We start from the raw sequence: 44,595 nt of genomic DNA, 5'->3' as shown, positions 1-44,595 counted from the left end.
CCCCGTTGGGGACCGGGGGCGCGCGCTCCCGCATCCGCACGTCGGCGGTAGATCGTCAACTTGTCGTTGACGGCATGGCCGCGTCAACCTATGGTTGACGCATGACGGATCCCATCCAGATGACGAACCCGGTACGCCTCGACGACCTCATCCAGGCCATCAAGAAGGCCCATCCCGACGCACTCGACCAGCTCAGCGACGCGGTCATCGCGGCCGATCACCTGGACGAGCTGGCCGACCACCTGATCGGCCACTTCGTGGACCAGGCCCGGCGCTCCGGTGCCTCGTGGACCGAAATCGGCAAGAGCATGGGGGTCAGCAAGCAGGCCGCCCAGAAGCGCTCCGCCGCGAAGGTCGACGCGGCCGCCGCCCTCGACCCGAGCGCCGGCTTCGGCCGCTTCACCCCGCGGGCCCGCAACGTGGTGATGGCCTCGCAGAACGAGGCTCGCGTCACCGGGCACGCGGAGATCCGTGCCGAGCACCTGGTGCTGGGGCTGCTGGCCGAGCCGGACGCGCTGGCCGCCAAGGCGATCGTCGACGAGGGCGTGTCGCTGGACGACGTGCGGCAGGCGGCGACGGCGGCGCTCCCGCCCCCCGCCGACCAGGTGCCCGACCTGATCCCGTACGACGCGCAGGGCAAGAAGGCCCTCGAACTGACCTTCCGGGAGGCGCTGCGCCTCGGGCACAACTACATCGGCACCGAGCACATCCTGCTCGCCCTGCTGGAGCTGGAGGACGGCTCCGGCGTGCTCTCCGGGCTGGGGCTGGGCAAGGACGGTGTCGAGGAACGGATCACCGCCACCCTGGCGCTGTACCGGTGACCCTCGCGGGGGACGCGATGTCCCCCGCACCGGGGAGTTCCCGCCCGCTGGATGTCGGCAGAGTCCCAGGTGGACCGTCCCGCCGTCGCGCCCGGCCGGCACACCCGGCCCGCGGGGGGCGGTGACGGTCCGTCGGTGGCCGGGGCGTGGCACGGGGGGACGCCCCGGCCATCGACGGGTACGGCGTCAGGCGACGGCGACGGGGAAGCCGTAGCGGGCGGCGTGCTCCGGGTCGGTCGGGTCGACCTGCCGGATGCCGGCGTCGGCGAGGCGCTTGTTCACCTCGTCCAGCTGCTCGCGGACCAGTCGGGCCTCCTCCTCGGTGACCCGGCCGCGGTGGGGCCGGCCGGCGTGCTCGATGGTGCCGTAGTCGATCTTCTCCGCGCTCTTGCGCGCCTTCGGCGGGCGTACCCGCTCGGCGGTGCGCAGCAGTTGGGCCATCGGTACGTCGGTGGCCATCGCGTCGAACTCGCTGGCGGTCAGCACCACCCGGCGCGGCTCGCCGCCGCCGTGCCGGTCGTGGATCTCCACCACCGCCACGTCCAGCGCCGCGTCGTCGATGCTCTCCACCTCGATCGGGGTGGCGTCCAGCTGCACAGGCCCGGTCACCAGGTCAGGGTGCTCCAGCACGACGACCTTGACCACCTCGTCGTCGGCCCGCAGTACCGTGCCACTGAAGTCGGAGACGTGGATCGTCTTCTTGCCCATGCGCGGAGCTTCTCCTGTCGTAGGCCGAGTTTCGGACCACAAGACGCTACCCGACAGGTGTGCGAAAGCCCCGGCTGGACGCCCCGGGTGTGTCGCCGCTTTCTCCGGCGGGGTCAGCGGGCGGTGAGTCCCCGGCGGGAGGAGACGCCCGCGGGAAGGCTGTTGAGGTCGCCCCAGGAGAGCGCGGCGTTCACCCCGCGCCCGGTCCGCGCCTCCCGGTACGGCGGTTGGGCCGGAAATCGCCCGGCGGCCTCGGCCGCCCGCCAGATCCTCGCGGTGTCCTGCTGGTACCGGTCATTCGGCTGATTCGGCATGACCATTACCGTCCCAAAAGAAGTTGTACATGTATGGAAATGAATATGACGGTCGATCGATGTCTCGGGTTCCCGGCCATCGGCCTCGCTCAGTACGTCTACCCGGGCGGCCAGGCCGTCAACCGGCCCGCGTAGAGCGCAACGGAAGGTCGGCCCGGCCGGCACGGCGTACGGTGATCACGACGAGGTGGTCGTACCCGAGCGGGCGAGGGAGGTGTCCGGTGCTCGACCGCCGGCTCTACCTGCACCTGGTCACCTGGCTGGGCCAGTGGCCGGCCGGTCCCGGCCTGCACGTCGTCGGCTCCCGCCGGCGCGGGCGACCGTCGTGGGACGGGCGGCTGCGACCGGCGATCGCCGTCCAGGCCGCCGGCAGCACCGTGCTCTCGGTGCCGCCGGAGCGGGTGGAGGCGATCCGCGCGCTGGCCCGCGGGCCGGAGGCCGAGCTGCTCGCGGCGCTGCCCGCCGCCGTCGGCCAACCGGACTGGGTGCTGGCCGACGACGTCTTCCGGTGGTGCCTGGACCCGGCCCCGCTGCCCGAGGTGGGGCGCTGGGTCCCGCCGACCGACCCGGCGTTCCCTCCCTGGCTGCGGCTGTTCGACCGGGAGGTGCTGGTGGTCCGGGACACCGACGGCGGCTACCTCGCCGGTGTCGGGATCAAGCGACACGACCGGCACGGACACGAGCTGGCGGTGGGTACGACGCCGGCCGCGCGCGGCCGGGGCCTGGCCCGCCGGCTGGTCGCCCAGGCCGCCCGGCGGGTGCTCGACGAGGGCGCCGTCCCGACGTACCGGCACGACCCGGCCAACGTCGCCTCGGCCCGGGTGGCGGAGGCGGCCGGCTTCCCGGACCGGGGCTGGCGATCGTACGGCGTCTATCCCCGGTGACCGGCCGCGCGGGTGTGGCGCCGCGCTGGCCGCGCCGCGTCGTGGTGGCAGGGCGCGGACCGTGGATTCCGGGCCGAATCCACGATCCGCAGCCTTCCCCCAGGCCCTCCGTGTGCCGGCGTACCCGCCGACCGGTCCCGTTGCTGGTGACGCTACGTACGGATTGACCCTTGAGCAAGGGGTAACCGACCCTTTCGGCGTGTCCGGTAGTGGACTTGAGCTGCGGCAAGAGCCGTGGGCCCGGTGGGCGACGACGGTGACGGAGCGTGCGGGGTGGGCGGGCGGCGGACCGCGACCCAGGCTGTCGCGCCGCCCGGCGGGTATCGTCGTGCCGCGACGGCGGCAGCTCGGCGAGGAGCGGGACATGCGGGTGGACAGGCGGCACGAGGACGGTCGGCGGATCGTCCTGCGGCCCGTCGGCGACCTGGACATCGCCACCGCCGCCGTGGTGCAGGACGCCCTGGCCGCCGCCCTCGACCTGCCGGACACGGTGGAGCTGGTCGTGAACCTCGCCGAGGTGCCCTTCCTGGACTCGACCGGCGTCGCCGCCCTGCTGCGCGGGGCCGCCGAGGCCGTCGGTCGGGGCGCCAGGTTCCGGGTGGTCGACCCGCAGCCGGTGGTGGCCCGGGTGCTGCGGATCACCGGCGTCGACAGCCTGGTCGGGCTCGCGCCCCGGCGCCGGAACCGGTCCGCCGTCGACCCCGACGCCCCCGCCGCCTAGGACCCCGGCCCCCGCCGGCCGGCGGCGGCGCCGCAACCAGGCCTCAGCCGATCAGCCCCAGCGCCTCCGCCGCCGCCCGGCCGTTGGCGTGGCTCGCCCCGTAGGTGGTGACGAAGGCGCGCGCGCCGGTCGGCCGCCAGCGCCCCGGCCAGCCCATCTCGACCACGGTCACCGGGTACGCGGCGGCCAGCGCGTCGACCAGCTCGGTGCCGCCGGGCAGCCGGTGCAGGTGCCGCCCGACCAGCACGATCGGCCGGCCGTCGGCGAGCCGCCCCAGCGCGGCGGCATCCGTCTCGGTGGCGACGACGCGTACCTCCTCCAGGCCGTCCAGGTGCGGGCCCAGGCCCCACGGCACCCGCCCCTCGGCCATGGTGGCGGTGGCGTGCAGCTGCACCACCAGCGGCCGGGCCAGCCCGTCGACCTCGCCCTCGACGCGGACCGCGCGGCGCGCGGCGGCGTACCCGAGGTCGGTGGGGATGGTCGGCGGGATGCCGGCGGCCCGAGTCCAGGCGGCGAGCGCGGCGGTGCGGCCGGCCGCCGCCTCGACCCGGGCGCGGTCCAGCCGGCCGTCGCCGATCGCCGCGACGATCTCGCCGGCCACGTGCTCGACCAGCGCGGCGTCGACCTTCGCCCCGATGCAGAGCAGGTCCGCGCCGGCGGCCAGCGCGCGCACGGCGGCCGGCCCGACCCCGCCGGCGGCCAGCGCGGCGCCCTGCATCTCCAGTGCGTCGGTGATCACCGTGCCGGTGAAGCCGTACTCGCCGCGGAGCAGGTCGACCAGGACGGCCCGGCTGAACGTGGCCGGCCCGTCCCCGGTGAGCGCCGGTACCCGGATGTGGGCGGTCATCACGGCCCGGGCGCCCGCCTCGACGACCGCCGCGAACGGCGGCAGGTCGCGTTCGCGCAGCAGGGCCGGGGACACGTCCACGGTGGGCAGCTCGTGGTGCGAGTCGGCCACGGTGGCGCCGTGCCCGGGGAAATGCTTGGCGCAGGCGGCGACCCCGACCGACTGGAGACCCTCGACGGCGGCGGCGGAGTGGGCGGCGACCCGGGCCGGATCGGCGCCGAACGACCGGGTGCCGATCACCGGGTTCTCGTCGGCGGTGTTGACGTCGACGGTCGGGGCCAGGTTGACGGTGATGCCGAGGGCGGCCAGTTCGGCGCCGATGGCCGCGTAGACCCGGCCGGTGAGCGCGGCGTCGTCGACCGCGCCGAGCGCCGCGTTGCCCGGGTACGGGCTGCCGGTGGCGTGCGCCAGCCGGGTGACGTCGCCGCCCTCCTCGTCGATGGCGATCAGCACGTCCGGCCGGCCGGCGCGCAGCGCGAGGGTGCTCGCGGCCACCTGCGCGGGATCGTGGACGTTGGTGCCGAACAGGGTGTGCCCGGCCAGCCCCTCGGCGACCAGGTCGACGGCCCACTGCGGGGGCACCGGCCCCGGGTACGCGGCGAGCAGCGTGCCCAGCGCGAGCCGGCGCAGTCCGGGATCCAGCCCCACGTGTCTTTCCCCCTTCGGTGCCGGACGGCACGAGTGTCGCACCGGGAGCGGTCGGTCGTCCGAGTTCCCGGGTACGGGGTGGCCGATACGCTACGGGCACCCGCCCGCAGGTCGATTCGGTTGGCGAAGTTTACGGAAATCAGAGGACGTGGCATGAGTGCGACCCGGCTGCCCGGTACACCCCGCCTGTTGCGGGCGCTCAACGACCGAGCGGCACTGGAACTGCTGCTCGAACGGGGCCCGCTGACCCGGGCCCGGCTCGGCGAGCTGACCGGCCTGTCCAAGGTCACCGCCTCGCAGCTGGTCGAGCGGCTGGAGGAGCGCGGGCTGGTCACCCGGGTCGGTGAGCAGGCCGGCGGGCGGGGCCCGAACGCCCAGCTCTACGCGGTACGCCCGGGCAGCGCGCACGTGGTCGGCGTGGACGTCGGCGCGGAGCGGGTGGTGGCGGCCTGCGCCGACATCACCGGAGCCGTCATCGGCCGGGTGGAGCAGTCCACCCGGGACACCGACGACCCGGTCGGCGTGGTGCACAACGCGGTGGTGCGGGCGGCGAGCAGCGCCGGCGCGGAGCTGTCCAGCGTGCGGCGGGTGGTGCTGGGCACCCCCGGCCTGGTGGACCCGGGCACCGGCGACATCACCTTCGCCTTCAACCTGCCGCGCTGGCACCGCGGCCTGCTCGCCGCGCTCCGCGAGGACCTGCACACCCCGGTGGTCTTCGAGAACGACGTCAACCTGGCCGCCGTCGCCGAGGCGCAGTCCGGCGCGGCCCAGGGGCTGGGCGACTTCGTGCTGGTCTGGGTGGGCGCCGGCGTCGGTCTGGCGATCATGCTGGGCGGGCGGCTGCACCACGGCAGCAGCGGCGCGGCCGGTGAGATCGGCTACCTGCCGGTGCCCGGGGTGCCGATCCCGCGTGACGTCTCCCGCCGGGCCAAGCCGGCGTTCCAGCAGCTCGCCGGGGCGGACGCGGTTCACGCGGTGGCCCGTGAGCACGGCTTCGACGCCGGCTGCGCGGCTGACGCGGTGCGCGACGCCGTCGCCGCCGGTCCGGCCGGCGCCCCGATGCTCGACGAGCTGGCCCGGCGGCTGGCCCTCGGCGTGGCCAGCACCTGCGTGGTGCTGGACCCGCCGCTGGTGGTGCTCGCCGGCGAGGTCGGGCAGGCCGGCGGGGCGGCGCTGGCCGAGCGGGTGCAGCAGGAGGTCGCCGCGATCACGCTGGTCCGGCCCCGGGTGGTGCCGACCGGGCTGACCGAGGAGCCGATCCTGCGCGGCGCGCTGCGCACGGCGCTGGACGCCGTCCGGGACGAGGTCTTCGGGTCGACGGTCGGCTGACGCCCGTTGCCGTACGCCACCCGCCATGTGGAGGAATTCTTCACCACCGGCCTGCCTGCGGCAAGATCCCGCCGGGCGGGCCGGTGGGCCGGTGGGCCGGGCCGTGCCGGGGCGGTCGCCCGCCCCGGCCCGGCGGCCGGTCAGATCAGGTCGCGCCGGCGGAACACCGCGAACGCGGCGGCCGTCACCGCGCCGGCGAGGGCCAGCAGCACCAGCAGCGCCGGGGCCCAGGTGATCGTGTACGTCCCGTCGCAGATGTCGAAGGCCGACGAGTTCAGGCAGGCGTGGTCGTCATAGAGCTCCATCCGGCCGGCGAGCCAGGCCCCGATGTAGGTGGAGAGCATCAGCTGGTCCGGGCGGGCCACGTCGAGGATCTCGAACACCACCCGCGCGCCCAGCTCCCAGACCACCGCGTACGCGGCCACCGCGCCGAGCGCCGCCGAGGTGTGCCGGCCCAGCGTGGCGATGCCGAAGCCCAGCGCGGTGGTGAGCAGCACCAGCACCAGGCCGCGCCCGTAGCGGCCGGCCAGGTCCTGCCAGAACGCCCCGTCCAGCTGGCCCGGCAGCCCGGCCGTCTGCGCGATCGTCCAGAACGTGCCCAGGTAGACCACCGTCGCCACCACCGACAGCAGCGTCACCACCCCGAGCAGCGTGCCCAGCTTCGCGCCGAGCACGGTGAGCCGGCGCGGCCGCCACAGCAGCAGGTTGACCACCCCGCCGGAGTTCAGGTCGGCGCCGATGTAGGAGGCCCCGACCAGGAAACCGAAGAGCACCAGGAAGGCGATCAGGAAGTAGAGCAGCGAACCCGCCTGCTGGCCGAAGACGAAGACGCCGCTGAGGTAGTCGGCGACCACCGGCAGCCGGTCCCGCAGCACCGGGTCCAGCTCGCTGCAGTCGGCCGGCAGGTAGGCGTCCTCGTCGATCGGCAGCTCGCCCGCCTTGATGTTCAGGCAGCGCCGGTGGTCGGTTTCCATGCTGCTGATCGCCTGGGCGACCTGGGCCTCGGCCTCGGCCAGCTCGCGCGGCGACGGCTGGTGCGAGCCGACCAGGGTGGTGGCCGTGGTGATGGCGAAGGCCAGGGCCAGTAGCACCAGCATCAGCTGGACGAAGCGGCGGGCGGCGAGCCGCTCCAGCTCGGCACGGACGAGGTTCACGCCTGCACCCCCCGGCCGGCGGTCACGTCGATGTCGATCATGGGTGCGTCAGGTCCCTCCCCGGGCAGGGCGGCCTCGCCCACCTGCCGCGGCAGTGTCGGATGTGGTGCGGTGCCGGTCAGTTCCAGGAAGACGCTCTCCAGGTCGGGGCGGATCGGGGTCAGCTCGCGTACCCAGACCCCCTGCTCGCCCAGCGTGCGGGCGATCAGCTCGGGGTCCTCCGCGCCGGCGACCACCAGCAGCCCGTCCCGGTCGGTGACCGACAGGCCGGCCGCCCCAAGCAGGTCGGCGGCCCGGCCCGGCTCCGCCACCCGTACCCGCCACTCGTGCTGGTCGTAGCCGGCCAGCACCTCCTCGACCCGGCCCGCCGCCACCCGGCGACCCCGGGAGATGATCGTGACGTGGTCGCAGATCAGCTGGATCTCGGCCAGGATGTGGCTGGAGACCAGCACCGTCACCCCCGCGTCGGCCAGCGACCGCATCAGGTCCCGCATCTCGCGGATGCCCGCCGGGTCCAGCCCGTTCGCCGGCTCGTCCAGGATCAGCAACTCGGGATCCTTGAGCAGGGCGGAGGCCACGGCCAGCCGCTGCCGCATGCCCAGCGAGTAGCCCTTCACCCGGTCGTGGCCCCGGTCGCGCAGCCCGACCTGCTCCAGCACCTCGTCGACCCGGCCGGTCGGCACCCCGCCGGCCAGTGCCAGCAGCCGCAGCGTGCGGTGACCGGTGAAGTTGCCGAAGAACTGCGGGCTCTCCACGATCGCGCCGACCCGGCCGGCCACCCGGGCCAGCTTCTCCGGCGCGGGCGAGCCGAGCACGCTCATCCGGCCGCCGTCGGCGCTCACCAGGCCCAGCAGGGCGCGCAAGGTGGTGGTCTTGCCGGAGCCGTTCGGGCCGAGGAAGCCGTGCACCTGCCCGGCCTCGACCAGCATGTCGAAGTCGTCGACCGCGACCCGCCGCCCCTGCCGCAGGGTGTGGAACGTCTTGCGCAGCCCCTCGATCTCGATGACCGCGCTCATCGGCGCTGCTCCTGACCTCGATCGGGCATGGCACGTCCTCCGGCTGTGGTGACCAACGACACGGCGCCTCACCCTATGGCCGGAGCCTCGCCCGTGGGGGGCACCCGGCGGGCTGCGTGGTTGGATGGAGCGGTGACTGGTGACCTGATCCCCGGCGCCGCCGGCGCCCCCGCCGCCCCCGCACCCGTGGACGCGGATCTGGTGGTCAGCCTCGACGGTGTCGGCGTCATGCGCTCCGGCACCGCGCTGCTGCACGACGTGGACTGGCGGGTCGAGCTCGACGAGCGGTGGGTCGTCCTCGGCCCGAACGGCGCGGGCAAGACGACCCTGCTCAACCTGGCCGCCGGCCGGCTGCACCCGACCAGCGGCACCGCGCACGTGCTCGGCGAGCGGATCGGCCGCACCGACGTCAACGAGCTGCGGATGCGGATCGGCCTCTCCACCGCCGCGCTGGCCGAGCGGGTACCCGCCGAGGAGCGGGTCAGCGACGTGGTCGTCACCGCCGCCTGGTCGGTGGTCGGCCGGTGGCGGGAGAGCTACGACCGCACCGACGAGTCCCGGGCCCGCGCGCTGCTCGGGCAGCTGGGCGTCGGACACCTCGCCGAGCGGGCGTACGGGACGCTGTCCGAGGGCGAGCGCAAGCGGGTGCAGATCGCCCGCGCCCTGATGACCGACCCCGAGCTGCTGCTCCTCGACGAGCCGGCCGCCGGGCTCGACCTGGGCGGGCGCGAGGACCTGGTGGCCCGGCTGGCCGAGCTGGCGTACGACCCGGACGCCCCCGCCCTCGTCCTGGTCACCCACCACGTCGAGGAGATCCCGCCGGGCTTCACCCACGCGCTGCTGCTGCGCGAGGGCGGGGTGGTCGCCCAGGGGCTGCTCGCCGAGACGCTCAGCGGGGACAACCTCTCCAAGACCTTCGGCCTGCCGCTGGTGGTCGAGCGGCGCGGCGAGCGGTACACCGCCCGGGCCGCCTGAGCCGGCCGCCCCGCTTTCGGCCGGCTGGTCCTAGACTCGCCGCAACGTGCAGGTCGGCAGGAGGTCGTGGTGCGGCAGACCCGGGTCGTCGTGGTGGGCAGCGCGAACATGGACCTCGTCGGCACCGGCCCGACGCTGCCCCGGCCGGGGGAGACCGTGCTCGGCAGCGACTTCGTGACGGTGCCCGGCGGCAAGGGGGCCAACCAGGCGATCGCCGCGGTCCGGGCCGGCGCGTCCTGCGCCTTCCTCGGCGCGATCGGCTCCGACGCCTTCGGCGTCACCCTGCGCGCCCGGATCACCGCCGCCGGCGTGGACACCGGCCAGCTGCGGGTGGTCTACGGCGCGTCCGGGGTGGCGCTGGTCATGGTCAACGCCGTCGGGGAGAACGCCATCCTGGTGACCCCCGGCGCCAACACCGCCTTCACCGGCCTCACCGGTGGCGAGCTGGACGCCGTACGCGAGGCGGACGTGCTGGTCGCGCAGCTGGAGATCCCGGTCGAGACGGTGACCGCCGCGGCGCTGGCGGCCCGGGCGGCCGGCACCCGGGTCATCCTCAACGCCGCGCCGGCCCGGCAGGTGCCGGCCGAGCTGCTGGCCGCGGTGGACCTCCTCGTGGTCAACGAGCCGGAGGCGCAGGCGCTCACCGGCCGGGGGCGGGACGAGCCTCGTGCGCTGCTGGAACTCGTGCCCCGCGCGGTGCTGACCCTGGGCGGCGAGGGCGCCTGGTACGGCGACCGGGACGGCGCGGACGTGCACGTGCCGGCGGTCGAGGTGGATGTCGTCGACACCACCGCCGCGGGTGACGCGTTCACCGCCGCGCTGGCGGTGGCCTGGGGCGAGGGCCGGGAGGTGCTGGACGCGGTGCACTGGGCCGCGGCGGCCGGCGCGGCCTGCGTACGCCGGCTCGGCGCCTCGGTGGCGCTGCCCCGGCGGGACGAGATCGACGCGCTCCACGCCCCGCCGGCCGGCTGACGCCACCCAGCGAGTGTCTCCGGCCGACCCCGGAGCGCCCGGTCAGGCGGCGTCGCGGGGGAAGGCCCGACGGTACGCCGACGGCGAGGTGCGCATCGCCCGGCCGAAGTGGTGCCGGTAGGTGACCGCGCTGTCGAACCCGACCCACCGGGCCACCTCGGCGACCGGCAGCCCGGTCGACTCCAGCAGCACCAGGCTGGCCCGTATCCGCTGGTCGATCAGCCAGCGGATCGGGCTGGTCCCGGCGGCCCGGGCGAACTGCCGCAGGTAGGTGCGGGAGGACATGTGTGCCTGCCGGGCCAGCTGCTGCACGGTCAGCGGCTCGGCGAGGTGGGCCAGCGCCCAGTCCATGCTGCGGGCGATCCGGTCGTCGCCCGGGTCGGCCGGCACCGGCGCCTCGATGAACTGCGCCTGCCCGCCGTCGCGGTGCGGCGGGATCACCAGCCGCCGGGCCACCGCGTTGGCGATCGCCGCGCCGAAGTCCCGGCGGACGACGTGCACGCAGAGGTCCAGGCCGGCGGCGCTGCCCGCGCTGGTCAGCACGTCGCCGTCGTCCAGATAGAGCACGTCCGGGTCGACGTCGACGCGCGGGTACCGCCGGGCCAGCAGGTCGGCGTACCGCCAGTGGGTGGTGGCACGCCGGCCGTCGAGCAGGCCGGCGCCGGCGAGCGCGAACGCCCCGGAGCAGATCGACATGATCCGCGCGCCGGCCCGGTGCGCCCGGCGCAGCGCGCTGACCAGCTCCGCTGGCGGGTCGGCGGTCACGTCGGGCACGCCGGGGACGATCACCGTCCCGGCCCGGGCCAGCACATCGAGGCCGTACGGGGTGTGCAGGGCGGCGCCGCCGACCACCGGTACCGGGCCGGGGCGTTCCGCGCAGACGGTCAGCGCGTACCAGTCGACGTCGAACTCGGGGCGGGGCAGCCCGAACACCTCGGTGACGATGCCGGTCTCGAAGACCGACATCCCCGGGTACGCCAGCACGGCCACCGTACGGGCCTGACCGCCCGGGTGCCGGGGCTGGTGGTGGTCGACTCGCGGGGGCCGGAGGCCTGGCGGCAGGGGCACCTGCCCGGCGCGGTGCACCTGCCGACGGCCGAGATCCCCACCCGTGCCGCCGAGCTGGTGCCGGCCGGCACGGCGGTGGTCACCTACTGCTGGGGGCCGGGGTGCAACGGCGCCACCCGGGCGGCGCTGGAGTTCGCCCGGCTCGGCTACCGGGTCAAGGAGATGCTGGGCGGCTACGAGTACTGGGTCCGGGAGGGGCTGCCGGTGCGTACCCCGACCGGGGAGACCCGCCGGCCGGTCGACGACCTGACCGCCCCGCGCGCCACCGCCCGCTGCGACTGCTGACCGGTCCCCGGCGCCGGCCCCGGCCGTCAGTCGGTCGGGTCGTCGTCGGTGAGGCGCTCGCCCCGGCGCCGCAGCATGCCGAGGCCGGGGATGCCGGCGACGGCGAGCTTGAGGTCGCGGGTGACGTCGAGCAGGTCGTGCAGGTCCGGGCCGACCCGGTCCAGGGTGGCCAGGATCGGCAGGATGTCGGCGGTCAGGTGCTCCTTGAGCTTGGGCAGCTCGTCCACCAGCCGGATCGCCGCGGTCACCTCCTCGTGGCTGAGCTGCTCGATGAAGCGGGTCGCCATCGGCGCGGCCCGGCGCAGCGCCGGCTCGTACGCGGCCATCAGCCCGGTCGCGGTCGCGGTGGCCTGCTCGGCGGCGACGATGGTGCCGGCGGCCCGGCCGGCGACGGCGTCCGCCTCAACGACCACCGTGCCGGCCGCCCGGGCCACCCGCTCGGCCTCCCCGACCACCACGGCCGCCGCGCCGGACACCTGCTCGGCCTCGCCGACCACCACGGCGGCCGCCGCGGCGACCTCGGTGGCGGTCTCGATCGCGGTGGTCGCCGCCGCGCTGATCACCGCGACCTCGCGGACCGCCGCCTCGGCGTCGGTGAGCACCCGGTCGGCCCGGTCCAGGGTGCCCTCGATCCGGTCCACCACCCCGTTGATCCGGGCCAGCAGCGCCTCCACGCCGTCGAGCACCGCGAACGCGCGGGCCGGCACGGCGGCGAACGAGGCGGCCGAGCCGAACGCCTGGTCGAGGGCGGAGCGGGTGAGGCCGACGACCGCGGTCGGCCGGGGGAGGGGGATAGCCATGTGACCAGTGTGCGTCGGCCCGGCCACCCGCGCCCGACGGCGCGGTCCCGGTCACTGCCCGGCCGGGCGTCGCGGGCACCGGCCCGCCCGCCCGGGCGATAGGGTGCCCGGCATGTCGGTCCGCCCCTTCGGCGCCACGCCGGCCGCCCGCCGGGTCGCGGTCCTCGTGGTCCTCGCGGTCCTCGCCGCGCTCGCCCTGGCGTTCGGCGGGTACGGGCTGGCCCGGGCCGACGCGGGGCTGAGCACCCGACGGGCGACCGTCGACGGGGTGCCGCTGACCGAGGTGCGGGCCACCGGCGTGGCGGGCCGCCGACCCGGCGTGGTGATCGCCCACGGGTTCGCCGGCTCGGCCCGGCTGATGCGCCCGATCGCCGACACGGTGGCCCGGCAGGGCGCGGTCGCGATGCTGGTCGACGTCGCCGGGCACGGAGCCAACCCGGCCCGGCTGCCCGGCGCCGGGCGGGACGCCGCCGACTCCCGCGCCATCCTGGAGCGCGACCTGTCCGTCGCCGTCGCGTACCTGCGTACCCGGCCGGACGTCGACCCGGCGCGGATCGTCCTGGTCGGACACTCGATGGGCGCCGGCGCGGTCACCCGCTACGCCGCCGGCCACCCGGACATCGCCCGCACCGTCGCCATCTCGCTGCCCGACTCCGACGACCTGCCCGACGACCTGCCCGACGGCCGGCCGGACGGGCTGCTGCTGATCGTCGGCGGCGCGGAGTTCCCCGCCTTCCGCGACACCGCCGAGGCGACGTCCCGCCGGGGCGTCGGGCGGCGGCTGGTCGTCGTACCCGGCGTCGAGCACATCTCGGTGCTCTTCGCCGGTCGTACCCATGACGAGGTCGCGGCGTGGGTGGGTGGCGGCGCAGACCCGCCGCGACCCCTCGCGCGGCTGGCGCCGGCCGGGTTGCTGCTGCTCGGGTTCGGGCTCGGCTTCGTCCCGCTGGCGACCCTGCTGCTCGGCCGCCGGCCCCGGCCGTCCCGGCCGGCCGCCCCGACCCCCGCGGTGCTGGCGGTGGCGGCGTCCGCCGCCGGCCTGGGTGCGCTGGTCGGCGCGCTGGCGCCGACCACCCGGCTCCCGCTCGCGGTCGGCGGTCACGTCACCGGTTTCCTGCTGGTGACCGGCGTGCTGCGGGCCGCCGCCGCGCGGTGGTGGCCGCTGCCCGCCGCCACCTCGACCCCGGTCCCGGCGACCGCGCCGGTCGCCCGCCGCGCGCCGGTGCGGTCCGCGCTCGCCGCCGTCCTGCTCACCGGGTACGCGGTGACCGCCGTCGCCGTGCCGATCCACCTCGGGTTCACCTCGGCGCTGCCGGTGGGCGACCGGTGGTGGCTGTTGCCCGTCGTGGCCGCCGCCTGCCTGGTCTTCCTCACCGGCGCGGAGCTGGCGACGGCCGGGCGGAGCTGGCGGTACGCGGCCGTCGGCGGGATCGCCGTGCTGGCCCTGACCGCCTCGGCCGTGGTGGGGCTGGCGCCCGGGTTCGTGCTACTGGTGGTGCCGCTCTTCGCGGTGCTGGTCGGCTGGCAGGCGGCCTGGGCGGCGGTGCTGCGCCGGGCCGGCCCGCCCCGGTGGCTGCCGGCCCTGGTCGGTGCGGCGCTGCTGGCCTGGCCGATGGCCACCACCCTGCCGCTGAGTTGAGGTCGTCGGTACGTGATCCGGCCCGTGCCGGCAAGGGCTCAGCGCACGCCGGTGAGACCGCCGGTCGTCATGGCCGGGTGCGCGCCACCCGCAGTGCCCACCAGATCAGCGGCGCCTGCAACGGCAGCCGGCCGTAGGCGGCAGCCGCGCCACGACGGGTGGTCATCGGTGCTCTCCCTGCTGCTCGACGGCGCGCTGCACGGCCCGGTAGATCTGCCCGAACCGTAACGCGTCCGGGGTGCGCACCAGCATCACCTCCTGCCCGTGGTGCTGCACCCACAGCTCGTGCACCCGGTTGCCACGCTCGTAGGAGCGGTCCAGCCAGCTCAGCGGCAGCTCCAGGAACGGGGTCAGGGCCAGCGCGCCGACCGCGCAACCGGCGAGGATGACCAGCGCCAGCTTCCAGTTGCCCCGGTCCTGCGCCGACCAGGCCAGCGAGACCACGCAGACCAGTGCCACCAGTGGTGGCAGCGAGAGCAGCAGCACGAGTACGCCCCGGCCCAGCACCCGCCCCCGGACGGCCAGCGTCGTCGCCCCCCGCGCGTGCCAGACGTACGTCACGTCGGCGATCCGGATCGCGTGCCCGCCGGCCCGGATCGACTCCGAGGTCACCTGGACGGTGTCGTCCCGGTAATAGAGGGTCATCACTAGACCCTAACCATCCGTGGACAGGACCCGCCCCCGTCGCTCCGGCAGCCGGTCGGCCCTCCGGTCCGCGCGTCCGCCCGGGGTCCGGGGTGCGCTGCTGGACGCTGTGGAGCTGATGTCGTCAACGACTCACCCGTGCGTGGGTGTCGAGCCGTGCCTGCGCGGTGGCGAGTCCCGCCTTCGTGCAGTGCACGACGGGTGGCTCGACGTCGACGAGTGGAACGCCTTGGGTGTCAAAGGGCGTCGGTGACACCCATGGGGTTCCACCGGTGCCCCGGACCGGTGGCACAGGGGGAGTGGGCGGCGAGACTCGGGGACGGTTCACGGTCGAACGCCACTGCGGCTGAGTCGTCTACGACATCAGCTCTACAGCGTCCGGGGACCACGTGCTGCCGCCGCAGATCCCGGCACTGGGCCGTCGGCGCGGACCACCGCCACCGGCGCAGATCCCGCCACCGGGCTCGCCGGCCGGGCGCGCGGACCCGGGGGAAAAGACGGCGTCGTGGCGGGACGGCGGAGGATGGCCGTGGCGGCGTAGCGTGCGGGCGCATGGCCGACAGTGAACGCAACGTCGAGGTGGTCCGCCGGTACCTGCGGACGTTCGTCACCCGCGACCTGAGCGAGCTGCGGGCGGTGGTCGCCGAGGACGTGGAGATCTACGGGTCCGGCCGAGCCGTCCGGGGCCGGCACTTCGTCGAGGGGGCCGTCGCCGCGCCGGGGCTGACCGTGCTCGACCAGGAGATCCGGGAGCTTTTCGCGGCGGGCGACCGGGTGGTCGTCTCGATGGCGCAGACCTACCGGCGGGACGCCACCGGCGCTACGGCCGTGCAGGGCGCCTGCAAGATGTACCGGCTGGCCGGCGGCCGGATCGTGCAGTTCTGGGGCGAGCAGGACCTCTACGGACTGCTGCGGGGGCTGGAGATGGTGCCCGACGGGCCGATCGAGTTCTGAGTGCCGGGCATCGGGCGGCGGCTCTCCATCGCCCGCTGCACCGCCCGGTAGACCTGGCCGAAGCGCAGCGCGTCACCGGTGCGCAGCAGCAGCACCGGCCGGCCCCGCCAGCGGGCCCACATCTCCCACTGCCGACTGCCCCGGGCGTACGAGCGGTCGAGGTGTTCGAAGAGGAAGTCGGCGAGCGGACCGACGGCGAGCCCGACCAGCACCGAGGCGCCCACGATGGCGACGGTGACGGTGAGCGAGCGGTGAAGCCAGACGGCCAGCGCCACGCCCAGCACGGCGGCGACCAGGGGGCCGGCCAGGGCCGCGCCCAGGGCGCCGCGCCCGGCGAGCACCCGCCACGAACGGCTGCCCCGCTGGTGCCAGACCATGCCGATCTCGGCGAGCGGGAAGGTCCGCCCGTCCACCCGGATCGCGGTGGAGGTGACCTGCACCGACCTGTCGTCGTAGTACGTGATCATGGCGGTACTCCCGGTGGCGGGGCTGACACCAGCCTACGTACCCCAACGACCGGGCCGTAAGGTTGGCACGCTACTTCGACGAGGAAGTGAGGGCAGCGTGAGCGAGTTCGTGCGGCTGGAGACCAGGGACGGCATCGGCACCATCCGGCTGGAGCGGCCGCCGATGAACGCGCTCAACACCCAGGTGCAGGAGGAGTTGCGCGCCGCGGCCGCGGCGGCCACCGCCGACGCCGGCGTCCGCGCCGTCATCGTGTACGGCGGGGAGAAGGTCTTCGCCGCCGGCGCGGACATCAAGGAGATGGCCGACATGTCCTACGTGGACATGGCGGAGCGCGCGGCGGACCTGTCCAGCGCCCTCGGCGCGATCGCCCGGATCCCCAAGCCGGTGGTCGCCGCGATCACCGGGTACGCCCTCGGCGGCGGCTGCGAGCTGGCCCTGGCCTGCGACTGGCGGGTGGTGGCCGAGGACGCCAAGCTCGGCCAGCCGGAGATCAAGCTCGGCATCATTCCCGGCGCCGGCGGCACCCAGCGGCTGGCCCGCCTGGTCGGCCCGGCCCGCGCCAAGGACCTGATCATGTCCGGCCGGATGGTGGACGCCCAGGAGGCGCTGCGGATCGGCCTGGCCGATCGGGTCGCCCCGGCCGCGCAGGTCTACGACACGGCCGTCGAGCTGGTGACGCCGTACCTGACCGGCCCGGTGCAGGCGCTGCGCGCGGCGAAGCTCGCCGTCGACGGCGGCCTGGACATGGACCTCAACTCCGGTCTGGCCTGGGAGAGCCAGCTCTTCGCGGCGCTCTTCGCCACCGACGACCGGCGCGAGGGCATGGCCGCCTTCGTGGCGAAGCGCAAGCCGGACTTCACCGGCCGCTGACCGTCGGCCCGGGTCGGCGACCCCGCGGGCGGTCGCCGGCCCGCCAGGTGAACCGAGAAGTGTTCACATCCTCCGTACCGGCCAGTAGCGTGTGACACCGGTCATGTGACGAGGGGAGCGGCGATGACGGAACGGGTCGAGGGCCACGGCGGGGAGCTCGCGCTGGCGGCGCTGCGCGCCAACGGCGTACGGGAGATGTTCACCCTCTCCGGCGGGCACGTCTTCCCGCTCTACGACGCCGCCCACAAGCACGGGTTCCCGATCTACGACGTGCGGCACGAGCAGTCGGCGGTCTTCGCCGCCGAGGCGGTGGCCAAGCTCAACCGCCGTCCCGGGCTGGCCGTGCTCACCGCCGGCCCCGGCGTCACCAACGGCGTCTCCGGCCTGACCAGCGCGTTCTTCAACGCCTCGCCGGTGCTGGTGCTGGGCGGACGGGCGCCGCAGTTCCGCTGGGGCTCGGGCAGCCTCCAGGAGATGGACCACCTGCCGCTGGTCGCCCCGGTCACCAAGCACGCCGAGACGGTGTTCAGCACCGACGACATCCCGCGCGCCGTCACCGCCGCCCTGACCAGCGCGCTCACCCCGCACCGGGGCCCGGCCTTCCTGGACTTCCCGCTGGAGGCGGTCTTCAGCGTCGGTGACGCCGAGCTGCCCGCGCCGGTCGCCGTCGCGCCGGTCGAGCCGGACCCCGACGAGGTGGCCCGCGCCGGCCGGCTGATCGCGGGCGCGCAGCGCCCGGTGTTCATCGCCGGCTCCGACGTGTACGCCGGCGACGCGGTCGCCGCCCTCCGCGAGGCCGCCGAGGCGCTCGGGGTGCCGGTCTTCACCAACGGCATGGGGCGCGGGGCGCTGCCGCCGGAGCACCCGCTCGCCTTCGCCAAGGCCCGCCGGGTCGCCCTGAAGGGCGCCGACGTGGTCGTCGTCATCGGCACCCCGCTGGACTTCCGGCTCAGCTTCGGCGACTTCGGCGACGCGGCGGTGGTGCACATCGTCGACGCCCCCAGCCAGCGGGCCGGGCACGTCCGGCCCGCCGCCAGCCCCGCCGGCGACCTGCGGCTGATCCTCTCCGCGCTGGCCGGGCAGAGCGGCGACCGGGTCGACCACGCCGACTGGATCGCCCAGCTGCGCACCGCCGAGGACGCCGCGAGGGCCCGCGACGCCGAGGAGATGGCCGCCGACATCGACCCGATCCGGCCGGCCCGGGTCTACGGCGAGCTGCGCCGGGTGCTCGCCCCCGACGCGATCACCATCGGCGACGGCGGCGACTTCGTCTCGTACGCCGGCCGCTATCTGGAGCCGGCCCAGCCGGGCACCTGGCTCGACCCCGGCCCGTACGGGTGCCTGGGCACCGGCATGGGCTACGCGATGGGCGCCCGGGTCAGCCACCCGGACCGGCAGATTTGCGTGCTGATGGGCGACGGCGCCGCCGGCTTCTCGCTGATGGACGTGGAGTCCCTGGTCCGGCAGCGGCTGCCGGTGGTCATCGTGGTCGGCAACAACGGCATCTGGGGGCTGGAGAAGCACCCGATGCGGGCCATGTACGGCTACGACGTCGCCGCCGACCTCCAGCCGGAGCTGCGCTACGACAAGGTGGTCGAGGCGCTCGGCGGGGCCGGCGAGACGGTGGCCAAGGCGGCCGACCTCGGGCCGGCCCTGGCCCGCGCCTTCGACGCCGGGGTGCCGTACCTGGTCAACGTGCTCACCGACCCGACTGACGCGTACCCGCGCTCGTCGAACCTGGCCTGACCACGACGCCGCGACCGCCGCAGCCGGGTGACCGGCGGCGGCGGTCGCGTTCTGTCAGCAGCTAAATCAGCGGAATGTGAGCGGCCGTCGCCGTAACGTCAGACCCCTCGCGCATCGTTGGGCGACCAGCGATAACGATCGGAGTTCTGATGACATACGCGATCCGCGCCGAGGGGCTGGTGCGCCGCTTCGGCGCCACCACCGCCCTCGCCGGGGTCGACCTGGAGGTTCCCACGGGGACGGTATTCGGGTTGCTCGGCCCCAACGGCGCCGGAAAGACCACCGCGGTACGGGTGCTCGCCACCCTGCTCGCCCCGGACGAGGGGCACGCCACGGTCGGCGGGTACGACGTCGGCCGCGACGCCCACCGGGTGCGCCAGCTGATCGGTCTGACCGGCCAGTACGCCTCGGTCGACGAGACCCTGACCGGCACCGAGAACCTGCTGCTCATCGGCCGGCTCCTCGGGCTCGGCCGGGCCCAGGCGCGGGCCCGCGCCGCGGAGCTGCTCGCCGACTTCCAGCTCACCGACGCCGCCGGCCGGGCGGCCAAGACCTACTCCGGTGGCATGCGCCGCCGGCTGGACCTGGCGGCCAGCCTGGTCGGGCGGCCGCAGGTGCTCTTCCTCGACGAGCCGACCACCGGGCTGGACCCGCGCAGCCGCAACGAGCTGTGGGACATCGTGCGCACCCTGGTCGCCGACGGGGTGACCGTGCTGCTCACCACGCAGTACCTGGAGGAGGCCGACCAGCTCGCCGGGCAGATCGCGGTGGTCGACCACGGGCGGGTGATCGCCCAGGGCACCCCCGAGGAGCTGAAGGCGAAGACCGGCGGGCAGGTGCTCACCGTGCGCCCGGTCGACCCGGCCGACCTGCCGACCGTGCGGGCCATCGCCGGCGAGGTGGCCCGGGCGACGCCGGAGGTCGCCCAGACCACCGTCACCGTGCCGGTGAACGACCCGGACGTGCTGCCCGCGGTGGTCCGCCGGCTCGACGCCGCCGAGATCCAGGTGGCGGAGCTGGCCCTGCGCGGTTCCAGCCTGGACGAGGTCTTCCTCTCCCTCACTGGCCACCGGGCCGAGCAGGACGCCTCCGCCGACCTACTCGAAGGGACCCCGGCATGACCGCCGTCACCGCGCCCGCGACCTCGCTCGCCCCGGCCCGCCGGCTCGGCGTCGGCGTCGGCCTGCGGCACACCCTCACCCTGGCCTGGCGCAGCCTGGTGCAGATCAAGCACAACCCGATGGAGCTGCTCGACCTGAGCATCCAGCCGGTGATGTTCGTACTGCTCTTCACCTACGTCTTCGGCACCGCCATCGCCGGCTCGTCCGGCGAGTACCTGACCTTCATGCTGCCCGGCATCATGGTGCAGAACGCGCTCTTCGCCACCATGACCACCGGGTTCGGGTTGAACAACGACCTGACCAAGGGGGTCTTCGACCGGCTCCGGGCACTGCCGATCGCCCGCTGGGCGCCGCTGGCCGGCCGGATCCTCGCCGACACGGTCAAGCAGGCCTGGTCGATCGCGTTGCTGCTCGGCGTCGGGATGATCCTCGGCTTCCGGGTCGGCAACGGTGCCCTCGGCGTGCTGGCCGCGTTCGCCCTGCTGCTGGCGTTCACGCTGGCCGCGTCGTGGATCTCGGTGCTGGTCGGGGTGCTGGTCAGCGAGCCGGAGAAGGTGCAGATCTTCGGCTTCATGGTGATCTTCCCGCTCACCTTCACCAGCAACATCTTCGTGCCCACCGACCGGATGCCCGGCTGGTTGCAGAACTGGGTCGAGGTCAACCCGGTCACCGTCGTCGCCGACGCGCTGCGGGGGCTGCTGGTCAGCGGCCCGGTGGCCGGCCCGGTGCTGCAGACCCTGCTCTGGGGCGCCGGCATCGCGGTGCTCTTCGCGCCGCTGTCGCTGCGCGCCCTCAAGCGTCGGGTGTGACCCGGACGGCCTCGCCGGCCGTCCCCGCCACGCCCCGGCGAAGGGCTTTCGCACGGAGTGCGGCGCGGGCCGCGTCCGGGCCGCTGCGGGCGGCCGGCACCGCAGGTGCGTGAGGGGGATTCGCCTAGACCTCTGGGCGGTCCTCCTCGCGCGGCGGGTCGCCCTCGCGGTGGCGCAGGTCGTCCTCGCGCCGGCGCAGGTCCTCCTCCCAGCGGCGGAACAGCTCCTCGTCGTTGCGACGGGAGCGTTCGGCGATGGAGTCGAGAAACTCCGGGTCGTCGTCGGGCGCGACCGGTCGGCGCCGGTCCCGTCCGGTGGGGGCGGGGCCGGCCGGGCCGGGCCGGGCGGGGGTGGCCTTGCGGCCGGCGAGGAACCAGGCGATCGAGCCGACCAGCGGGAAGAACAGGATGATCAGCACCCACGCGATGCGGGGCAGCGCGCGGATGTCCCCCTCGTCGGCGGAGAGGCAGCTGATCAGGGCGCAGACGGCCAGGACGATCTGGACCGCGAAGAGCAGGAGAGACAACCGGGCCATGCCCCCATGATGGCGCACCGCGGCCCGTCACCACATCCCGCGTAGGACCAGCGCCACGGCGAGCAGCGCCAGCACGGCGGTGGCCAGGGCGACCGCGGGCAGGGCCGGCGAGCCGACCCGGATCGGCCCGCTGCCCGCGGCCCGGCGCCAGCAGGCCACCAGCGTCCCGGCCCAGACCAGCACCACGGCTGCGGCGAGCAGCGCGCCGGGCACGTCCCCGGTGAGGGCGAGCCGGACCGCCAGCACGGCCACCACGGTGAGTGCCAGGGCGGTGCGCCGCCAGGCCAGCCGGGTGCGCTCCGGTTGCCGCCCCGGGTCGCCGGTCACCGGCCGCCGACCGCCCGCGCCAGCACCGCGGCCACCAGCAGCAGCGCGCCCAGCCCGACGATCAGGGCGAGCGCGGCGGGGAATCGGGAGACTGGCAGCTCTTCGCCGAGCCGGATGGCCCGTTCGGTACGCGCCCAGTGGTCCACCGCTCGCACCGCCACGGTGCCGCCGAGCAGCAGCAGCGCGACCGCGATGGCCTCGCGCAGATGGCGCACCGGCGTCGCTGGCAGGAACTGGGCGGCGGCCAGCCCGCCGGCGATCAGCGCCAGCCCGGTGCGCAGCCAGGCCAGGAAGGTGCGTTCGTTGGCCAGCGAGAAGCGGTAGTCGGGGGCGGTGCCGACCGACCTGAGCTCCGACGGGTCGAACCACCGCCTGATCGCCTGCCACACGGCGCCGATTATCCGCTTTGTGCCGGGCATAGCCTGGACGGATGACCGATCTTGACCCCCACGCGTTGCGCGACAGCTACGACACACAGCTCCGCCCGGAGATCCCGGACCCGGTGCCGGCCGGGGTGACCGTCGAACGGGACGGCCCGCTGGTCCGGATCCTCGGCCTCGACCACGGCGGCTTCCTCACCTACCGGACGCTGGACGGGCTGGCCGGCGCGGAGTTGGACGCGCTGATCGCCCGGCAGGTCGAGCTGTTCCGGCAGCGGGGCGAGTCGGTGGAGTGGAAGTTGAACGCCCACGACGAGCCCGCCGACCTGGCCGACCGGCTGCGCGCCGCCGGGTTCGTGCCGGAGGACCGGGAGACCGTCCTGATCGGGCCGGTCGCGCCGCTGGCCGGCGCCATCCCGGTGCTGCCCGAGGGGGTGCGCCTGCGCGAGGTCACCTCGCGGGCGGACCTGGAGCGGATCGCCGCGATGGAGCAGGAGGTGTGGCAGGCCGACCGCAGCCACCTGGTGACCGGGCTGGAGAAGGAGATCGCCGCCGACCCGCAGTCGATCACCGTGGTGGTGGCCGAGGCGGGGGACCGGGTGGTCAGCGCCGGTTGGGTGCGGTACGTGGCGAACACCGGTTTCGCCGGCCTGTGGGGCGGCTCGACGTTGGAGCAGTGGCGGCACCGGGGCATCTACCGGGCGCTGGTGGCGTACCGGGCGCGCCTGGCGGACCAGCGGGGCAAGGCGTTGCTCCAGGTGGACGCCTCGGAGGACAGCCGGCCGATCCTTGAGCGGCTCGGCTTCGTACCGGTCACCACGACCACCCCGTACGTCTACACTCCGTGATGATGGAGCAGCGGCTGACGGACGACGAGCGGCTCACCCTCAAGACCGGCGCGTTCGGGGCGGTCTTCCTGGTGTCGAACGCCGATGCGGGCATGTTCGCCATGATCCGGGAGAGCATCGCCGCGTCCGGGGCGCTCGACGGCGCCAGCGGGGTGGTGAAGGAGGCGCTCACCACCGGGCCCCTGCCCAGGTTGCCCCGGGACTCCGCGCTGGAGGTCGAGTCCGTGGTGCTGCCCGCGCTCGGTCGGGCGGTCGACATCCTGCGGGAGAAGTCGCCGCAGGACCTGGCCGCGTACCGGGAGGTGGTGCTGGCGGCGGCCGACCGGGTGGCCCGGGCACACCGGGGGGTCGCACCGGCCGAGGCGGCCGTGATCGAACGGATCAGGGGAGCCCTCGCCGAGCCGGCGTGACCGCTATCCCTTCGCCGGGGGCGGCCCGCCCGCCGGGTCGCCGCCGGGCGCGGTCCAGACGGTGTGCACGGTGTCGCGGACGCAGAGGTCACGGACCCGGCCGCACGCGCACCGGTACGCCTCCGGCGCCGCCGGGCGGCCGCAGCGCTCCGGTGCGCGGTCGCCGCCGGCCGTCGCGCCGGCCGGACGCGCCACACCCTGTCCTGACATGTCGTGACACCTCCCAGTTTGTGAGTCTAGCCGGGGCCGCGGCTCCGGTGAGCTGTGTCACTCTGAGTGCCCAGGAAGCCGAAGCTACTGACAGGTAACATTGCGCCGTGGGCAACTGCACAAGCGCCCGCGGTTGACCGGGCGTCAACGGACGCGCGAGGCTGCGCCCGTGACCGGGCGAGCGATCGCCACACCAACAGGAGGGTCGTCGAAACGCGATGAACATCGTCGTACTCGTCAAGCAGGTGCCCGATTCGGGCGCGGACCGCAACCTGCGTCCTGACGACAACACCGTCGACCGCGGTTCGGCGAACAACGTCATCAACGAGATGGACGAGTACGCCATCGAAGAGGCGTTGAAGATCAAGGAGGCGCACGGCGGCGAGGTCACCATCCTGACCATGGGTCCGGACCGGGCGACCGAGTCGATCCGCAAGGCGCTCTCCATGGGCCCGGACAAGGCCGTGCACGTGGTGGACGACGCCCTGCACGGGTCCTGCGCCGTGGCCACCTCGAAGGTGCTCGCCGCCGCCCTCGGTCAGCTCAACGCCGACCTGGTCATCTGCGGTGCCGAGTCCACCGACGGCCGGGTCCAGGTCATGCCGCACATGATCGCCGAGCGGCTGGGCGTCGCGGCGTTGACCGGCGCCCGCAAGCTCACCGTCGACGGCGCCACGCTGACCGTCGAGCGGCAGACCGAGGAGGGCTACGAGGTGGTCACCGCCTCGACCCCGGCCGTGGTCTCCGTCTGGGACACCATCAACGAGCCGCGCTACCCGTCCTTCAAGGGCATCATGGCCGCCAAGAAGAAGCCGGTGCAGACGCTCTCCCTGGGTGACCTCGGCGTCGCCCCGACCGAGGTGGGCTTCGACGGCGCGACCAGCGCCGTACTGGAGCACACCAAGCGCCCGCCGCGGTCCGGCGGCGCCAAGATCACCGACGAGGGCGAGGGCGGCGTCAAGCTGGTCGAGTTCCTCGCCACCGAGAAGTTCGTGTGAGAGGTCTGGACATGTCTGAGGTTCTCGTCGTCGTCGAAGCCACCCGGGAATTCGGCGTCAAGAAGGTCACCCTGGAGATGCTCACCCTCGCCCGCGAGCTGGGCACCCCGAGCGCGGTGGTGCTCGGTGGCGCCGGCGCCGCCGAGGCGCTGAGCGCCAAGCTGGGCGAGTACGGCGCGGAGAAGATCTACGCCGCCGAGAGCGAGGAGATCGACGGCTACCTGGTGGCCCCGAAGGCCACCGTGCTGGCCGAGCTGGTCAAGCGGGTGCAGCCGGCCGCCGTGCTGCTCGCCTCCGCGCAGGAGGGCAAGGAGATCGCCGCCCGCCTCGCCGTCAAGCTCGACAACGGCATCCTGACCGACGTGGTCGGCCTGGCCGCCGACGGCACCGCGACCCAGGTCGCCTTCGCCGGCTCCACCATCGTCAAGTCCAAGGTCACCAAGGGCCTGCCGCTGGTCACCGTCCGGCCCAACTCGGTCAACCCGACCCCGGCGCCGGCCACCCCGGCCGTCGAGCAGCTCACGGTGGCGGTCACCGACACGGACAAGCTGGCCAAGGTCGTCGACCGGGTCGCCGAGCAGAAGGGCTCCCGCCCCGAGCTGACCGAGGCCGGCATCGTGGTCTCCGGTGGTCGTGGTGTCGGCAACGCCGACAACTTCAAGCTGGTCGAGGAGCTTGCCGACCTGCTCGGCGGCGCCGTCGGCGCGTCCCGCGCGGCGGTCGACTCCGGCTTCTACCCGCACCAGTTCCAGGTGGGCCAGACCGGCAAGACCGTCTCCCCGCAGCTCTACGTCGCGCTGGGCATCTCCGGCGCGATCCAGCACCGGGCCGGCATGCAGACCTCGAAGACGATCGTCGCCGTGAACAAGGACGGCGAGGCCCCGATCTTCGAGCTGGCCGACTTCGGCGTGGTGGGCGACCTGTTCAAGGTCGTGCCGCAGGCCGCCGAGGAGATCCGCAAGCGCAAGTGACGCCGCTCGGGGTGCCGCCAGCCGGCGCCCCGACGCGACGCACCTACAGAGAAAGAGTGGCCATCCTTCGCGGAATGGCCACTCTTTCTCTGTATCTGTATCTGTTCCCGTTCCCGTCGCAGTGGGAAGGGAGCTGATCGGCGGGCCGGGGAGCTGAGCCGGCCCGCCGATCAGCCCGTCAGGGTGCCCCTCAGCAAACTGTCGCCGGAGTGGGCGGGCTTGTTGTCGTACTGCTCGGCAGAGACGTCGACAACCGAGTATGCCTGAAGATCGACATTTGGTGGTAACGGGAGCAGCGCGTCCCCCGACGGATCGCGAAGCACACCCAACGAGAACATCTCCATGTTGGTCGGGTTGATCAGCCAGACCTCGTAATACCCCGGAACGTCCGGGAGATTCGCCACGTGCAGGTGCAGTCGGCCGTCGGTGAAGATCCGGGCGTCGCCGTTGGCGTCCTTCGGCGTCCTGCCGTACGCGGCCAGCGGCGCGCTGGCCAGGACGGCCTGCTGCGGCGCCCGATCCGACCCCCGGTCGGTGGCGTCCAGCACGGCGAGGGTGCCGACCACGCCGAGCAAGGCGGCGGCGGTGGCCGTCACCACGGTCGTCGCCCAGCGCGGCCAGCCCCGACGCCGGCCGGCGGGGCCCCGGCCCGGCACCGCAGGCGCAGGGCGGTCTCGTCGCCCGCGCGGAAGCGGTCCGCCAGGTCGTCCTGCGCCGGGGGGTCCGGCTCCTGTCGTACCGCCGTCACCGAACGGTTCGCCTTCCGTAGGGCATGCCCGACTGTAGCTCCCGCAGCCCTCGCCCCACTTTCCCGCTGCACCTGTGCCGAGTCATCTCACCTGCTCTTCGTTCCCGTGGCCGGTTCCGGATGCGGGGCGCGCCGAGGAAAAGAGTTCGAGTCCGGCTGCATCCGGCGGTCCGGACGGCGGCGTAACCCGTTCTGCACGCCAGTCCTGACGATTCAGTACCAAGCACCAGGAGGCAGACAATGCAGCTCTCGATCTTCCGTCGGGTCGCCGCGGGCGGCGCGGTCGCCACGCTGACGTTCGCCGGCGTCGGCGCCGTCACCATGAGCCCCGCCTACGCCGCCTCGTCCAAGGTCTCCGTCGTGCACGGGATCCCGGACACCCCGGTCGACGTGTACGTCAACGGCAAGAAGACGCTGGACAACTTCAAGCCCGGCGACGTGGCCGGCCCGCTGAGCCTGGCGGAGGGCGCGTACGACATCGCGCTGACCAAGCCGGGCGAGGCGATCGACAAGGCGATCCTCAGCGTCGACGACGCCGAGGTCCCGGGCGGGGCGAACATCAGCCTCGCCGCGCACCTCGACGCGGCCGGCAAGCCGAAGATCACCCCGTTCGTCAACGACACGTCGAAGGTGGACGCCGGCAAGGCCCGGCTGATCGTCCGGCACACCGCGGCCGCCCCGGCCGTCGACGTGCGGGCCGGTGGCACCCCGGTCTTCGAGGACCTGACCAACCCGAACGAGGCCAAGGGCGACGTCGACGCCGGCACGGTCAAGGCGGACGTGGTGCTCGCCGGCACCGACACCGTGGCGATCGGCCCGGCGGACCTGACCCTCAAGGGGGGCACCGCCACGGTCGTCTACGCGATCGGCTCGGCCGAGGCCAGGAACCTCGACCTGGTCGCCCAGAACATCACCGGGCTGCATTCGGCGCCGGGCGGCGTGCCCAGCGGCACCGGCGGCCGGGCCGGCACCGGCGTGGACACCTGGTGGTACGTGCTGGCCGACGCCGGCGCGCTGCTGCTGGTCGGCGGCGGGGCGCGGGTGGCCACCGCCCGGACCGGTCGCAGGTGACGGTGCGCCACCGCGCGGCGCTGGCGGCCATCGCCGCCGGCGCCGCCGCGCTCACCGTCGCCGCCCTGGTGGCGTGCGGCTCGCAGCCGGCCGAGGACGTCGGCGCCGACGAGGCGGTGGCCCTGGCCACCGCCACCCCCGGCCCGTCGGCCACCGCCGCCGGGACCTCGGTGCCGGTCACCTCGGGTGAGCTGCCCGCCGGCGGGGAGACCGTCCCGCCGGCGAAGCTGAGCATCCCGGGGATCGGCGTGACCGCCACCGTCGACCCGGTCGGCATCAACAAGCGCACCGATGAGTTCGAGGTGCCGCCGAGCGTCGACCGGATCGGCTGGTACCGCTACGGCCCGGGCCTGGAGGTCGAGGCGGGGTCGGTGGTGATCGCCGGGCACGTGGACAGCGCCGAGCAGGGCAAGGGGGCGTTCTTCCGGCTGCGCGAGCTGGACCGCGACGACGCCCTCACCGTCACCGGCGCCGACGGGAAGCAGCGGGCGTACCGGGTGGTCGCCCGCGAGGAGTACGCCAAGACGAAGATCCCCCTGGAGCGGTACTTCGCCCGGGACGGCAGACCGCGGCTGACGCTGATCACCTGCGGCGGCCCGTTCGACCCGAAGACCCGGCACTACCGGGACAACATCGTCGTCACGGCCGTACCGGCCTGAGCCGTGACACAGCCGGACCCGTCACCCGCCGGTCCGGCCGCCGGGTGGGGCTCTCGTCCGGCGCCCCACCCGGCCCGGACCGCGCCGGGCCGGCCCGCCGGGGTGGGGGAGGCCGCTCTCCCCGCCCCGGCGCCGGGCCCGGCCCCGGTGGTCCGGCGTCCGGCGGGACGGCTGCGGGCCGTTAGGCTGAACGGTGATGGCATACCTGGATCACGCGGCGACGACCCCGATGCTCGACGAGGCGTTGGAGGCGTACGTCGCCACCGCCCGCGAGGTCGGCAACGCGTCGTCGCTGCACGCGGCGGGCCGGCGCGCCCGGCGACGGGTGGAGGAGTCGCGGGAACGGGTCGCCGCCGCGCTGGGCGCCCGCCCCTCCGAGGTCGTCTTCACCGGCGGCGGCACGGAGAGCGACAACCTCGCCGTCAAGGGCGTCTTCTGGGCCCGCCGCGCCGCCGACCCGGGCCGGGTCCGGGTGGTTTCCAGCGCGGTCGAGCACCACGCCGTGCTCGACGCGGTGGACTGGCTGGCCGACCACGAGGACGCCGAGGTGGGCTGGCTGCCGGTGGACGCTGCCGGCCGGCTGGACCCGGACCGGCTCCGCGCCGAGCTGGACGCGCACGCCCACCGGGTCGCCCTGGTGACCGCGATGTGGGCCAACAACGAGGTCGGCACCGTCCAGCCGGTGGCCGAGCTGGCCGCGGTGGCCGCCGCGCACGGGGTGCCGTTCCACACCGACGCGATCCAGGCGGTCGGTCAGGTGCCGGTGGACTTCGCCGCCAGCGGCGTCTCGGCGCTCACCGTCACCGGGCACAAGCTCGGCGGCCCGACCGGGGTCGGTGCCCTGCTGCTGGCCCGCGACGTGCCGGCCACCCCGCTGCTGCACGGCGGCGGCCAGGAGCGCGACGTCCGCTCCGGCACGCTCGACACCGCCGGCATCGTGGCCTTCGCGGTCGCCGTCGAGGCCGCGGTGAAGGGCCAGCAGGAGTACGCCGTACGGGTGGCCGCGCTCCGCGACGACCTGGTCCGGCGGGTCCGCGAGGCGGTGCCCGAGGTGATCTTCAACGGCGACCCGACCGACCGGCTGCCCGGCAACGCGCACTTCTCCTTCCCCGGCTGCGAGGGCGACGCGCTGCTGCTCCTGCTCGACGCCCAGGGCATCGCCTGCTCCACCGGGTCGGCCTGCTCCGCCGGGGTGGCCCAGCCCTCGCACGTGCTGATCGCGATGGGCGCCGACGACGATCGGGCCCGCTCCTCGCTGCGCTTCACCCTCGGCCACACCAGCACCCCCGCCGATGTCGACGCCCTGATCGCCGCCCTCCCGGCGGCCGTCGACCGGGCCCGTCGCGCGGCCGCCCTGCGTACCCTCCGCTGAACCGGCGTCTCCCGCCCGGCCTCTCGCCGGCTGCCGCTGGTGATGCTTCGCCCGGTTCGTCCCGGCCGTCGGTGCCGGAACGCGCGGCTGGCGGTGACCGGCGGCGCAGCCGGGCGGCGGGGGTGGGGACGGCGGCGCGGGGGCGGATAGGGTCGAGGGATGAGGGAGGTGTCACGGTGAGGGTGCTGGCGGCGATGTCGGGCGGGGTGGACTCCGCCGTGGCGGCGGCGCGCGCCGTGGAGGCGGGGCACGACGTGACCGGGGTGCACCTGGCGCTGGCCCGCAACCCGCAGACCTACCGCACCGGGGCGCGCGGCTGCTGCACCCTGGAGGACTCCCGGGACGCGCGGCGGGCCGCCGACGTGATCGGCATCCCGTTCTACGTCTGGGACATGGCCGAGCGGTTCCACGCCGACGTGGTGGACGACTTCGTCGCCGAGTACGCGGCCGGCCGTACCCCGAATCCCTGCCTGCGCTGCAACGAGAAGATCAAGTTCGCGGCGGTGCTGGACCGGGCGGTGGCCCTGGGCTTCGACGCGGTGGTCACCGGCCACCACGCCCGGCTCGGCGCGGACGGCCTGCTGCGCCGCAGCGTCGACCTCGCCAAGGACCAGTCGTACGTGCTCGCCGTGCTGACCCGGGAGCAGCTCGACCGGTCCCTCTTCCCGCTCGGCGACTCCACCAAGGCGCAGGTCCGCGAGGAGGCGGCCCGGCGCGGGCTGGCGGTGGCCGACAAGCCGGACTCGCACGACATCTGCTTCATCGCCGACGGCGACACCCGCGGCTTCCTCGCCGGCCGGCTCGGCGAGGCGCCCGGCGACGTGGTCGACGCGCTCACCGGCACGGTGGTGGGCAGCCACACCGGCGCGTACGCCTACACCGTCGGGCAGCGGCGCGGCCTGCACCTGGACCGGCCCGCCCCGGACGGCCGCCCCCGCTACGTGCTCTCCATCACGCCGAAGACCAACACGGTGACCGTCGGCCCGGCCGAGGCGCTGGACGTCTCCCGGGTGCAAGCCACCCGTCCCGTCTGGACCGGCGGCGAGCGACCGACCGCACCCGTCGAGTGCGAGGTGCAGCTGCGCGCCCACGGCGACGTGGTCCCCGCCACCGTGGAGCTGGCCGACGACGGGCTCCGCGCCGAGCTGCGCCGCCCGGTACGCGGGGTGGCCGCCGGGCAGGCGATCGTCGCGTACCGGCCGGACCCGGCCGGGGACGTGGTGCTCGGCTCGGCCACCATCACCGGCTGACCGCCGCCGTCCGCCTCCGGCCGGCCACGCCGAGCGGCTACCCTTCGGCCGTGACTGATCAGCCTTGGCCCTGGCCCGCGGGGGCAGCAACCGGCATCGGTTCGCTGCCCGGCACCGACATCGCCGAAGCGCAGCGGGTCGTCCTCGGCGAGCTGCCCGCCCTGCCCCACCTGCCCGAACTGCCCGCCCGTGGGCCGGGCGCCGACCTCATCGGCCGCACCAGCGGGTTGCTGGTGGAGCTGCCGGTCGAGCTCTACGCGGCCCGCTGGCGGATAGCGCTGCGCCCCGGCCGGGACCTGCGCCGGGCCCGGGACCTGATGGAACGCGACCTCGACCAGCTCGCCGAGCAGGCCGAGGGGTACACCGGGCCGGTGAAGATCCAGGCCGCCGGACCGTTCACCCTGGCGGCCGCGCTGGAGCTGCCGATCGGCGGGCGGCTGCTGCGTGACCCGGGCGCGGTGCGCGACCTGGCCGGTTCCCTGGCCGAGGGGCTGCGGCTGCACGTCGAGGCGGTGGCCCGCCGGCTGCCCAGGGCGTCGGTGCTGCTCCAGCTCGACGAGCCGTCCCTGCCGGCGGTGCTCGCCGGGCGGGTGCCCACCGAGAGCGGCTTCGGCGCCCACCGGCCGGTCGGGTCCGAGGTGGCCCGAGCCCTGCTGCGCACCGTGATCGAGGCGGCCGGAGTGCCGACCGTGGTGCACTGCTGCGCGCCGGACGTGCCGCTGGAGCTGATCCGCTCGACCAGGGCGGTCGCCGTCGCACTGGACCTCGCGCTGGTCACCGACCTGGACCCGCTCGGCGAGGCGATCGACGCCGGGCTCGGGCTGTTCGCCGGCGCCGTGCCCACCCAGCCGCCGTCCGCCGGTCGCGCGCCGACCTCGGCCGAGGTCGCCGACCGGGTAAGCGGGCTCTGGGACCGCCTCGGCTTCCCGCGCCGCCAGCTCGCCGAGCAGGTGGTGGTCACCCCGGCCTGCGGCCTGGCCAACGCCACCCCGGGGTACGCCCGGGCCGTGCTGGCCGCCTGCCGGGACGCCGGCCGGCGCCTGCACGAGGAGTGAGGTTTTCCGTCGTACCCGGCGGGCAGGATGACCGTCATGATTGGACAGCTGCGTTCGACGGTGATCGACTGCCCCGATCCACGGGCCCTGGCCGGCTTCTACGCCGAGCTGCTCGGCCTGCCGCTGGTGGAGGAGGACTCCGACGGCGACGACTGGGTGGTGCTCGGCGGCTCGCCGGGGCACCAGCCGCGGCTCGCCTTCCAGAAGGCGCTCAACCTGCGGGCCCCGGCCTGGCCGGACCCGGAGCGGCCCCAGCAGTTCCACCTCGACGTCACCGTCGACGACATCGAGGCGGCGGAGAAGGCGGCGCTCGCCCTCGGCGCGCGCCGGCTGCCCGGCGTAGGGGACGGCTGGCGGGTCTACGCCGATCCGGCCGGTCACCCGTTCTGCCTCTGCTGGGACTGAGCCGGCGGCGGCCGGCCGGGGGTTGCGGCCGGGCGGCATGATCGCGGGCGTGATCGACTCCTCGCCCCGCCGTGCCTCCGGTTCGCTCTTCGGTCTCGCCTACGGCGACGCCCTCGGCAAGCCGACTGAGTTCCTGACCGTCGCCGAGATCACCCGTCGTTACGGCCCGGGCGGCCCGCGTGCGCTGGTCGGCGATCCGGCGCTGGTCACCGACGACACGCAGATGGCCCTGGCCGTGGCGTGGGCGCTGCACGACGCGTCCGCGTACACCCCGGAGGTGGTCGAGCCGCTGCTGCGGCAGCGTTTCCTCGACTGGGCGGTCAGCCCGGACAACACCCGCGCCCCGGGGATGACCTGCCTGCGGGCCTGCGCCGAGCTGGGCCGTGGGCTGCGCTGGCAGGAGGCGACCGTGGCCGACTCGAAGGGCTGCGGCGCGAACATGCGGGTCACCCCGGTCGGGCTGCTCGACGTCGACCTGGACACCCTCGCCGGGTTGGCCCAGCTCCAGGCCGGTCTCACCCACGGTCATCCGACCGGCCTGGCGGCCAGCGAGCTGACCGCGTACGCGGTGCGGTTGCTGCGCGACGGCGCGGGCCTGGCCGAACTGCCCGACCTGCTCATCGCGCGGGCGGGGGAGCAGCGGCGGGTCTACCGCGCCGACTGGCTCGGCGACCTCTGGCAGCGGTCCGGCGCGACGTCCCCGGAGGAGTTCGTCGCCCGGGGCTGGGACGAGTGCCGGCAGGCGTTGGACCGGCTGGTCGCCGCGCTGGGTCGACCCGACGACGGCGGCGACCCGTGCCGGGACACCGGCGAGGCGTGGATCGCCGAGGAGGCGCTGGCCACCGCCCTGCTCTGCGCGCTGCGCCACCCCGACGACGCGGTCGACGCGGTCGCCCGGGGCGCGACCACCGCCGGCGACTCCGACTCGATCGCCGCCCTGGCCGGCGCCTTCGTCGGCGCCGCCCACGGCATGGCCGCCTGGCCGCTGGACTGGTCCACCCGCATCGAGTACGCCGACCAGCTCACCACCCTCGCCACCCGCTGGGACTGACCCCCGCGGCCACTCCCGTTGATCCTGAGGTTGGCGGCGGTTCGAAGATCGACCACTGCGGCGAACCTCATGATCAGGCGAGTGGGGTGGCGGTCAGGTGGGGAGGTGGGGGAGGGACCGGAGGCGGTGCCAGAGGGACTGGTCGCAGGTGCCGGCGCGGTGGGTGAAGGCGCTGCTCGGGACGTGGACGGACTCGGCCAGGTCGAGCCAGCTGTCGTGGTCGGCGTCGGGGTCCCACTCCCGGGTCGGGATGCGGACGTGGTCGTCGCGGCTGCTCTTGTCCTGACTGGTGATCTTCAGGACGTCGGCGCCCCGGTCGTCGGCGCGGAGCACCAGGCAGGGGCGCACCTTCGAGCCGGTCCCGTCGTGGAACGGGACGTCGGCCCACCAGATCTCGCGCGGCCGGGGCGTACCCGTCGGGGTGCGCGGGCGGGGCGGCGCGGTGGGGCGGGCCCGGTCGCGCGGTGGCGTGCCCCGCTCGGGCCTGGTGCGTTCGCCCGCCGCCGGGCGGCCGCCGCGTCGTCGCCACTCGGTCCAGGCCCAACCGGCGGCCACGGCCAGCACGACCAGCACCGCCCACCACACCCACTCCGGCATTCCCACCCCTGCCTCTCCGACGTCGACGCCGCCGACGTCCGGCGATCGTCGCACGGCCGGCGGGGCGCCGCCCGTCGGGCGCGGCAGGGGTGGCGGGAGATTGTCCCACCGGCCCGATACGGTGCGGAGGTAGCGTGATCACGGGGAGATCCCACTGGTGTCCGGAGGCGGCAGGGTGTCCGAAGAAGCGATCCCTCAGCAGGTCAGCCCCGCGCAGGAGGCGGCGGCCGGCGGCGAGCCGACCCCCGAGGCGCGGGAACGGCACGCCACGCTGAGCCAGGAGCTCACCGAACACCAGTACCGCTACTACGTCCTCGACGCGCCGACCATCTCCGACGCCGAGTTCGACCGGCGGCTGCGCGAGCTGGAGGCGCTGGAGGCGGAGTTCCCAGCGCTGCGCAGCCCCGAGTCGCCCACCCAGCGGGTCGGCGGCACCTTCTCCACCGACTTCACCCCGGTCACCCACGCCGAGCGGATGCTCTCCCTCGACAACGCCTTCGCGGACGAGGAGCTGGCCGCCTGGGCCGAGCGGGTCGAGCGGGACGCCGGCGGCCCGGTGCCCTACCTGTGCGAGCTGAAGGTCGACGGCCTGGCCATCAACCTCACCTACGAGAAGGGCCGGCTGGTCCGGGCCGCCACCCGGGGCGACGGGCGGACCGGCGAGGACGTGACGGCCAACGTCCGCAGCATCCGCGACGTGCCCGGCCGGCTGACCCCGTCCGCCGAGTTCGGCGACCTGCCCGAGCTGCTGGAGGTGCGCGGCGAGATCTACTTCCCGGTGGCCGCCTTCGCCGACCTCAACGCCGGCCTGGTCGAGCAGGGCAAGGCCCCGTTCGCCAACCCGCGCAACGCCGCCGCCGGCAGCCTGCGGCAGAAGGACCCCCGGATCACCGCCTCCCGGCCGTTGCGCCTGGTGGTGCACGGCATCGGCGCCCGCCGCGGTTTCCGGCCCACCGCCCAGTCCGAGTCGTACGCGGCGCTCAAGGCGTGGGGCCTGCCGACCAGCGACCGCTGGCGGGTGGTGCCCGACCTGGCCGGCGTCGCGGACTACATCGCCTACTACGCCGAGCACCGGCACGACGTCGAGCACGAGATCGACGGCGTGGTGGTGAAGGTCGACCCGGTCTCCATCCAGGGCCGGCTCGGCTCGACCAGCCGGGCGCCGCGCTGGGCGATCGCCTTCAAGTACCCGCCGGAGGAGGTGACCACCAAGCTGCTCGACATCGACGTCAACGTCGGGCGCACCGGGCGGGTCACCCCGTTCGCCGTGCTCGAACCGGTGCGGGTGGCCGGCTCCACGGTCGCCCTGGCGACCCTGCACAACGCCCGGGAGGTGGAGCGCAAGGGGGTGCTGATCGGCGACACGGTGGTGCTGCGCAAGGCCGGCGACGTGATCCCGGAGGTGCTCGGCCCGGTGGTCGACCTGCGGCCCGCCGACGCCCGCCCGTTCGTCATGCCCACCACCTGCCCGGCCTGCGGCACCCCGCTGGCGCCGGCCAAGGAGGGCGACGTCGACATCCGCTGCCCCAACAGCCGCAGTTGCCCGGCGCAGCTGCGCGAGCGGGTGTTCCACCTGGCCGGGCGGGGCGCCTTCGACATCGAGGTGCTCGGCTACAAGGGCGCCGCCGCGCTGCTCGACGCCGAGATCATCACCGACGAGGGTGACCTGTTCCAGCTCGACGCCGAGCAGCTCGCCCGCTCGCCGTTCTTCGTCAACAAGGACGGCAGCCTCGGCAGCAACGCCACCAAGCTGCTGGACAACCTCGCCGTCGCCCGCGAGCGCGACCTGTGGCGGGTGCTGGTCGCGCTCTCCATCCGGCACGTCGGCCCCACCGCCGCGCAGGCCCTCGCCCGGCACTTCCGCTCGATCGAGGCGATCGACGCGGCCAGCGAGGAGGAACTCTCCTCGGTGGACGGTGTCGGCCCGACCATCGCCGCCAGCATCAAGGAATGGTTCGCCGTCGACTGGCACCGCGAGGTCGTGCAGAAGTGGGCCCGGGCCGGCGTACGGATGGCCGAGGAGGCGGTCGACGAGGGGCCGCGCCCGCTGGAGGGCCTCACCGTGGTGGTGACCGGCACCCTCGCCGGGTTCAGCCGGGACCAGGCGTCCGAGGCGATCCAGAGCCTCGGCGGCAAGGTCAGCGGCTCGGTCTCCAAGAAGACCGGCTTCGTGGTGGTCGGCGACAACCCCGGTTCGAAGGCCGACAAGGCGGCCAGCCTCAAGGTGCCGGTCCTCGACGAGGACGGTTTCCGGGTGCTGCTCGACCGGGGGCCGGACGCGGCCCGGGAGGTCGCCCGCGTCGAGGGGTGAGCCGACCGGCCGGCGGGGATCTTGGGGTCGTATACCAACTTAATTACGACTACGACCGATTCGTGACTGTCGTCTCGGGGTACGGCCACTCAGGGCGTTTCATTGGGGCACGGTGCGCGACCGGCGCGCGCCGTGGACCGCATGCCCGGGAGGTGCGATGGAGACCGCCGACCCCCGCAACTCCGTCCCGCCCGGGCGGGAGGCGCGGTTCGCCGGCTTCGTCGCCGCGGTGGTCGGGCTGGCGCTGCTGGTCTCCGCCCTGCCGCTGATCGGGCTCCCCGACCGCCTGCCCCGGCTGCCGGCGGCGTTCTGGGCGATGGCGGCGCTCGCCGTCGCCTGTGACGCGCGGCCCTTCGTCCCGCCGGGCCGGCGGCACACCTCGGCCGTCTTCCCGTCCACCTGCTTCACCTTCGCGATCCTGCTCGGCTGGGGGCTGGGCCCGGCCGTGGCGGTGCAGGCCGTCGCGGTCGCCGTCTCCGGCTGGCGGATGCGCCACGCCCTCTGGCGGACCACCTTCAACGCCGCCCAGTACGCCTGCGCGCTCGGCGCCGCGTACCTGGTGCTCCGGCTCGGGCCGGGCGGGCTCTTCGACGGCGGCCGGCTGGGCTGGACGGACGTGACCGCCATCGGCGGCGCCACCCTCACCTGGTTCGCCGTCAACTACGGCCTGGTCAGCGGCGCGCTGCGGCTGCGCTTCGGCGGCCGGTGGTGGCCGAGCGTCCGGCAGGCGCTGCCGTACGAGCTGCTCTCCACCGGTTCGTTGTTGCTGCTCGCCCCGGTGCTGGTCACCGCCGCCCGGGCCAGCGCCGCGCTGATCCCGCTGGTGCTGGTGCCGCTCTTCGCCGTCTACCGGATGTCCCGGCTCTCCACCGAGCAGGAACACCTCGCCGCGCTGGATCCGCTCACCGGCCTGCCCAACCGCAAGGCGCTGCTCGCCGAGGTGGCCGAGCAGGTGCACCTGCACGCCGAGCGGGTCGCCAAGGGCGACCGGGACGCCCACCTGGCCCTGCTCCTGATCGACCTGGACCGGTTCAAGAACGTCAACGACGCGCTCGGCCACGCCGTCGGCGACCGGCTGCTGGTCGAGGTGAGCGCCCGGCTGGTGGACGTCGTCGGCGGCCGGGACATGCTGGCCCGCCTCGGCGGGGACGAGTTCGCGATCGTCGCCGGCCGGCTCGACGGCGTCGACGAGGCCCGCGAGCTGGCCGACCGGGTGGTCGCGGTGCTCACCGAACCGGTGTCGCTGGACGGGCTGCCGCTGGACGTCGGCGCCTCGATCGGCATCGCGCTCTTCCCCGAGCACGGCGAGGACTTCGCGACCCTGATGCGCCACGCCGACGTGGCGATGTACGACGCCAAGCACCGCAACGACACCGTCGCCGTCTACGCCGCCGAGTCGGACCACAACTCGGCCGAGCGCCTGGGACTCCTGGCCGACCTGCGCCGCGTACTCGAGGCGGGGCCGCCCGCCGGGCGGACCGTGCGGGGCGGCGACGGCGCCGCGCTGCCCGCCCGGCTCGCCGCCGGGACGGACGCCGCGGGACCGGACGGCGCCGGGACGAACGGCGCGGGACCGGACGGCGCCGGGACGAACGGCGCGGGCGGGCGGTGGTGGCCCCGGCGCCGGCGGGCGCGAATCGCGGTGGACGGCTCCGACGAACTGCTGAACCAGATCCTGACCGGCGCTGACCCGACCCGCCGCCGCGCCGGGCAGCCCGCCGCCGAGCCCGAGCGGCCCGAGCCGCCGGCCGTTCCCGCCCCGGTGGAACGGGCCGAGGACGCGGCGGCCGACGTCGGTGCCATCACGATGTACTACCAACCGCAGATCGCCATCGCCACCGGCGAGGTCGTCGGGGTGGAGGCGCTGCTGCGCTGGCGGCACCCGCGCCGGGGCATGGTGGACCCGGAGGAGCTGATCCGGGTGGCCGAGCAGAGCGCGGTGATGCGGCTGCTCACCCAGCGGGTGGTCGACGACGTGGTGGAACAGCTGGCCAAGTGGTCGGCGGCCGGCATCCACCTGCGGGCGGCGCTCAACGTCAGCGTCCGCGACCTGCACACCGGCGAGATCGCCGACCGGATCGCCGACCGGCTGGCCGCCTTCGGGGTGGCCCCCGAACGCCTGCAACTGGAGATCACCGAGGGCGCGCTGATGGCCGACCCCCGGCGGGTGCTCACCACCATCTCCCGGCTGCACCGGATCGGGGTGGCCATCTCCCTGGACGACTTCGGCACCGGGTACTCGTCGTTGCAGCACCTGCGCCGGCTGCCGCTGGCCGAGGTGAAGGTGGACCGCTCGTTCGTCCTCGGGATGGCCGACGACGCCGACGACGCCGCCATCGTCCGGTCGATGATCGAGCTGGCCGGCGCGCTCGGCCTGCGGGTGGTCGCCGAGGGCGTGGAGGACGAGCGGACCTGGCGGATGCTGCACGCGGCCGGCTGCGACGTGGCGCAGGGCTGGTTCCACGCCCGGCCGATGCCGGCCGACGAGCTGGTGACCTGGCTGACCCGGTACCGGCCGGTGCACCCGACCGGCGGCCCGGACACCGAGGCGCCGCGCCGCCCGACCCGGTGACTTCGCCCTGGCGGGCCGACCGCCGGGACGGCCGTGGCGGGCCGACCGGCCGAGCCGGCGCAGGCGACGGACCGTCCCGCCGGGCGGGCGCGGGGGGAGTCGGAGGCGTCGGCGTGACCGCATGACAATAGACTCGCTCCGGTCACCGCGCGTCATCTCCGATCGCGCGGCCGGCACACCGCAGACCCAGCAGGACAGCCACGAAGGGGGCACCGATGGCCGCCATCTCCCGCGAGGAGGTCGCGCACCTGGCGCGACTGTCGCGGCTCGCCGTCACCGAGGAGGAGTTGGACGTCTTCGCCGGCCAGCTCGACGTGATCCTCCAGTCGGTGGCCCAGGTCGGCGAGGTCGCCGCGGCGGACATCCCACCGACCTCCCACTCGGTGCCGCTGACCAACGTGCTCCGCGAGGACGTGGTGACGCCGTGCCTGACCCCGGAGGAGGCGCTGTCCGGCGCGCCCGACGTCGACCAGCAGCGGTTCCGCGTCCCGCGGATCCTGGACGAGGATGTGGCCTCATGAGCGACCTGACCAGAATGACCGCGACGGAGATCGCCGGTCTCGTCGCCAGCGGGGAGACCTCCGCCGTCGAAGTGACGCAGGCCCACCTGGGCCGGATCGCCGCCGTCGACGACCGGGTGCACGCCTTCCTGCACGTCGACACCGAGGGCGCGCTGGCCGCCGCCCGCGCGGTCGACCAGCGTCGGGCCGCCGGCGAGGAGCTGGGCCCGCTGGCTGGCGTGCCGGTCGCCGTCAAGGACGTGCTCACCACCAAGGGCGTGCCGACCACCGTCGGGTCGAAGATCCTCGAGGGGTGGCGCCCGCCGTACGACTCGACGATCGTGCAGCGGCTGCGCGACGCCGGCACGGTGATGCTCGGCAAGACCAACATGGACGAGTTCGCGATGGGCTCCTCCACCGAATACTCCGCGTACGGCCCGACCCACAACCCGTGGGACCTGGACCGGATCCCGGGCGGCTCCGGTGGCGGCAGCGCCGCCGCGCTGGCCGCGTACGAGGCGCCGCTGGCGATCGGCTCGGACACCGGCGGCTCGATCCGCCAGCCCGGCGCGGTCACCGGCACCGTCGGCGCGAAGCCCACCTACGGCGGCACCTCCCGGTACGGCCTGGTGGCGTTCTCCTCGTCGCTGGACACCCCCGGCCCGTGTGCCCGTACGGTGCTCGACGCCGCGCTGCTGCACCAGGTGATCGGCGGGCACGACCCACGCGACTCGACCTCCATCCCGGCCCCGGTGCCGGACGTGGTGGCCGCCGCGAAGCTCGGCGCCACCGGCGACCTGACCGGCGTGAAGCTCGGCATCGTCACCGAGTTCACCGGCGAGGGCGCGGAGCCGGGCGTGCTGGCCGCGTTCCGCGAGTCGGTCGACACCCTGGCCAAGCTGGGCGCCGAGATCGTCGAGGTCTCCTGCCCGCACTTCGCGTACGCGCTGCCGGCGTACTACCTGATCGCGCCCAGCGAGTGCTCCTCCAACCTGGCCCGGTTCGACGGCGTCCGGTTCGGCCTGCGGGTCGGCGACGACGGCAACCGGTCGCTGGAGGAGGTCATGTCGCTGACCCGGGAGGCCGGCTTCGGCGCCGAGGTCAAGCGGCGCATCATGATCGGCACGTACGCCCTCTCCTCGGGCTACTACGACGCCTACTACGGGCAGGCGCAGAAGGTCCGCACCCTGATCACCCGGGACTTCACCGCGGCCTTCGAGCGGGTCGACGCGCTGATCTCGCCGACCACCCCGTTCGTGGCGTTCCCGATCGGCGCCCGCACCTCCGACCCGTACCAGATGTACCTGGCGGACCTGTTCACCATCCCGACCAACCTGTACGGCGGCCCGGGCATCTCGGTGCCCTGTGGCCTCTCCGACGGGCTCCCCGTCGGCCTGCAGGTGATGGCCCCGACGATGGCCGACGACCGGATGTACCGGGTCGCCGCCGCGCTGGAGTCCGTGGTCGGCACGTTCACCCCACCGGCGCTGTGAGGCAGGAGCTCAGATGACCACGACACTGCCCGCGTACGACGAGGTCGTCGCGCGCTACGAACCGGTGATCGGCCTGGAGACCCACGTCGAGCTGGGCACGAACACCAAGATGTTCTGCGGCTGCCCGACCGACTTCGGCGGCGAGCCGAACACCCGGGTCTGCCCGGTCTGCCTGGGCCTGCCCGGCTCGCTGCCGGTGGCCAACAAGGCGGCCATCGAGGCGACGATCCGGATCGGCCTGGCGCTGAACTGCTCCATCGCCGAGTGGTGCCGGTTCGCCCGGAAGAACTACTTCTACCCGGACATGCCGAAGGACTTCCAGATCAGCCAGTACGACGAGCCGCTGTGCTTCGACGGCTACCTGGACGTCGAGGTCGGCGGCGAGCTGGTGCGGATCGGCATCGAGCGGGTGCACCTGGAGGAGGACACCGGCAAGACGCTGCACGTCGGCGGCGCCACCGGCCGCATCCACGGCGCGACCGAGTCGCTGGTCGACTACAACCGCGCCGGCATCCCGCTGGTGGAGATCGTCACCAGGCCGGTGCCGGGCACCGGCGCGCTGGCGCCGGAGGTGGCCCGGGCGTACGTCACCGAGCTGCGCGACGTGCTCCGCTCGCTGGGCGTCTCCGACGTGCGGATGGAGGAGGGCTCGCTGCGCTGCGACGTGAACACCTCCCTCAACCTGCCCGGCGAGGAGTGGGGCACCCGCACCGAGACCAAGAACGTCAACTCGCTGCGCTCGGTGGAGCGGGCGGTCCGCTCGGAGATGCTGCGGCAGGCCGCCGTGCTCGACGCCGGCGGGAAGATCACCCAGGAGACCCGGCACTTCCACGAGGACACCGGCGACACCACGCCGGGCCGGTCCAAGGAGACCGCCACCGACTACCGGTACTTCCCGGAGCCGGACCTGGTGCCGCTCGCCCCGGACACCACCTGGGTGGCCGAGCTGAAGGCCGCCCTGCCGGAGCTGCCCCGGCTGCACCGCCGCCGGCTGCAGCAGGAGTGGGGCCTGTCCGACCTGGACATGCAGTCGGTGCTCAACGCCGGCGCGGTCGAGCTGATCGAGGCCACCATCGCCGCCGGCGCGACCCCGGCCGCCGCCCGCAAGTGGTGGCTGGGTGAGCTGTCCCGGCGGGCCAACGAGGCCGGCATCGAGCTGGCCGACGTCGGGGCCACCCCGGCGCAGGTCGCCGAGCTCCAGGGCCTGGTCGACGCCGGCAAGCTCAACGACAAGCTGGCCCGTACCGTCCTGGAGGGCGTGGTGGCCGGCGAGGGCTCGCCGACCGAGATCATGGCCAACCGGAACCTGGAGGTCGTCTCCGACACCGGCGCGCTCACCGCCGCCGTGGACGAGGCCATCGCCGCCAACCCGGAGGTCGCGGACAAGATCCGCAGCGGCAAGGTCGCCGCGGCCGGCGCGCTGGTCGGCGCGGTCATGAAGACCACCCGCGGCCAGGCCGACGCCAAGACCGTCCGTGAGCTGATCCTGGAGCGCCTCGGCGCCCAGGGCTGAGCCCGACCCGTCGAAGGCCGCCGTCGCAACCCGGCGGCGGCCTTCCCGCTTCCCCCCGAGTACGCGCGATCCGCGCCACCCCTCGCGAGGGCGTCAACGGCGACGCCCGGATGGAGTCACCGTGAACGAGCACGACCTCGACGTCCTCGACGAGATCCAGCGGCGGGTGCTCTGGCTCGCCACCCGGATCGTGGACGCGGCCAACCACGACCGGGACACCGGCGACGGGGTGAAGGTCGGCGGCCACCAGGCCTCCAGCGCCTCCCTGGTCACCGCGATGACCGCGCTCTGGTTCGCCCACCTCGACGCCGAGGACCGGGTCGCCGTCAAGCCGCACGCCTCGCCGGTGTTCCACGCCATCCAGTACCTGCTGGGCAACCTGGACCGGTCGTACCTGCCGAAGCTGCGGGCGCGGGGCGGGCTCCAGTCGTACCCGTCGCGCACCAAGGACCCGGACGAGGTGGACTTCTCCACCGGCTCCGTCGGGCTCGGCGCCGCCGCGCCGCTGTTCGCCGCGGTCACCCGCCGCTACGTCGACGCGCACTTCGGGGCGCGTCCGCACTCCCGGTTCGTCGCCCTGATCGGCGACGCCGAGCTGGACGAGGGGAACATCTGGGAGGCCGTCGCCGACCCGGCCACCACCGGGCTGGGCAACGTGATGTGGCTGGTCGACTTCAACCGCCAGTCGCTGGACCGGGTCGTCCCCGGCATCCGGATCAACCAGTGGCGGGGGCAGTTCGAGGCCGCCGGCTGGCATGTCGTGGAGGTCAAGTACGGCCGCAAGCTCGCCGAGGCGTACGCCCGGCCGGGCGGCGCGGCCCTGCGCGACTGGATCGACCTGATGCCCAACGAGCAGTACCAGTCGCTGTTCGGGCTGGCCGGGCCGGCCCTGCGCAAGCAGTTCCTCGACGGCGCGCCGGCCGAGGTGGGCGCCTTCGTCGCGGACATCAGCGACGACGAGCTGGGCCCGCTGGTGACCGACCTGGGCGGGCACGACCTGGAAGCCATGCTCGACGCGTACGCCCAGTGCGACGCGGTCACCGACCGGCCCAGCGTGGTCTTCGCGTACACCGTCAAGGGGTGGGGGCTGCCGATCGCCGGCAACCCGCGCAACCACTCCGCGCTGCTCAGCACCGAGCAGGTCGACGCGTTGCGCGCCGCCAACGGCCTGACCGCCGAGACCGAGTGGGACCGTCTCGACCCGGCGTCGCCGGCCGGCATCCGGGCCGGCGAGCGCCGGGAGGCGCTGTCCCGCGCGCCCCGCGAGCGGTCGCTGGGGGTCACCGTCCCGGAGACCACCCGGGTACGCGCCAACAAGCCCGTCTCCACCCAGGAGGTCTTCGGCCGGGTGCTGGTCGACCTGGCCCGGGATCCCGCCGTCGCGCCGTACCTGGTGACCACCGCGCCGGACGTGGCCACCTCCACCAACCTCGCCGGGTTCATCAACAAGACCGGCGTCTTCGCCCCCACCGAGCAGCGCTCGTGGACCGAGGACCGGATGCTGCGCTGGACGGAGAGCCCCGCCGGCCAGCACATCGAGCTGGGCATCTCGGAGATGAACCTGTTCCTGCTGCTCGGGCAGCTCGGCCTGTCGTGGGACCTGTCGGGGCAGCCGCTGCTGCCGATCGGCACGGTCTACGACCCGTTCGTCCTGCGCGGCCTGGACGCGTTCCTCTACGGCACCTACTCCGGCTCCCGGTTCGTGGTCGCCGGCACCCCGTCGGGCATCACCCTCGCCCCCGAGGGCGGCGCCCACCAGTCGACCATCACCGCCTCCGTCGGCCTGGAACTGCCCGGCGTCACCTTCCTCGAGCCGGCGTACGCGGCCAGCCTGGACTGGCTGCTCTGCGACGCGCTCGGGCAGATCGCCGGCGGGTCGACGCCGGCGGCCACCGCCGCGCCGGCCGAGGACGGGGCCTACTACTTCCGGCTGAGCACCCGGCCGATCGACCAGGCGCCGTTCGAGGCGGCCCGGGCCCGGATCGGGGACGCGGTGCTGCGGCGGCAGGTGGTCGCCGGGGCGTACCGGCTGGTCGACGCGCACCAGGCGTACCCGCAGCTGGCGGACGCCCCGGTGGTCACCCTGGCCGGCTCCGGCGCGGTGCTGCCGGAGGTGCTCGCGGCGGCCGCGGAGCTGGCGGAGGAGGGCATCGCCGCGCACGTGGTGGACGTGACCTCGCTGGACCGGCTCTACCGGGCCTGGCAGCGGACGCTGCGCCAGGGTGTGCGGACCGCGACCGTGCCCAGCGTGCCCGGCGCGCTGCGGGCGGCGTTCGGTGACCGGGCCCCGGTGGTGACCGTGCACGACGCCGCCTCGCACGCGATGGCCTGGCTCGGCTCGGCGCTCGGCGTGCCGGCGGTGCCGCTCGGGGTGGACGAGTTCGGCCAGTCCGGCAGTGTCCGCGAGCTGTACGAGCTGCACGACCTGCTGCCCGGCAGCATCGTCAACGCCGCCCTGGCCGCGCTGTCCCTGCGCTGACCTCCAGCCCACCGCCCGACCGGCGGGCGGCATGTCGTGGTGTCCC

At 74.6% G+C, this 44,595-nt stretch carries 45 protein-coding genes; 30 read left to right on the top strand and 15 right to left on the bottom strand.

Features of this window, described 5'->3' with window-relative positions; all coding sequences use genetic code 11:
* Positions 1-101 precede the first annotated feature (101 nt).
* Entirely contained in the window at positions 102-821 is a 720-nt protein-coding gene (locus KBX37_RS18075; RefSeq protein WP_210777123.1) for a Clp protease N-terminal domain-containing protein, read from the top strand.
* Positions 822-1,007: 186 nt separating this feature from the next.
* Here the strand turns inward: KBX37_RS18075 and KBX37_RS18070 are convergent, their stop codons facing one another.
* Together KBX37_RS18070 and KBX37_RS18065 are read right to left on the bottom strand one after the other, a co-directional pair.
* Positions 1,008-1,529, bottom strand: a complete 522-nt coding sequence (locus KBX37_RS18070; RefSeq protein ID WP_210777122.1) for a hypothetical protein — start codon at positions 1,527-1,529, stop codon at positions 1,008-1,010.
* A 113-nt stretch (positions 1,530-1,642) separates the two neighbouring features.
* On the bottom strand, positions 1,643-1,843 hold the full coding sequence (locus KBX37_RS18065; protein WP_154943277.1) for a DNA repair protein: 201 nt from the start codon (positions 1,841-1,843) through the stop codon (positions 1,643-1,645).
* Between the two features lie 221 nt (positions 1,844-2,064).
* Here KBX37_RS18065 and KBX37_RS18060 point away from each other — a divergent pair, with 221 nt between their 5' ends.
* Both KBX37_RS18060 and KBX37_RS18055 read left to right on the top strand, forming a co-directional pair.
* Entirely contained in the window at positions 2,065-2,727 is a 663-nt protein-coding gene (locus KBX37_RS18060) for a GNAT family N-acetyltransferase (RefSeq protein WP_210777121.1), read from the top strand.
* A 364-nt stretch (positions 2,728-3,091) separates the two neighbouring features.
* Complete coding sequence (locus KBX37_RS18055) at positions 3,092-3,448, top strand: STAS domain-containing protein (protein WP_210777120.1); 357 nt, start codon at positions 3,092-3,094, stop codon at positions 3,446-3,448.
* Positions 3,449-3,491: 43 nt separating this feature from the next.
* On the opposite strand, the gene KBX37_RS18050 is transcribed toward KBX37_RS18055, so the two are convergent.
* Positions 3,492-4,943, bottom strand: a complete 1,452-nt coding sequence (locus KBX37_RS18050) for a glycoside hydrolase family 3 protein (RefSeq protein ID WP_210777119.1) — start codon at positions 4,941-4,943, stop codon at positions 3,492-3,494.
* A gap of 153 nt (positions 4,944-5,096) precedes the next feature.
* On the opposite strand from KBX37_RS18050, the gene KBX37_RS18045 reads away from it, so the two are divergent.
* Positions 5,097-6,272, top strand: coding sequence for an ROK family transcriptional regulator (locus tag KBX37_RS18045; RefSeq protein ID WP_210777118.1), 1,176 nt, complete (start codon positions 5,097-5,099; stop codon positions 6,270-6,272).
* Between the two features lie 140 nt (positions 6,273-6,412).
* On the opposite strand, the gene KBX37_RS18040 is transcribed toward KBX37_RS18045, so the two are convergent.
* Together KBX37_RS18040 and KBX37_RS18035 are read right to left on the bottom strand one after the other, a co-directional pair.
* Complete coding sequence (locus tag KBX37_RS18040) at positions 6,413-7,426, bottom strand: ABC transporter permease subunit (RefSeq protein ID WP_210777117.1); 1,014 nt, start codon at positions 7,424-7,426, stop codon at positions 6,413-6,415.
* A complete protein-coding gene (locus KBX37_RS18035) occupies positions 7,423-8,442 on the bottom strand; it encodes an ATP-binding cassette domain-containing protein (protein WP_210777116.1) in 1,020 nt (339 codons plus the stop codon). The genes KBX37_RS18040 and KBX37_RS18035 overlap by 4 nt, the downstream gene beginning before the upstream one ends.
* A 75-nt stretch (positions 8,443-8,517) precedes the next feature.
* Here KBX37_RS18035 and KBX37_RS18030 point away from each other — a divergent pair, with 75 nt between their 5' ends.
* Both KBX37_RS18030 and KBX37_RS18025 read left to right on the top strand, forming a co-directional pair.
* Positions 8,518-9,417, top strand: a complete 900-nt coding sequence (locus tag KBX37_RS18030) for an ABC transporter ATP-binding protein (protein WP_210777115.1) — start codon at positions 8,518-8,520, stop codon at positions 9,415-9,417.
* Between the two features lie 69 nt (positions 9,418-9,486).
* Positions 9,487-10,389, top strand: a complete 903-nt coding sequence (locus tag KBX37_RS18025) for a ribokinase (protein ID WP_210777114.1) — start codon at positions 9,487-9,489, stop codon at positions 10,387-10,389.
* A gap of 42 nt (positions 10,390-10,431) precedes the next feature.
* Here KBX37_RS18025 and ftrA read toward each other — a convergent pair whose 3' ends face one another.
* Positions 10,432-11,379 (bottom strand): transcriptional regulator FtrA, encoded by a 948-nt coding sequence (gene ftrA / locus KBX37_RS18020; RefSeq protein WP_307849108.1) that lies wholly within the window; start codon positions 11,377-11,379, stop codon positions 10,432-10,434.
* A gap of 9 nt (positions 11,380-11,388) precedes the next feature.
* On the opposite strand from ftrA, the gene KBX37_RS18015 reads away from it, so the two are divergent.
* Positions 11,389-11,742: a rhodanese-like domain-containing protein gene (locus KBX37_RS18015; protein WP_210777124.1), complete on the top strand. Its 354-nt coding sequence runs from the start codon at positions 11,389-11,391 to the stop codon at positions 11,740-11,742.
* Between the two features lie 26 nt (positions 11,743-11,768).
* On the opposite strand, the gene KBX37_RS18010 is transcribed toward KBX37_RS18015, so the two are convergent.
* A complete protein-coding gene (locus KBX37_RS18010) occupies positions 11,769-12,542 on the bottom strand; it encodes a hypothetical protein (RefSeq protein ID WP_210777112.1) in 774 nt (257 codons plus the stop codon).
* A 112-nt stretch (positions 12,543-12,654) separates the two neighbouring features.
* Between KBX37_RS18010 and KBX37_RS18005 the strand changes: the two genes are divergently transcribed.
* Entirely contained in the window at positions 12,655-14,181 is a 1,527-nt protein-coding gene (locus tag KBX37_RS18005) for an alpha/beta fold hydrolase (protein ID WP_210777111.1), read from the top strand.
* Between the two features lie 162 nt (positions 14,182-14,343).
* On the opposite strand, the gene KBX37_RS18000 is transcribed toward KBX37_RS18005, so the two are convergent.
* A complete protein-coding gene (locus tag KBX37_RS18000) occupies positions 14,344-14,826 on the bottom strand; it encodes a DUF6232 family protein (RefSeq protein ID WP_210777110.1) in 483 nt (160 codons plus the stop codon).
* A 552-nt stretch (positions 14,827-15,378) separates the two neighbouring features.
* Here KBX37_RS18000 and KBX37_RS17995 point away from each other — a divergent pair.
* On the top strand, positions 15,379-15,780 hold the full coding sequence (locus tag KBX37_RS17995) for a nuclear transport factor 2 family protein (RefSeq protein ID WP_210777109.1): 402 nt from the start codon (positions 15,379-15,381) through the stop codon (positions 15,778-15,780).
* Here the strand turns inward: KBX37_RS17995 and KBX37_RS17990 are convergent.
* Positions 15,726-16,247 carry a DUF6232 family protein gene (locus KBX37_RS17990; RefSeq protein ID WP_210777108.1) on the bottom strand — a complete coding sequence of 174 codons (522 nt, stop codon included), beginning with the start codon at positions 16,245-16,247 and terminating at the stop codon, positions 15,726-15,728. The genes KBX37_RS17995 and KBX37_RS17990 overlap by 55 nt on opposite strands.
* A 97-nt stretch (positions 16,248-16,344) precedes the next feature.
* Between KBX37_RS17990 and KBX37_RS17985 the strand changes: the two genes are divergently transcribed.
* From KBX37_RS17985 to KBX37_RS17970, 4 genes are all read left to right on the top strand, one after another.
* A complete protein-coding gene (locus KBX37_RS17985) occupies positions 16,345-17,118 on the top strand; it encodes an enoyl-CoA hydratase-related protein (protein WP_210777107.1) in 774 nt (257 codons plus the stop codon).
* Positions 17,119-17,241: 123 nt separating this feature from the next.
* Entirely contained in the window at positions 17,242-18,864 is a 1,623-nt protein-coding gene (locus KBX37_RS17980; protein ID WP_210777106.1) for an acetolactate synthase, read from the top strand.
* 149 nt (positions 18,865-19,013) lie between these two features.
* A complete protein-coding gene (locus KBX37_RS17975; protein WP_210777105.1) occupies positions 19,014-19,985 on the top strand; it encodes an ATP-binding cassette domain-containing protein in 972 nt (323 codons plus the stop codon).
* Positions 19,982-20,794: an ABC transporter permease gene (locus tag KBX37_RS17970; protein WP_210777104.1), complete on the top strand. Its 813-nt coding sequence runs from the start codon at positions 19,982-19,984 to the stop codon at positions 20,792-20,794. Before KBX37_RS17975 ends, KBX37_RS17970 begins: the two co-directional genes overlap by 4 nt.
* Before the next feature lie 124 nt (positions 20,795-20,918).
* Here the strand turns inward: KBX37_RS17970 and KBX37_RS17965 are convergent, their stop codons facing one another.
* The 3 genes from KBX37_RS17965 to KBX37_RS17955 are packed head-to-tail and all read right to left on the bottom strand — an operon-like array spanning position 20,919 to position 22,075.
* Positions 20,919-21,329, bottom strand: a complete 411-nt coding sequence (locus KBX37_RS17965) for a PLD nuclease N-terminal domain-containing protein (RefSeq protein ID WP_210777103.1) — start codon at positions 21,327-21,329, stop codon at positions 20,919-20,921.
* A gap of 27 nt (positions 21,330-21,356) precedes the next feature.
* A complete protein-coding gene (locus KBX37_RS17960; RefSeq protein WP_210777102.1) occupies positions 21,357-21,656 on the bottom strand; it encodes a DUF202 domain-containing protein in 300 nt (99 codons plus the stop codon).
* Positions 21,653-22,075 carry a DUF202 domain-containing protein gene (locus tag KBX37_RS17955; protein WP_247658346.1) on the bottom strand — a complete coding sequence of 141 codons (423 nt, stop codon included), beginning with the start codon at positions 22,073-22,075 and terminating at the stop codon, positions 21,653-21,655. Before KBX37_RS17955 ends, KBX37_RS17960 begins: the two co-directional genes overlap by 4 nt.
* Positions 22,076-22,086: 11 nt before the next feature.
* Between KBX37_RS17955 and KBX37_RS17950 the strand changes: the two genes are divergently transcribed.
* Positions 22,087-22,884, top strand: coding sequence for a GNAT family N-acetyltransferase (locus KBX37_RS17950; protein WP_210777100.1), 798 nt, complete (start codon positions 22,087-22,089; stop codon positions 22,882-22,884).
* Between the two features lie 2 nt (positions 22,885-22,886).
* Positions 22,887-23,294: a hypothetical protein gene (locus tag KBX37_RS17945; RefSeq protein WP_210777099.1), complete on the top strand. Its 408-nt coding sequence runs from the start codon at positions 22,887-22,889 to the stop codon at positions 23,292-23,294.
* A gap of 3 nt (positions 23,295-23,297) precedes the next feature.
* On the opposite strand, the gene KBX37_RS17940 is transcribed toward KBX37_RS17945, so the two are convergent.
* Entirely contained in the window at positions 23,298-23,504 is a 207-nt protein-coding gene (locus KBX37_RS17940) for a hypothetical protein (RefSeq protein ID WP_210777098.1), read from the bottom strand.
* A 218-nt stretch (positions 23,505-23,722) separates the two neighbouring features.
* Here KBX37_RS17940 and KBX37_RS17935 point away from each other — a divergent pair, with 218 nt between their 5' ends.
* Both KBX37_RS17935 and KBX37_RS17930 read left to right on the top strand, forming a co-directional pair.
* The gene (locus KBX37_RS17935) at positions 23,723-24,502 is read left to right on the top strand and encodes an electron transfer flavoprotein subunit beta/FixA family protein (protein ID WP_154943305.1); all 780 of its coding nucleotides are present in this window, start codon (positions 23,723-23,725) and stop codon (positions 24,500-24,502) included.
* A gap of 11 nt (positions 24,503-24,513) precedes the next feature.
* Positions 24,514-25,473: an electron transfer flavoprotein subunit alpha/FixB family protein gene (locus tag KBX37_RS17930; protein WP_088963606.1), complete on the top strand. Its 960-nt coding sequence runs from the start codon at positions 24,514-24,516 to the stop codon at positions 25,471-25,473.
* A 170-nt stretch (positions 25,474-25,643) separates the two neighbouring features.
* Here the strand turns inward: KBX37_RS17930 and KBX37_RS17925 are convergent, their stop codons facing one another.
* On the bottom strand, positions 25,644-26,069 hold the full coding sequence (locus tag KBX37_RS17925; RefSeq protein ID WP_374103783.1) for an anti-sigma factor: 426 nt from the start codon (positions 26,067-26,069) through the stop codon (positions 25,644-25,646).
* A 392-nt stretch (positions 26,070-26,461) separates the two neighbouring features.
* Here KBX37_RS17925 and KBX37_RS17920 point away from each other — a divergent pair, with 392 nt between their 5' ends.
* The 7 genes from KBX37_RS17920 (at position 26,462) to KBX37_RS17890 (ending at position 33,084) form a co-directional block, all read left to right on the top strand.
* Entirely contained in the window at positions 26,462-27,292 is an 831-nt protein-coding gene (locus KBX37_RS17920) for a DUF4397 domain-containing protein (RefSeq protein ID WP_210777096.1), read from the top strand.
* Positions 27,289-27,951, top strand: a complete 663-nt coding sequence (locus KBX37_RS17915) for a class F sortase (protein WP_210777095.1) — start codon at positions 27,289-27,291, stop codon at positions 27,949-27,951. Before KBX37_RS17920 ends, KBX37_RS17915 begins: the two co-directional genes overlap by 4 nt.
* Before the next feature lie 196 nt (positions 27,952-28,147).
* The gene (locus KBX37_RS17910; RefSeq protein WP_210777094.1) at positions 28,148-29,323 is read left to right on the top strand and encodes a cysteine desulfurase family protein; all 1,176 of its coding nucleotides are present in this window, start codon (positions 28,148-28,150) and stop codon (positions 29,321-29,323) included.
* A 176-nt stretch (positions 29,324-29,499) separates the two neighbouring features.
* Positions 29,500-30,573, top strand: a complete 1,074-nt coding sequence (gene mnmA, locus KBX37_RS17905; RefSeq protein WP_210777093.1) for a tRNA 2-thiouridine(34) synthase MnmA — start codon at positions 29,500-29,502, stop codon at positions 30,571-30,573.
* A gap of 50 nt (positions 30,574-30,623) precedes the next feature.
* On the top strand, positions 30,624-31,628 hold the full coding sequence (locus KBX37_RS17900; RefSeq protein WP_210777092.1) for a methionine synthase: 1,005 nt from the start codon (positions 30,624-30,626) through the stop codon (positions 31,626-31,628).
* Between the two features lie 36 nt (positions 31,629-31,664).
* Positions 31,665-32,033, top strand: coding sequence for a VOC family protein (locus KBX37_RS17895; protein ID WP_210777091.1), 369 nt, complete (start codon positions 31,665-31,667; stop codon positions 32,031-32,033).
* A 37-nt stretch (positions 32,034-32,070) separates the two neighbouring features.
* On the top strand, positions 32,071-33,084 hold the full coding sequence (locus KBX37_RS17890; RefSeq protein WP_210777090.1) for an ADP-ribosylglycohydrolase family protein: 1,014 nt from the start codon (positions 32,071-32,073) through the stop codon (positions 33,082-33,084).
* 93 nt (positions 33,085-33,177) lie between these two features.
* Here KBX37_RS17890 and KBX37_RS17885 read toward each other — a convergent pair whose 3' ends face one another.
* Positions 33,178-33,681, bottom strand: coding sequence for a type II toxin-antitoxin system PemK/MazF family toxin (locus tag KBX37_RS17885; protein WP_210777089.1), 504 nt, complete (start codon positions 33,679-33,681; stop codon positions 33,178-33,180).
* 175 nt (positions 33,682-33,856) lie between these two features.
* Between KBX37_RS17885 and ligA the strand changes: the two genes are divergently transcribed.
* The 6 genes from ligA (at position 33,857) to KBX37_RS17855 (ending at position 44,549) form a co-directional block, all read left to right on the top strand.
* Entirely contained in the window at positions 33,857-35,992 is a 2,136-nt protein-coding gene (gene ligA, locus KBX37_RS17880; protein ID WP_210777088.1) for an NAD-dependent DNA ligase LigA, read from the top strand.
* A gap of 157 nt (positions 35,993-36,149) precedes the next feature.
* Entirely contained in the window at positions 36,150-38,564 is a 2,415-nt protein-coding gene (locus KBX37_RS17875; RefSeq protein WP_210777087.1) for a bifunctional diguanylate cyclase/phosphodiesterase, read from the top strand.
* A 215-nt stretch (positions 38,565-38,779) separates the two neighbouring features.
* Positions 38,780-39,085, top strand: a complete 306-nt coding sequence (gene gatC / locus KBX37_RS17870; RefSeq protein WP_210777086.1) for an Asp-tRNA(Asn)/Glu-tRNA(Gln) amidotransferase subunit GatC — start codon at positions 38,780-38,782, stop codon at positions 39,083-39,085.
* Entirely contained in the window at positions 39,082-40,557 is a 1,476-nt protein-coding gene (gene gatA / locus KBX37_RS17865) for an Asp-tRNA(Asn)/Glu-tRNA(Gln) amidotransferase subunit GatA (RefSeq protein WP_210777085.1), read from the top strand. Before gatC ends, gatA begins: the two co-directional genes overlap by 4 nt.
* Positions 40,558-40,570: 13 nt before the next feature.
* Positions 40,571-42,070 carry an Asp-tRNA(Asn)/Glu-tRNA(Gln) amidotransferase subunit GatB gene (gene gatB, locus KBX37_RS17860; RefSeq protein WP_210777084.1) on the top strand — a complete coding sequence of 500 codons (1,500 nt, stop codon included), beginning with the start codon at positions 40,571-40,573 and terminating at the stop codon, positions 42,068-42,070.
* A gap of 121 nt (positions 42,071-42,191) precedes the next feature.
* Complete coding sequence (locus tag KBX37_RS17855; RefSeq protein ID WP_210777083.1) at positions 42,192-44,549, top strand: transketolase C-terminal domain-containing protein; 2,358 nt, start codon at positions 42,192-42,194, stop codon at positions 44,547-44,549.
* Positions 44,550-44,595 lie beyond the last annotated feature (46 nt).

The sequence above is a fragment of the Micromonospora sp. U56 genome (assembly GCF_018070095.1).
GTDB lineage: Bacteria > Actinomycetota > Actinomycetes > Mycobacteriales > Micromonosporaceae > Micromonospora > Micromonospora purpureochromogenes.
This window is presented reverse-complemented; position numbering and strand designations above follow the sequence as displayed.

Excerpts from the sequence above, each read along its gene's own strand:
- KBX37_RS17910 (WP_210777094.1), top strand. The coding sequence starts at position 28,148 with ATGGCATACCTGGATCACGCGGCGACGACCCCGATGCTCGACGAGGCG.
- KBX37_RS17955 (WP_247658346.1), bottom strand. The coding sequence starts at position 22,075 with ATGCCCGGCACAAAGCGGATAATCGGCGCCGTGTGGCAGGCGATCAGG.
- gatB (WP_210777084.1), top strand. The coding sequence starts at position 40,571 with ATGACCACGACACTGCCCGCGTACGACGAGGTCGTCGCGCGCTACGAA.
- KBX37_RS18065 (WP_154943277.1), bottom strand. The coding sequence starts at position 1,843 with ATGCCGAATCAGCCGAATGACCGGTACCAGCAGGACACCGCGAGGATC.
- KBX37_RS18005 (WP_210777111.1), top strand. The coding sequence starts at position 12,655 with ATGTCGGTCCGCCCCTTCGGCGCCACGCCGGCCGCCCGCCGGGTCGCG.
- KBX37_RS17970 (WP_210777104.1), top strand. The coding sequence starts at position 19,982 with ATGACCGCCGTCACCGCGCCCGCGACCTCGCTCGCCCCGGCCCGCCGG.
- KBX37_RS17920 (WP_210777096.1), top strand. The coding sequence starts at position 26,462 with ATGCAGCTCTCGATCTTCCGTCGGGTCGCCGCGGGCGGCGCGGTCGCC.
- KBX37_RS17990 (WP_210777108.1), bottom strand. The coding sequence starts at position 16,247 with ATGATCACGTACTACGACGACAGGTCGGTGCAGGTCACCTCCACCGCG.
- KBX37_RS17945 (WP_210777099.1), top strand. The coding sequence starts at position 22,887 with ATGGAGCAGCGGCTGACGGACGACGAGCGGCTCACCCTCAAGACCGGC.
- KBX37_RS17935 (WP_154943305.1), top strand. The coding sequence starts at position 23,723 with ATGAACATCGTCGTACTCGTCAAGCAGGTGCCCGATTCGGGCGCGGAC.
- KBX37_RS17950 (WP_210777100.1), top strand. The coding sequence starts at position 22,087 with ATGACCGATCTTGACCCCCACGCGTTGCGCGACAGCTACGACACACAG.
- KBX37_RS18030 (WP_210777115.1), top strand. The coding sequence starts at position 8,518 with ATGGCCGGAGCCTCGCCCGTGGGGGGCACCCGGCGGGCTGCGTGGTTG.
- KBX37_RS17975 (WP_210777105.1), top strand. The coding sequence starts at position 19,014 with ATGACATACGCGATCCGCGCCGAGGGGCTGGTGCGCCGCTTCGGCGCC.
- KBX37_RS17995 (WP_210777109.1), top strand. The coding sequence starts at position 15,379 with ATGGCCGACAGTGAACGCAACGTCGAGGTGGTCCGCCGGTACCTGCGG.
- KBX37_RS17965 (WP_210777103.1), bottom strand. The coding sequence starts at position 21,329 with ATGGCCCGGTTGTCTCTCCTGCTCTTCGCGGTCCAGATCGTCCTGGCC.
- KBX37_RS17890 (WP_210777090.1), top strand. The coding sequence starts at position 32,071 with ATGATCGCGGGCGTGATCGACTCCTCGCCCCGCCGTGCCTCCGGTTCG.
- KBX37_RS18035 (WP_210777116.1), bottom strand. The coding sequence starts at position 8,442 with ATGAGCGCGGTCATCGAGATCGAGGGGCTGCGCAAGACGTTCCACACC.
- KBX37_RS17875 (WP_210777087.1), top strand. The coding sequence starts at position 36,150 with ATGGAGACCGCCGACCCCCGCAACTCCGTCCCGCCCGGGCGGGAGGCG.
- KBX37_RS17980 (WP_210777106.1), top strand. The coding sequence starts at position 17,242 with ATGACGGAACGGGTCGAGGGCCACGGCGGGGAGCTCGCGCTGGCGGCG.
- KBX37_RS18045 (WP_210777118.1), top strand. The coding sequence starts at position 5,097 with ATGAGTGCGACCCGGCTGCCCGGTACACCCCGCCTGTTGCGGGCGCTC.
- KBX37_RS18070 (WP_210777122.1), bottom strand. The coding sequence starts at position 1,529 with ATGGGCAAGAAGACGATCCACGTCTCCGACTTCAGTGGCACGGTACTG.
- KBX37_RS17885 (WP_210777089.1), bottom strand. The coding sequence starts at position 33,681 with ATGCCGGAGTGGGTGTGGTGGGCGGTGCTGGTCGTGCTGGCCGTGGCC.
- KBX37_RS18010 (WP_210777112.1), bottom strand. The coding sequence starts at position 12,542 with ATGGCTATCCCCCTCCCCCGGCCGACCGCGGTCGTCGGCCTCACCCGC.
- KBX37_RS18075 (WP_210777123.1), top strand. The coding sequence starts at position 102 with ATGACGGATCCCATCCAGATGACGAACCCGGTACGCCTCGACGACCTC.
- gatA (WP_210777085.1), top strand. The coding sequence starts at position 39,082 with ATGAGCGACCTGACCAGAATGACCGCGACGGAGATCGCCGGTCTCGTC.
- KBX37_RS18055 (WP_210777120.1), top strand. The coding sequence starts at position 3,092 with ATGCGGGTGGACAGGCGGCACGAGGACGGTCGGCGGATCGTCCTGCGG.
- KBX37_RS18000 (WP_210777110.1), bottom strand. The coding sequence starts at position 14,826 with ATGACCCTCTATTACCGGGACGACACCGTCCAGGTGACCTCGGAGTCG.
- KBX37_RS17940 (WP_210777098.1), bottom strand. The coding sequence starts at position 23,504 with ATGTCAGGACAGGGTGTGGCGCGTCCGGCCGGCGCGACGGCCGGCGGC.
- KBX37_RS17895 (WP_210777091.1), top strand. The coding sequence starts at position 31,665 with ATGATTGGACAGCTGCGTTCGACGGTGATCGACTGCCCCGATCCACGG.
- gatC (WP_210777086.1), top strand. The coding sequence starts at position 38,780 with ATGGCCGCCATCTCCCGCGAGGAGGTCGCGCACCTGGCGCGACTGTCG.
- KBX37_RS17930 (WP_088963606.1), top strand. The coding sequence starts at position 24,514 with ATGTCTGAGGTTCTCGTCGTCGTCGAAGCCACCCGGGAATTCGGCGTC.